We start from the raw sequence: 41,872 nt of genomic DNA, 5'->3' as shown, positions 1-41,872 counted from the left end.
TTTTAATGACAAACGATAAATTATGGTATAATGCAAGTATGAGTTGCTTGGTTTGCGCAATGAAGCGGAGGCTCAATCATGGCAACGACAAAGAAACTATCCTTCGGTTTGGATAAGGCCGGTGGCGCGGCCTTGATCCTGGCCCGCATCGGTGCCGCGCTCCTATGGATCACCGCAGCGCTCGCGGCCGTGGTGTGGGTGGTATTCCTCATTTCCCCGCGCTCGTTCGCCGCGAACTTCGGCAGTGTCGACCTGAATGTCGGCGGCGCGTTCACCCTCAGCATCAAGGGCGACTTGTTGGACTACTCCTATAATCTGCAGAACTTCCACGACGGTCCCGTCAACATGGTAGCTACCATCTCCACCGGTCTGGCGAGAATGGTGGTCTACGCTCTACTGGCCTTGGCGTTCTCCGAAATGGCCGCACTGTGCAAGGATTTGACGGTGTGGCTTGCAGACGGCAGGGATGCCACGCCTTTCCAAGGCATGGTGTCCGACCGGTTGAACAGGGCTGGCTGGTATCTGATTGTCGCGCCGATTGTGGGTCTGGTGAACTTCATCGTATGTTTCCTGGCTGGCACGGGCGGCAACTGGGGCTTATGGATGAGCGGCATGATGGTGATGATTGGCATTATCCTGTTGCTGATTGCGCGCATCTTCGATTATGGCATGGGTCTGCAACGGGAAGTCGACGGTCTGCTGTGAGGGGGAAGAGCGCCGTAGGCCCGCGTGGCGCCGGTCCGAACAGGGCCGGTCCGAACACCGAGGGCCCGAATGAGGACAGCCTGAACATCGTTGATTCGAGCGAGACCGGCCTGAATACGGCTGACTCAAACTCCACCGGTCCGGCCGGCATAGGCCATATCGTCCTGCGCCTCGACCGCATCATGGTCGAGCGAGGCCGCTCACTCAACTGGCTGGCCGATCAGGTGGGCATCACCAACGTGAACCTTTCCAAAATCAAAAACAATCGCGTTTCCGCCATCCGCTTTTCCGCCCTCGCCGCCATCTGTGCGGCATTGGATTGCCAGCCCGGCGACATTCTTGAATATGTGGATGGCATTTCGGGCGATGCGGACGATGCGAATAGCAAGTAATCGCACGCATGCCAACTCTTCTCCTCCTGGCCTGTGATTGATTGACAATCAGGGATTACATGCCAAATGGGAGAGATAAACATGTGGAGGTTGGATTGGATGGGTGCAGAAGTTGCGAATTGGCCCCATCCAAATTGGACTGGTTTGGGTGGGGCCAATCCACTCCGTTCAATAATGAAGCGCGATACCAAGCAGCGTCGAACGAAGGGAAACTCATGACGCAGAATCGTGCGGAACTCAACCGTAATTTGGCCCAGATGCTCAAGGGCGGCGTGATCATGGACGTCACCACGCCCGAGCAGGCGAAGATCGCTCAGGACGCTGGTGCCTGCGCGGTGATGGCGCTCGAGCGCATCCCCGCCGACATCCGTGCCGCCGGCGGCGTTTCCCGCATGAGCGACCCGGCCATGATCAAGGGCATCCAGGAAGCCGTGTCCATTCCGGTTATGGCCAAGGTGCGTATCGGACACATCGCCGAGGCCCGCATTCTGCAGGCCATCGAAATCGATTACATCGACGAATCCGAGGTGCTTTCCCCGGCCGACGACGTGTACCACATCGACAAGAACCAGTTCGATGTGCCGTTTGTGTGCGGTGCGAAGAACCTGGGCGAGGCGCTGCGCCGCATCGCCGAGGGTGCAGCCATGATTCGCACCAAGGGCGAGCCCGGCACCGGCGACGTGATTCAGGCCGTGCGCCACATGCGCACCATGAACAAGCAGATCCGCGAACTTGTCGGCCTGCGCGACGACGAGGTCTACGAGGCCGCCAAGCAGCTGGCCGTGCCCTACGATCTGGCCAAGTACGTGCACGACAACGGCCGTCTGCCCGTCGTGAACTTCGCCGCCGGTGGCGTGGCCACCCCGGCCGACGCCGCCCTGATGATGGAGCTCGGTGCCGAAGGCGTGTTCGTGGGCTCCGGCATCTTCAAGTCCGGCGACCCGGCCAAGCGCGCCGCCGCCATCGTCAAGGCCACCGCCAACTGGCAGGACGCCGATCTGCTCGCCAAGCTGTCCGAAAACCTAGGCGAAGCCATGGTCGGTATCAACGAGGACGAGATTCAGACCATCATGGCCGCTCGCGGAGAGTGACGGGAGTCGAAGCCGGAGAGGACAACATGGTTGTAGCTGTTGAATACATTTCCAAAGAAGAATCCGCAGACGCCGAAACCGCCACGCACGGCGTGACCGGTATTCTGGCCGTGCAGGGCGCGTTCGCCGAACATGCGGCGGTGCTCGACAAACTCGGCGCCCCGTGGAAGCTGTTGCGCGCGGCCGAGGATTTCGATGAATCCATCGACCGGGTCATCCTGCCTGGCGGTGAATCCACCACGCAAGGCAAACTCCTGCGTTCCACCGGCCTGTTCGAGCCGATCGCCGCCCACATCAAGGCCGGCAAACCGGTGCTTGGCACCTGCGCTGGCATGATTCTGCTGGCCAAGAAGCTCGACAATGATGAGAACGTCTACTTCGGCGCGCTCGACGCTGTAGTGCGCCGCAATGCTTACGGTCGTCAGCTCGGCAGCTTCCAAGCCATCGCTGATTTCGGCCAAGCCGACGACCCACAGCGCATCGCGGACTTTCCGCTGGTGTTCATCCGTGGACCCTACGTGGTGTCGGTCGGCCCCGAGGCTACGGTCGAAACCGAAGTCGATGGTCACGTGGTGGGCCTGCGCCAAGGCAACATCCTCGCCACCGCCTTCCATCCCGAACTCACGGACGACGTCCGCATCCACGAGCTCTTCCTGTCGCTGTAGCCGATTCGTCTGCCGTTAGACTGGTATTCGACCGACGAATCAAGGAGACGATCTGCCATGCAGTTCACGCTGAACCGGCGCAGCACGGTGCCGATGTACCGGCAGCTGGCTGCTGAGCTGCGTGAACAGATTGTCTCCGGCGCAATGGCTGAGGGCTATCGTCTGCCGCCTGAACGCGAGTTGGCCTCACGCCTCGAGGTCAATCGCACCACGGTATTACAGGCCTATCAGCAACTCAAAGATGAGGGACTCATCGCCTCCAAAGTAGGCAAAGGCACGTTCGTGCTGCCGTTGCAGCATATTGAGACTGCCCGGATTCCTGTAGTGAGACATGAGCCGATTGACGAGGAGCCGAAACCGAGCGTTGTGCGGCCGCCGTGGTCGGTGTTGTTCTCCGACTATTCCAACCGATTCACCTACCACGACATTGCCTCGGCCGAGCGGGCGCAACGCGGCGATACCATCATCGACTTTGCCACCGGCTCGCCTAATCCGGCGGATATTCCCGACGATTTGTTGCGTTCAGTGAGCATTGAAGCGTTTGAGTCGCGCGAATTCGACGGTCAGCCAGAATCGCCTATCGAAGGATTCGATGAACTCCGCGCATTACTTGCCGAGCATATGAGCACACGCGGCGTGCAGTGCGATGTACGAAACGTGATGGTGCTTTCCGGTTCCGAGCAAGGCATCGATCTTATCGTGCGTGCATTCGTCAATCCTGGCGACTGCGTGCTGGTCGAACAATCCACGTTCTTCCCGGCATTGCAGACCTTCCGCTCGGCGGATGCGCGCATCATCGGCGTTCCAGTGGACGAGCACGGTATGCGTACAGACCTGTTGGACGGCTATTGCGCGCGATTCCGGCCCAAGCTCATCTACACCGTCCCGACGTTCCAAAACCCCACCGGTACCACGCTGCCGCCCGAACGACGCAGCGAACTCATCGACGTGGCGCGGCGCTATCAGTGTCTGATCGTGGAAGACGATGCTTACGGCGATTTGTGGTACGGCGGGGAATCGTCCGACGCACATCGCCCCATACCGCTTAAGGGCATGGAGAATGCGGGATACGTGATGTATTTGTCGACGTTCTCGAAAACCGTCACTTCGGGCCTGCGCACGGGATGGGTTGTGGCCGACCCGCATGTGATTAACCGGCTGGCGGCTCTGCGGCGCATGGTCGACCAGCATACGAGCACGTCATCGCAGCGCATCTGCCTGGAACTGCTTAAAGAAGGCCGCGTCGCCGAACATTTGCGCGGTTTGATTAAGGCTTACCGCATTCGACGAGATGCAGCAATCGCAGCATTGGAGCGGTATGCGCCGGATGAAGTGTATTGGACCGTGCCTGCAGGCGGCTACTATATTTGGGTTTCCTTACCGGACGGCGTGCGCTCTCTGGATGTATTGGAATCCTGCCGTTCCCAAGGCGTCACGTTCATGCCGGGCAGCGTGTTCGACGTTGACGAAATGGATGATTCCCACATCCGTCTCAACTTTGTGCGCCCGGATGCTGCTGACATTGATACCGGCATTCGAATCATTGGCGAGACGATAGCACAGATGTAGCCAAGTGACTGGCTCATTGCGGTTGTCGAGTTTTTTTGATGGCTGCATACCCACATCGATGGGTGCATTCGACGAATGAATAAGCGAGGAAGCCATCATCAGTTCGCTGTGGCATGCGCATAGCGTTGTCGGGCGAACGGGGCAGACCACGTGGTCGTTGCGTGACCTGGCCGATCGAGCCGGCATCGCATTGCCCCTGGCGTAGTGGCGAGGTGGCGCAGTAACGAGTCACGCCATCGCGAGCCGATGATGCGAAATGCGGAACCGGTCGCGGCCATCAACGGCTATCATACATGCGGAAGCAACGATACGTTGGCGTCAGCACATCCATCTGACTCCAGAAAGGGACACGATATGACCACATCCTCCGTTTCGCCGGTGACCACTGAACTGGCGGGCAGCGAAACCGGCATCACGCTTGTCATTCACGCCGGAGCGGGCAGTCGTGGCAAGCACAGCACGCCTGAACGCATCGCCCAGGTCGAACTTGATCTGCAGCGCGCCCTCGATGCCGGATACCAGTTGTTGGAATCCGGAGCACCGGCGCATGAGGCTGTGGTCGCCGCCATCCACGTCATGGAAGACGCTCCCGAATTCAACGCCGGCCGTGGTGCCGCCCTGACCAGCGATGGCATCGCCCAGATGGACGCCTGCCTGATGACCGGCGATGGCGAGGTCGGTGCGGTCACCGGCGTAAGCACCGTGAAGAACCCGATCGATGCGGCGCGTGCCGTCAAAGAGCAGACCAAGCATGTGCTGTTCGCGGACCCGACCGATGCCGAGATCGCCGATTGGGGCGTCGCGACCGAAAGCAACGAGTACTTCATCACCGAACAGCGTCGTCAGTCCTTGGCCGAGGCTCAGTCCGGTGGCGATGAGTGGGAGAAGCATGGCACCATCGGTGCCGTGGCGCGCGATGCCGAGGGCAATATCGCCGCTGGCACGTCCACTGGCGGCATCACCAACCAGATGCACGGTCGTGTGGGTGATTCGCCGCTGCCTGGTTGCGGCACGTTCGCCAACCAGTCCACGGTGGCGGTGTCCTGCACCGGCATCGGCGAGGCGTTCATCAAGGTGGTCGCCGCCCATCAGGTGTCGGATCGTGTGCGTTTCTCCGGCGAGAACGTCGAGGATGCCGCGACGGCCACTTTGGACGAAGTCGCCGCGCATCATGGCGATGGCGGCATGATCGTTCTGCCGGCGGTCGGCCGTGGCGTGGTCGCCTACAACAGCGAGATGATGAACTTCGGATACCGTAGCGCGCAAGGAGGTAAGGTGCAGGGCTGATTGCCCCCTGTATTGCGGCATATATCATAATGGCCGGTGTGCTGCGGATTCTTGGTAAGGAATCCGCAGCACACCGGCCATTCATGTATGCGGCAAGTGCCGCCGATCAGTGCGGCAGTGCGCGCTACTTGGTGATCGTGTTGTACGTGGGCATGTTCGTGTAATCGAACTGCACGTTCTTCACGTTCTGTGCAGACACGGCGGCGAAACGTTTGACCGGGAATACTGGGGTAATACGCAACTTCATCGCTCCTCTTCCTCGAATGAAACTATGTTCCATTGGTATGAGCCAGCCACGTACGGTATTCGTGTCTGGCCTGCCACACAATGATGCAGCCGTATATACGGGCACAGCATTGCGCGGCAGTTCATTGTATGGAAGACATGCAAACTCAATGTTTCCTTGTCCAAATAAAAAAACGAGCGCGGCTGATGTGCGGCACCGGTCCAAAAACTCATGTCCGCCAGCGCAACGCGACTACGTACCTTATGCTGGTCTGCGCGTAAAATAGAATGGTTGCGATATTGGGTTATTCACGGAGGAATGGATGCGACGCTGGCTGATCAATGTAGCCAAAAATGAGACGATTCTCATCGTCGCCGCAATACTCGCCCTGATTTCGTGTTTCATTGTGCCGCCGGACGCCGATTACAAAAGCTACATTCACGCCAGCACCATCAGCCAGCTCATCTGCCTGATGATTGTGGTGTGCGGATTCCAGCGTATCGGCGTGTTCCGCATCATCGGTTCGCGATTGCTGGAGAAGGTCAGCACCATGCGCGGACTGGTCATTACGCTTGTCGCTTTGACGTTCTTTTCCGCGATGTTCATCACCAATGACGTTGCGCTGGTCACGTTTGTGCCGTTCGCGGTGGCCGTGCTCATCATGGCTGGGCAAGAGGATAAGACCATCCTCGTGGTCACGCTGATGACCATTGGCGCGAACGTGGGCAGTATGCTCACCCCGATCGGCAACGCGCACAACCTGTATCTCAAAGCCCTGACCGGCATGCCGACCATGGAATTCCTCGGCATCATGGCACCGTATTCCGGCACGGCGGCCGTGTTGCTGGTCATCGTGATTTCCGTGGTGTTTGGCGGCAAACCGGTCGGCGACCTGGGCGACCTCGAAACCGGCGTGCTGGCTCCCGAGCGCAACAAACACCAGCCCGACGAGATTCGTATCACCGGCTACGGTGCCGGTTATGGCGGCTGGCGCACCATCGTCTACTCGCTGCTGTTCATCGTCTGCCTACTGGCCGTCTCCGACGTGATTCCCCTGTGGGTGATGTGCGTGATCGTGGTCGTCGTGTTCCTGTTCACCGATCGGCGCGTATTCAAATACGTGGATTGGGGACTGCCGCTCACCTTCTGCATGTTCTTCATCTTCATCGGCAACATGAAGCGCGTGCCCGAATTCTACGAACTGGCGCGCTCGCTGGTCGGCGGCCATCCGCTGGAGGTGGCGGTCGGCTCCAGCCAGGTCATCAGCAATGTGCCCACCACGATTCTGCTTTCCGGCTTCTGCGACCAATGGCGCGATCTGATCATTGGCACCAATTTGGGCGGCATGGGTACGCTCATCGCCTCGATGGCCTCGCTTATTTCTTACAAGAACGTCGTGCGCCAATACCCGCACAAGAAAGGCCGGTATCTGGCCGTCTACTCCGCCGTCAACGTTCTGTTTTTGGCCGTATTGCTGACCTTGAGCTGGATCATCGAGCCGAGTCTCTGAGCCGCCGTTGTGGGTTGGGCCGGTCTACCGCGCGTATACGGTGGGGGAGCCGGTCAGTCGGCTCATGGCCGACTGCGGGATGTCGTGGATGCGGCCGATGGTGGCATCCAGCGTGGATACGCCGGCTGCGGTGGCTGTGTTGGATTCAGAGGTGATGCTGGATACGCCGACTGCGGACGATGATACGGACGCAACCATCGGCTGACGATAGGCGTTGGAGTTGCGGGCCAGCCGGGCGAGCGCAGGACGCTGCCTGCGGAACAGATTGATAAACATACCGCATACTCCTTCATCGTTGGCCGGCGGTCTTCTGGCCGCCGTGGTTTCCATCCTGCCCTCCCGTGCTTGTATTCGCTATGGGGGATAGCCCCTATTATTCCCTGAATCTGCACGATTCCCCCTCATCCTTGAGGGTGATTCTAACGGCAAAGGAATCGGCCTAATGGCCGATGTCAATCAGCGCGAAGCCACCAGCGTGACGCTGTACGGCTTGATCTTCATCGCCAGCAATGAAGACGGCGACGGCAATGTGTAAGCCCGACGTTCCGGCACAATCGCCCCCGAAGCCTCGCCGCGGTATCCGATAGTGGTTTTCGCCGTCGGACTGGCGCTTAACGTCGTCACCTCCAAACGCACCGGTCGCGATGGCGAGGTGCCCAGCCCGGCCAGTCCGCGCGCGATTTCCAACGTCACATCCACCGGGGAATCGGAGGTATTGACGATTTTGATGTAACGGCAGGCGTCATCCCCGTCATGCCCGGTGGCGCTGACATACAGATGTTTGGTGGGGCGTGACGCGGTCTGCTTGATGGATACGGCATACGTCGTGTCGCCCAGATGCGTGGAAAACAGCCGCTCCACCTCATAATTCACCGTGGGGTTCACATGCGCCGGATTGAATTCGATAAGATTCTGCGCCCACCCCTTAGCCGGGATATGCGCGAGCAGCGGCGCATAGGAGGTCATGCGCACCACGTCGGAATTGCGCTCGCAACCGGTCAGGAACGCGGCCTCGCCGAGTGCCGACTTCCACGTGTTCGCGCCTTGTTCGGTCTGTGGTTGGCCGGCAAAATAGCCGTTGGCTGAATATTCGCCGAAATAGACGCCGGCGCCGCAACGCGGGTAAGTATCGAATCGTGACGCTTGTGATGCAAACCATTCGGGGGAGTGGTAGGAATGCTCGTCGACGATAATCGCGTCACTGGTGGCGGAATCATGTGCCCCGGAATCGGTTGCGGCCAACGCTCGCGCATGGTCCCAGATGCGCTTCATCGCCGGCTGGAAGGGGAACAGTCCGGCGCTCATCACACACAGCATATCCGGGTATCGTTCGTGAATGGCCTCGCTGATCATGTCAAACTTGGCCACGTAGTCAGCCCCGAAGTTTTCGTTGCCCACGCCGATCATGTCCAGGCCGAACGGTTCTGGATGGCCCATATCACGCCGGACCGCGGCCCACGAGCTGGACTCCGGATCGCCATTCGCGAATTCGATGAGGTCCAGGTAGTCCTGAATAACATTGTTGCGGAAGGTTGCCGAATTGATATCCATGTGGCGCGGATCGCGGCCGGGCGACTGGCATGCGATGCCGGCGAACAGGGTAGGCAGCGGCTTGGCCTTGAGGTCCTCGCACAGGCAGAAATATTCGTAGAAACCGATCTGGTAGCTCTGCGAATAGCTGGAACCATCCGGCATCTTGAACGACCACATCGAATACTGTTGGCGTCGCGCGGCCAGAGAGCCGACGGTATCCTTCCAGCGATATTCATTGCCGGGCGTCACACCTTCGACGATGCAGCCGCCGGGGAACCGCAGAAACGCTGGATGCAACGCCTGAATGGTCTCCACCAAATCGCGGCGCAGCTTGCCGTAACGCCATTTCGGGTCGCCCGCGCCCCAATAGTCCGCATCCATGAACTGCACCAGATCAAGATCGAACGTGGTGCGTTCGCCGGCGTCAATGGTGATACGCAGCTTGCCGTAATCGGTGTTCAGGCCGGTTACGTCGGCGTTGAACCGGTACCAGCCGTCACGACCGATGACGATGGCATCATCCGACGAATCCGGACTGATCGAAACGCCGGAATCCTGCGCATCGGCCCCATCGTCCTGCCTCAGACCGGTCTCTTCCGTACCGTCAAGCGGATCGGAGTCCACGATATACGACAATCGAGTGATACTGGTGAGCGGCAGGCCATACCTATCGACCACGCCGACGGACAGCTCGGCCCGCCCATGAACCGGACGTACCGCGAGACTGACGGAATAGGTGTGGTCGGCGACGATGGAGAACGCGGGTTCGCCCCCGTTGTCGCCGCCTCCGTTATAGCCGAGGTTTTCCAGATATGCAGGGCCGGTTTCGGAAGGAACATCGGACGTGATGCGAGCGTATCGGCTATGTGCGTGAATTGGCGGGTCGGGACAGTCGGTGGTCACCCGCTGGCTGTGAATCCCGCGTATCTCACTGCCGAGGCTGGCGGCGGAACAGTTGATGAAATCCCAGAAACGCAGGGAATCGGCCTGTGTACGCCATCGTTCGGCGCCGGCCATACGCCACGTGTGATGGTCGAGATAGACGCCGTCAAAACTGTAGTTGTTCACCATGTTGGCGTTCAGCCCGCCATCCGCACCATGGTTGATGTCCTCGAGGAACACGCCGTACAGCCGCCCGCTTGTGTGATGGGTGGGGCTTCCCACGCTAATCCGCACCATGGCTTCGATTGTAGAGGGAATGGAGCGGAAAGGTAAACGGAAGAGTTCGCTCACCGTTCATGTTGCGGTCAATCCAAGTCGACTGTTCGCCGGTATACAGCCGGTACCCTCGAAACGGGAATGGAAAATACGGGCGACTAGGAGCGTGGCTGTGCAGTCCTCGGTGGGAATACGCGAGCGCATCGACCACGTGTATCCGTCGCTGCGTCCGGCGGAGCGCGCCGTGGCCCAGTATATTCGGAATCATATCGAGGAGGCGGCCGACCTGACCGTCGGTCAGATGGCCGACATCGCCCACGTCAGCCAGCCGACGGTGATTCGGTTCGCCCGCAAGCTCGGCTTCGGCGGTTACCGTGAACTGCGGTACGTGTTGCGTCATCCGGCCGCCGAGCACAAAGTGACCTTCAATCCGTTGGATGGATTCGATCTGAATCCGTGGGATGGCGAGGATGAGATTCCCAGCAAAGCGGCCGATGGCGCGAAGGCGCTGATCGATGAGCTGCACAGTGCGTTGGACCCCAAGGCCTATCGCAAGGCGGTCGCCCTACTCGCCGAATCGGAGTTCATCGACATTTTCGGCGTGGAGAACTCGTTGACACCGGCGATGGATCTGTTCACCAAGCTCGGCTACCTGGGACTGACGTGCCGTCTCAATACTGACGCTTACCTGCAGCAGATCGGTGCCGGGCATCTGACCCACGGCGCTGTGGCCGTTGCCTTCTCTCATTCGGGCAGTTCGGCGGATACGGTCAAAGCGTTGCGATTGGCGAAATCGCATGGTGCGAAAACCATCGCCATTACCAATGCCATCGGCGCGCCGCTGGCCAGCTGGGCCGACGTGACGTTGCTGACGGGTCGTGACTCGCATACGATTTATGGCAATGCGATTTTTTCGTGCGTGGCCGATACCGCGCTCGTGGACATGCTGTATATGGGCGTGATTCTGTCCGACTACGGCCGGTTCTCCACCGCGCTCGACGAATCCGGTCGCATGATTCGCGATCGCGTATTCGAGAACTGAGCTGCTGCTTTATCGCGCCTTGGGCTGTATTGCTCTGGTCGTTGCTGCTTGGGTTGTTGACGATTTGGTCGTTGTCGCCCTGGTCGCTACCGTCCTGAGGCATGTGCCAGCGAATACGTAGTGGACTTGGCGTGCGTATGACGTTCGATCTTGCCGCTCAACTCCAGCTGGTCCAAGAGCTGCGTCATCTGATCCTTGTTCAGGCCAAGCGCTTTCTGCATGGTTTTACGGCTGAGCTTCACACCGCGGAACGCGAGGAAATTGAGCGTGAACTGTTCCAACGTTTGAGGCGACGGTTCCAGCGTCGCTGTATCGAGCGGGCGGGTACTGGCCTGATCGTCACCGTCCGGGCGTTCGCCGAATCCACTGCCGAGAATCAGCGTCTGCAGTGGCGCGCAGCCGATGATGCGTGCGCCGGCCAAAGCATCTGCGGCGTTATCCGTCATGCGCTGAATCGTGGGGAATGAGTACATTTTGGCATGCTGTGCTTCGTCAGTGGTGCTGGGCGCGGCGGAAGCATCGGCATCGGTCCGATGCGAGGACGCGGCCTCGGCCGATACAGGGATAGGCAGTACCATTGCCACCGAAGTGGGGCCCACGCGCAGTTGCGGACTGACCGCGCTCTGCGCGTAGGCGTCCATAATGCGTTGAATGCCGGTACCGCAGTTCTCGCAGAGGCCCAAATCGGCGAACAATTCAGCCAAACGCGGGGTGCGTGGCTGGCATACGCCGTTGAGTAGATCGTTGATTTCCAAACCATCGGTCAGGCCGCCGAGCGACACGATTTCCAAGCGGGAATCGAAGATATTGATCAGTGTGGGGCCGGAGTACGTGTAATCGCGATGTTCCAGTGCGTTGACCAATGCTTCGCGCAGGGCTATGGCCGGGTATTGGCCGGATTCGTTGATGCCGTTCAGCAGGGCGCTGGCTTGGTCGAGCTGGCGCAGCACCGAGCCGGTGAATGTGTGACGTTCGCGAATGGCGTTTTTGCCATTGCCCTCGAAAATGGTGGCCTTGATAACGAACGGGCATTGGTTGGACAGCAGGGTGGCAAGCGACGATTCGGTGGTGCTGGTGAAGGTGTTGTTGGTGCCGGTGTTGGTGATGCTGCCGGCGGGGACATTACCGGCATCCGCAGAGACGGATGCAGCCATGTTGGTCACAACCGGGCTTTCCCAATCCCTGCCTTCACTGGCAAAACGACCCTGTGCGTATGTGAAAGTGAGCTCACCGCTATCGCCTGCGACGGTCTGGCCCGATGCGGCGTGATCTACGTTGCTCTCCGTTGTCCCCATATCGCCGATGGTACCGGTGCAAGCCGACGTTACGCCGAGGTGTTTTACACCCCTACGGCTAGACTTACACGAGTTTGGCCCCGTAGCTCAGCTGGATAGAGCATGTGACTTCTAATCTCAAGGTCGACGGTTCGAGCCCGTCCGGGGTCACGATGTAATAAGCCCTTGGTCCCTCATCGTTTGTGAGGGGCAGGGGCTTTTGAATATTATGCCGGTCTGGGTCCGTCTGGAGCCTGAACTGTCGACCTTGAGATTAGAAGTCACATGCTCATCACCACCATCCGGGAACACCCTTAAGGGGTGCGTCTCCTGCATAACGGCTATACTCTGACTTGAGATGTGCTGAATAATAACCAGCTATCGCGCGTCCGCCAATGGCGACGAACGAGGGAAGAAGGCCCGTGCCACGAGCAATCATCGAGGTAAGAAACCTACGCAAGGAATACCCCGTCGAGGATGAGACGGTGGTGGCGCTTGACCGTGTCAATCTCAGTATCCCGCAAGGCCAGATCTGCTGCATTTTCGGCGAATCCGGCTCCGGCAAATCCACGCTGCTCAACCAGTTGGCCGGCATGGAAAAACCGACGCGCGGCGGCGTGAGAATCGGCGGCGTACCCGTCAGCAAACTCGACGAGCGTGAGCTGGCGGCCTTCCGCCAGAAGCATCTTGGCTTCGTATTCCAGTCGTACAACCTGCTGCCCAATCTGACCGCGCTCGAAAACGTGGCAATGCCGCTGATGTTCCGCGGCGTGCCCAAGGAACAGCGCGAACGTGCGGCGCGTGGCGTACTCAAACGAGTCGGGCTCGGCCATCGTCTCAGCCATTACCCGCGCCAGATGTCGGGAGGCCAACAGCAGCGCGTCGGCATCGCCCGGGCGTTTGTGACCAAGCCCGAGGTGGTGTTCGCCGATGAGCCGACCGGCAACCTTGACTCTAAAACCAAAACCGAGGTCATGACGATGATCTGTGCATTCGCCCATGACTTCAACCAGACCATCGTGCTGGTCACACACGATCCGCAGATGGCTTCATACGCCGACCGCATCGTCACCTTGCTCGATGGCCGCATCACCAGCGATCGGCTCAACACCGACCTTTCCCGCCCAACTGTTCCGTCCACGCCGTCCGCCCAAAGAACCCAAGGAGTTGACCGATGAAGCACCTCTCCCACCGCACCATCGCCATCATCGTCGCGTTGCTCTCCACGCTGTCACTGGCACTTGCCGTCATCTCCCTTCCGCACCAGGCGTACGCAGTCGACGGCACAGACGGCACAAGCGGCACGAACAGTACGTCTCAGGGAAGCGACGGCGATTCCGCGCCAATCGCCGGCCCGGTGCCGAACATCATCGTCACCAACTTCACCTATGGCGGCGATTCCGTGGCCGCCGGCGCCGATTTCAACCTCGACTTCACCTTCCAGAACATGGGTCAGGTGGCGGTGACGAACATGGTCATCACCGTGGACGGCGGCGAGAGCTTCGCCATCGCGGGAGGCACGAACACGTTCTACGTCGACGCGCTGTGGGGCGGTTACGCCATGACGCAAAGCGTGCCGATGCAGGCGCTCGCCTCCGCGAAAAGCGGTGCCCAGCCCGTGACCGTGAACTTCCGATACGAGTATGTGGACGCCAGCGCCCGCTCCTCAAGCCAGTCCGATGTCAAGATTTCCGTGCCGATCAGTCAGCCTGACCGGTTCGAAATCAGTGATCCCGTAGTGCCCGACCAGGTGATCGCCGGTCAGGAAAACACGGTCACGATGGAATATGTGAACAAGGGCAAAGGCGATATCGCCAACGTCGAGGCCACGATGGAGGGCGAAGGTTTCGATGCCACGATGAAAACCCAGTACGTGGGCAATGTGGCTTCCGGCGCCACCGGCACGATTGGTTACGCCTTTACGCCGCACGCGTCAGGCGAGCTGAAGACCACGCTCAAAGTCACGTACGAGGATTCCGACGGGCAGACCAAAACCAAGGAATTCCCGCTCGCCATACCCGTAACCGATATGCAGCCGGTGGATGATTCCGACATGGCCGATCCGAACATGGACCAGAGCGCCAATCAGGGATTGCCGGTGCTGGTGTATGTGGTCATCGTCGTGATCGCCGTGGTCATTATCGTGGTGATTGTGCTGCTCGTGCGTCGCCGGCGCAAGCAGAAGGCCAAGAAGAACGATATTGATGAGGACTGGGATGATTGGTCCGAAGGCAAGGATGATAAGACCGATACCGACGTGACGGATGGTGCTGCGGCAGACACCGCTCCTATTGCACCAGCCTCACCAGCCTCACCGGCCGGCCCGTCCCACAAGGCCTGAAAGGCCCGACCATGCGATTCGGCGACATACTGCGGCTTTGCAGACAAAACCTATGGCGGCGTAAATCCCGTACGATTCTGACCGTGCTGGGCGTTATCGTCGGCTGCTGCTCGATTGTGCTCATGGTCTCTTTGGGCCAGGGCATTAACGAGCAGAACGAGAAGATGCTCAAATCGATGGGCGATCTGTCCATCGTCACCGTGTACACCAACGGTTATGCCGGTCCGATGGGCGGTGGCGGTTCGTCCGAGATGGGCGATACCAAGCTCGACGACAAGGCCGTGGAATCCTTCCGCGCGATGAGCGGCGTATCCGGCGTGACGCCGATGATGAACTTCCCTTATAACGTGACGGCCAGAGCCGGCGCGGGCGGCCGTTACCTCTACGATTACGTGCAGATCATGGGCATCGACATGACCCAGTTCGACCAGATGGGCTACAAGCTCGTCGGTGGCGAGAAGCCGGTCAAAAAGGATCAGGTGCTTGCCGGCGAATGGTTCGCCTATGGTTTCATGGACACCCTGAAGAACGGCGAACAACGCACCAGCACACGCGGCGGTCAGTATTCCTCATGCACGTTTGACCAGACCACCGGCCAGTGCGAGGAAGACCAGGACGAGGATCCGTTCTTCGATCCGCTCGCCACGCAAATCAGTCTGACCACCGGCACCAATTATCAGGGCGACCAGTACACCATGAACATGTACGGCGGCGGTGGCGGCACAGGCGGTGCGGGTGGCAACACCGCGGGTCAGTCGGAAAACGTCACCTTTGATGTGCGGGCTTCCGGCATTGTGGCGGGCGACTACAACAAGGGCTATGCCACCTCCGACGGTCTGGTCATGGATTTGCAGGCGTTGAAGGAACTGGCCGCCAAAGTCGATCCAGCCGCCGCCAAAAAAGCCACCGCCTATAATCAGGTGCTGGTCAAGGCCGCCGACCTCAAGTCCGTGCCCGAAGTCGAATCACAGATCAAAGCGTTGGGCTACGAGACCTCCTCCTATGAAGACATGCGTAAGTCGTTGGAAGAACAGTCGCGCGCGATTCAGCTGATTCTGGGCGGTATCGGTGCGGTTTCGCTGTTGGTTGCGGCCATCGGCATCGCCAACACAATGGTTATGTCCGTAACCGAGCGCACGCGCGAGATCGGCATTATGAAGGCGCTTGGCTGCTACGTTCGTGACATTCGCGTCATGTTTCTTGCGGAGGCCGGCGCGATCGGATTCTTCGGCGGATTGGTCGGCTGCGTGCTGAGCGGACTGATATCGCTGGGCATCAACGTTGTCGGCGCGTTGTATGCGGGCGGCATGAGCGGCGGCATGTCTGGCGGTATGGTCAGCGGTGCAGGCGGGGGCTCCGGCGACGGTACCGGTGGCGGAACATCTATCTGGACCATACTCTGGCAGGCGATAGTTGGTGGCGAGAATGTGACCCGTTATTCGGTGATTCCGTGGTGGCTGTTCCTGTTCGTCGTACTGTTTTCCACGCTGATCGGCTTGCTGTTCGGCTTCGGCCCGGCCAATAAAGCCGTTAAAATCCCGGCCCTAGACGCCATCAAAAACAACGAGTGATCGCCTCTGTCACCTGCTCCACCGTTAGTCCATAACGTTCGTTCAGTTCGCCCAGCGGCACGCGGTCGGTAAATTCCTTGGCTGCGCCGAAGTTCAGCACATGAGGATTACGGCTGCCGTCCGAGACATGATGATTCGCATAATATGCGGTCACTTTCTCGCCCCAGCCGCCTTCAAGCTGCCCGTCTTCAAGGGTGATGACCTGCTGGTGGCCATCACGCAACGACTCCAGTACGTCTGAATCCAGCGACGTGCACTGGCGCGGGTCGATAACCGTTGCCGTGATGCCATAATCGGCAGACAATGCGGCGGCCGTCTGCTCCGCCAACGGATACGCATTGCCCAGTCCGATAATCGCGACGTGCGAGCCCGTCTGATTGACCCGCCAATCCAGCATGTGACGCACACCGGCATGCTGAGCCGTTACGCTAACGGTCCCGCGGACTGTTGCGGCAGATATGCCCCCGCTGGCGGAGCTGACGGAGACTGGCAGCGAAGTTGACTGGGGGCGGTCAGCGATCTGCCCACCCGTCACCGGCAGCAGCGTCGCATCCCGTTCCGCCGTCAGAATCGCCTCGCCCGGCACTCGAATCACCACCGGACCAGCAGGGGCGTCCGCCGAACCGGCCGGCGCGGTAGCCCATGCCAGATCAGCTAGATAGTCGCGAGCCGAAGTCGGCACCAGCATCGTAGCCCCTGGAATATTGGAGAACATCGTCACGTCATATGCGCCGGAATGCGTATTGTCCGAACCGGACAAGCCGCCCAGAAAATCAAGTACCGTGACTCGCGAACGGTTCAGGCTCATCTCCTGGAAGAACTGGTCGTAGGCGCGCTGGAAGAAGGACGCCGTGGTGGCCACCACCGGCGTGCCACCCGCCCGTGCGATGCCGGCGGCATACGCCACGGCATGCGATTCGGTGATGCCCGTGTCCACGTAATGCGAACCCGCGCGTTCGCGGAATTCGTGGGTGATGCCGTTGGAGCCCGGCGTGGCGGGGGAGATGACCACGAGTCCTGGCTCGGCGGCGAAACGCGGTTCGAGCGCGGCCATCGCCATTTTGCCGTAATGCTTGCGCGGATCGTCCGGCTTGCCGATTGCGGCATCCGGATTCTGCCAATGCGAGGCCTCGCACTGGCCCTCATGCGGTTCGTGATCGGACAGGTTGCAGTGATCCGAATGCCACGGTTCGCTGTGCAGCACGTTGCTCGTGGGGCGCACGCCGGTGTCGGAGACTGCCGGATCCAGCTCATGGACGTTACCGGCCGAGGCCGAGGATGCGCCGGCCACGTGACCGGCGCCGTCATATCCCGCGCCCTTCAGCGTATGAATATGGACCACCACCGGATGATCGATATCGCGCACTTCCTCGAAAGCTGCGACCAGCGCGGAAACATCGTTGCCGGCCTCCACATACCGATAATCCAAGCCAAACGCGTTGAACAGATTCGGCTGGGCGGTGCCACCGGACGCGCGCAGGCGGGCGAGCGGACCGTACATGCCACCGAAATCGCCGGCAATCGACATCTCATTGTCGTTGAACACAATGATGAGATTGCCGCCCTGCTCAGCCGCGTTGTTCAGTCCTTCAAACGCCACGCCCGAACTCAGCGAACCATCGCCGATCACGGCGATCACATTGCCGATGCCGCTGTTCGGGCCTTCCATATCGCGGGTTTTCGCCAAACCGCAAGCCAATGAAATCGAGGTACCGGTGTGACCGAGCACGAACTGGTCGTGTTTGCTTTCGTCCGGATTGGTGAAGCCGGTCACCTCGCTGAAACGGTCCGGGTCCAGATAGGCGGCGGCGCGGCCCGTGAGCATTTTATGCACGTAGCTTTGGTGGGATACATCGAACACGATGCGGTCACGCGGCGAATCGAATACGCGGTGCAGGGCCACCGTGGCCTCCACCATGCCCAGATTGGAGCCGATATGACCGCCGTGTTGGTGGCCATATGCCAGCAGCGTGGTGCGAATCTCACGGCAGAGTTCGGCGAGCTCGTTGGGGGCAAGGGCCTTGACATCGGCCGGGCTGGCAATGTGGCTCAGCAGATGGGAGTCGTCGCCATGGGAAGGGGTAATGCTCGGGGGTATGTCGTGAAGGCGTGCGGTCCTCTCGGCAGCGCCGGAGACGGCGAAGGAATCGCTTGAATCAAATCCGTTTCCTGACGCGCTGCGCATACCCTCGAATCTCCCTTCGCTAGTCTTTCCGAAGTTGAATGCTAACGCCCGGCATTGTCCGAGGTCCACATGACGAAGCAATGCCCCCAACATCTCCGTAAATGGGTGATTCGTTCGCTGCGCGATGTGGGACAATGAATGCGGTAATTCCTTTTGATACCAAGGAGCGCGCAATGAAGGCCGTATACGCATCCACCGTCAACCATGCCGATCCGCTTGCCGCGTTGGCAGTGGGCGAGCAGCCCGAACCCCAGGCCCGCCCGTTCTGGTCGACCGTTTCGGTGCGCGCGGTGACCGTAAACCATCACGACGTCTGGTCGCTACAGGGTGTGGGTCTCGCCGCCGAACAGACGCCGATGATCCTGGGCACCGATGCCGTGGGCGTTCTGGACGAGGACATCCCCGGCAAGCATGGGCTCAAGGCCGGCAGCGAAGTGGTGCTGTACACGTTCGTCGGCACCGATGGCGCGGGCGTGGCCCCGGGCGAGCGCCGCACGATCCTCTCCGAGAAATACCCCGGCACGATGGCCGAGAAGACTTCCGTGCCGTCCGCCAACGTGTTCGCCAAGCCCGCAAGCCTCACCACGGCTGAGGCGGCCGCACTCGGCACCAGCTGGCTGACCGCCTACTCGCTGTTGTTCGATGCCGCCGGCATCAAGCCGGGCGACTCCGTGCTCATTCAGGGCGCGGGCGGCGGCGTGTCCACTGCGGCCATCCAGCTCGCCCATGCCGCCGGTCTGGAGGTGTTCGTCACCTCGCGCGACGCGGACAAGCGCTCCAAGGCGCTGAAACTTGGCGCGAACGCCGCGCTGGAGATCGGTGCCCGCCTGCCGCGCAAGGTCGATGCGGTGATCGAATCCGTGGGGGCGGCCACATGGGGCCATTCGGTGCGGTCGGTGCGTCCCGGCGGCACCATCGCCATCTGCGGCGCCACCACCGGCGACCAGCCCGGTGCGGAGCTCACGCGACTGTTCTTCCAGGACATTCGCGTGCAGGGCTGCACCATGGGTTCGCGCGAGGATTTCGCACGATTGCTGCGCTTCGTGGAGCACGCCGACCTGCATCCGGTGATCGATTCCGTGGTCAGCGGGTTGGACGCCGCCCCCGAGGCGTTCGCCAGAATGATCGCCGGCGACATGTTCGGCAAGATCGTTATTGAGCTGTAAGCCTCACAGAATTATGTATTGAGAACGATTCGCTGCGTGGCTTAACTCCGCTATCAGGAGTACAGTGGGCCTTATTCTCAATAACTAGGGAGTAAATGATAATGGCAAATGAATCCAAGCCCGAAGTCGCAGTGGTCATGGGATCGGCCAGCGACTGGGAGACCATGAAGCGCGCCTGCGATATTCTCGACCAGTTCGGCGTCGCCTACCACAAGCAGGTCATCTCCGCGCACCGCACGCCCGAGCTCATGGCCGAGTTCGCGCACAACGCCCGCGCCAATGGCCTGAAGGTCATTATCGCCGGTGCCGGCGGTGCCGCCCACCTGCCGGGCATGATCGCCGCGCAGACCACACTGCCCGTGATCGGCGTGCCCGTGCGCTCCCACGCCCTGTCCGGCTGGGATTCGCTGCTGTCCATCGTGCAGATGCCCGGCGGCATTCCGGTGGCCACCACCGCCGTCGGCAACTCCGGTGCCACCAACGCCGGCCTGCTCGCCGTGCAGATGCTCTCCGCCTTCGAGCCCGAACTGGCCGACAAGCTTGAGGATTACCGTAACGAACTGAAGGAAAAGGTGGCCGAATCCAATGCCCAGCTTGTCTGAAGAAACGGGCGGCCGCGTCTCCATGCTGATGCCGGGCTCGACCATCGGCATCATCGGCGGCGGCCAGCTCGGCCGCATGATGGCTCTGTCCGCCCGCTACATGGGCTTCCGCGTCGGCGTGCTTGACCCAACGCCGAACTGCCCGACCGGTCAGGTGGCCGACTTCCAGATCACCGCCGAGTACGATGACAAAACCGCCATCCATGATCTGGCCGTGCAGTCCGACGTGCTCACCTACGAGTTCGAGAACGTGGACGCCGGCGCCATCGACGAGGTGCGCGGCATCACCGCCACCCCGCAGGGCACCGACTTGCTGCGCGTGACCCAGCACCGCGTGCGCGAGAAGCAGTTCATCAACGACCACGGCACCGCCACCGCACCGTGGCGCGCTGTCAACAACTTCGATGAGCTTGACGCCGCATTGGGTGATATTCATTATCCGGCCGTGCTGAAGACCGTGTCCGGCGGCTACGACGGCCACGGTCAGCTCGTGCTGCGTTCCGACGCCGACTTGGAGAAGATCCGCTCCCGCTCCGACCGTGGTGGTGGCTTCCCGCCGAGCATCCTGGAAGGCTTCGTCGACTTCGCATTCGAGGCTTCGATTCTGGTCTCCGGCAACGGCAAGGACTTCGTCACCTTCCCGATTGTGCGTAACGAGCACCGCAACAACATCCTGCATATGACCATCGCCCCCGCCGAGGTGTCCGAACATGTGGCTCGCGAAGCGCATGAACTGGCGATTCGCCTGGCCAAGGGCTTCGAACTGGCTGGCACGCTGGCCATCGAACTGTTCATCACCAAGGACGATCAGGTCATCGTCAACGAGCTCGCCCCGCGCCCGCACAACTCCGGCCACTACACCATCGAGGCCTGCTCGATGGACCAGTTCGACGCCCACATCCGCGGCATCGCCGGCTGGCCTCTGCCCAAGCCCAAGCTGCTCTCGCCGGCCGTGATGGTCAACGTACTTGGCCAGCATGTGGAACCGACGCGCGCGCTGATCGCCACCCACCCGGAGTGGAATGTGCACGACTACGGCAAGGCCGAAGTGCGCCACGACCGCAAGATGGGCCACATCACCGTGCTCACCGGCGACCCGGCCAAGACGGTCGCTGACCTTGAGGCCACCGGCTGCTGGGACGACCTGAAAAAGAAGGCGTGACCTTACCGATGGTTGAACATATCGAACGCCAGACCAAGCAGAAGGACGCGATTCGCGCCGCCTTGGCCGACTGCGAGGAGTTCATCTCCGCTCAGGACCTGCACCGCAGGCTGGAGGACGAAGGCTCGAAAATCGGCTTGGCCACCGTATACCGCCAGCTCAACGCCTTGGCCGATGCCGGTGCCGCCGACACGATCCGCCTGGACGGCCAGCAGCTGTTCCGCCTATGCGGCGACGACGGACATCACCACCACTTGGTGTGCAGGCGGTGCGGCAAAACCGTGGAAATCGACCCGCCCAGCGAGGCTTGGCTGCGCAAAGTGGCCGACGGCCACGGCTTCACCGTTGAATCCCACACCTTGGAGGTCTTCGGACTGTGCTCTGATTGCCAAAAGGAGCAGAAAGCGCAGAAGGCTCAGAAAGCAGTGAGCGAATAACAAATGGGATCGGCTTCAAAGCCGATCCCATTTGTTATTCCGCTGCTATTCCACTGACTTCAGCGCGCCGAGCATGCTGTTTCTTTGAGGTCGTGTTCTGCACGATGCCTTTCACGCCGTCCAGCTTCATGAGCTTGGCGCTGCGCGACTCCACATTGGAGGTCTCGTGGTTCTTGAGCCGCACCATATAGGCGTTCGACTGGTGCTGCTCGCCGAACACGTGCTTATAGCCACCCGAAGTCATGAACATGAAATGCCCGAAGTAGGGAAGCCGGCTTGTCACGCAGCTTGCGTTTGGCCGCTACCCAGGCCGGTACCACGGTGCTCGCCCAGGCCAGCAGGAACGCCGCCAGGGTGATGGCAGGGTGGAACGCCAGCATGACACGCCGATGTAAATGCAAATGATAATAATTCTCAATACATGTTATTCTGTCGTGTTGGTGGCTGGGCGATGATGCAGCAACAGCAGCATCGCCCAGCCGTTCGGCTAATTAGAGAGGAAAACCCAATCATGTCCATCATGTCCAACGCCAAGCGCGCGCTCGCCATCGCGGCCGCCGCGGCGACCCTGCTCTCGATGGCCGCCTGCGGTTCCAGCAACGCCGCCAGCGGCAAGTCCGATTCCAGCGGCGCCGCGTCTTCCGGCAAGATCGAGGTCGTCGCCTCCATCAACCAGTGGGGTTCCGTGGCCGAAGACCTCGGCGGCAGCAACGTCGAAGTCACCAACATCATGACCAAGACCAACGTCGAGGCGCACGATTACGAGCCCACCAGCCAGGATGTCGCCAAGTTCGGCACCGCCAAGGTAGCCGTAGTCAACGGCGCCGATTACGACCCGTGGGCCACCAAGGCCGCCCAGCCGACCAAGGCCACGCTGGTCACCGCCGCCGAAACCGCCGGCATCAAGGAAGGCGACAACCCGCACGTCTGGTTCTCCGCCAAGGTGCGTTCCAACACCGCCGACGCCATCACCGCCGCCTACCAGAAGGCCGACCCGAGCCACAAGGACGACTACGCCAAGCTCAACAAAGAATGGCACGCCAAGGAAGACCAGCTTGAGTCCAAGATCAAGGAGACTTCCGCCAAGACCGAGGGCCTGCCGTACGCCGCCACCGAATCCGTGGCCTGGTACCTGGCCGACGACCTCAAGATGACCGACGCCACTCCGAAGGGCTACGCCCAGGCCTCCGCCAACGAGAGCGAGCCGACCCCGGCCGACATCAAGGACTTCCAGGACACCCTGAAGGCCGGCTTCATCAAGATGTTCGTCTTCAACAGCCAGGAAGCAAACTCCACTACTGACCAGATCACCGGTGCCGCCAAGGACGCCAACGTGCCGATCGTGGAGCTCGCCGAGCAGATGCCGAAGCAGTACACCAACCTGCTCGACTGGATGAGCGCACTGGTCGACCAGTTCGCCGCCGCCGTGAAGTAATGCGGCAGTAGCCGTCAATCCGCAACAGCGATAAGGGGAATAATCAAGTCAGATAGCGAGGCGTTGTCTAGGGGAGAACAGAACACTTCGCTATCAGGGATAGGCTCCTTATATATCAGGGTGCTTCGGGGATGTCCCGAGGCACCCTTTGCGTTAGGGTGAATAGTTAGGAAACGGTAAGAAAAATAGTGGAACTATGGATTTTCCAAGGTTCAGCGGCAACAATATGCCCTTGAAAAGTCACATACGGAAACAGGCGAATGAGCGAGAACACTAGTAATACCACCACAGTGAAACCCCATTTCAAGCTTTGGGCCAAAAAGGTCGAAGCCAATGAAGTCACGCCCCAACACCCCCACAAGCCCTTCCCCGGCTGGGTGTACGGCGTGCTCTTCGTTATCTTCGACATCATTGTCGTGACGGCGCTCGAAGTGGGCGTTTCGTCCAGCTCCACCCGTGTGCAGCTGTCCAGTCCGACCGTCGGATTCGGCTTCGTGAGCAAGATGTGGACCGACGGCAATTTCGTATTCGTGCTCAACGTGATACTTGTCGCGTTGCTGTACCTCATGTTGCTGATGCTGTTCAACCGGTTCTGGACGGCAAGCATCGTGATTCTTGCGGTCGGAATCATCGTGGCCGCCATCGAACATTTCAAGGTCGAGATCCGTTACGAGGCCATTCTGCCCGCCGATCTAGGCTTCCTTGGCTCGAACACCGGCAACATGCTCACCTTCATTCCGGCCGGTGCGCATGTGACCATCCTCGTGGCACTCGGCGCGTTCGCCGTACTGCTCGCGCTGATTCTGGTGCTGCGTCATTTCGATGGGCGCAAAGGTCGCATGATTCGTACGGATAACCTGAGCCTGAACCTCACCTCCCGTCTGATTCTTCTGCTGCTGCCGATTCTGGTGTTCGCGTTGTACTGCATTCATGTGAGAACCACCGATTCGCTGGCCAACAAGTTCTCCCGCGCCTTGGGAGACACGCCATCCATGTGGGATTCCGTGTATGACGCGCAGCGCAATGGTCCGCTCGTGGCCTTCACCCGCCAGCTCAACCCGAAGATCATGGACAAGCCGAGCAACTACTCCGAGGAGACCATGAAGAAGGTCGCCGCTCGCTATCAGAAGGAAGCGGAGACAATCAACGCCTCCCGCACCAACAACCTCACTGATTCGACAGTGGTGTACGTGTTGTCCGAATCCTTCTCTGACCCGAGCCGCGTGCCGGGACTGAAGACCAATAAGGATTCGATGCCCAACATCCGCAAGATCAAGGCGGGCACCACCTCCGGCCTGATGCTCTCCTCCGGCTACGGCGGAGGTACGGCCAATCTCGAATACATGGGACTTTCCGGCCTGAGCATGGCCAATTTCGAGTCCTCCCTGTCCAGCCCGTACCAGCAGCTGGTCCCGAGCCAGCATTGGACTCCCACCATCAACCAGCTGTGGGGCGCGCCCGTCAACTCGCTCGGCTACCACCCGTACGAATCCAGCATGTACTCGCGTGCCACGAACTACAAGAAGTTCGGCTTCTCGCACTTCTACACGTTGACCGGTCCGGACGTGATCAAGTATCAGGACAAGATCGACGAGTCGCCGTACGTCTCTGATAAGTCTTCCTATGATTCTGCGTTGGAAGGCATCAAGTCCGGCAAGACGAACAAGTTCATTCAGATCATTACCATGCAGAATCACATGCCCTACCACGAGTGGTATGAGAATAACGACTACACCGCCGAATCCACCACGGGTACGCCGCTGGGTGATGATGAACAGCAGTCGATTGAGACCTATCAAAAGGGTGTGGAGATTACCGATCAGGCCACTCAGGAGTTCCTGAATGAACTGGATGCGCTGGATAAGCCCGTCACCGTGGTGTTCTATGGCGACCACTTGCCGGGCATCTACTCGTCCGCCAGCGAGGATGACAACAACTCCTTGGCCCTGCACCTGACCGATTACTTCATCTGGTCGAATAAGGCTTCCAGCTCCCAAGGCAATAAGGCAAGCGATGCAGCCTACTCCTCGCCGAACTTCTTCGTGGCGCAGGCCGCCGATCACATGAACGCCAAGGTCAGCCCGTATCTAGCGTTCCTGACCGAAATGCATTCCAAGATCGCCGCCATGGAACCGCCTGTGGTCAACAAGATCCAAGGCTGGGATCGTATCCCCGAAGGCCAGAACATCTATCTTGATCAGAACGGCAACCCGATGTCCACCGATGACTTCGACAAGGAAACCAAGCAGTTGCTTGCCGACTACAAGCTCATCCAATACGACATCACCGCCGGCAAAAACTACCTCAAAGACACGGACTTTATGACGCTGCCGTAAAGCAGACAGCCTAGTAGGCTGTCTGTAGGCAGCGTGCGAGCCGACAGACGAGCCAGCAAGGCGCGGGGCGTAGCCCGTCCAAAATTGCAGTAGCGCTGCCGTAAAGCAGGGGGTGCTTTCATGACGAACCAGACTTTCGAACAACTGAAGAAGACTTACGAATCCGGTCGTACCCGGCCGCTGGCATGGCGCCGCGCGCAGCTGAACGCACTACGCCGTCTGGTTACGGAGAACCGTGATGCCTTTGTCTCCTCGGCTATGGCTGACTTGGGCAAGCCCGCGGCTGAAACCGTGCTCATGGAACTGAACCTGGTGGCTGGTGAAGCACAGTTCGTGCGCAATCGTCTGAGCCTTTGGACCGCCCGGCATCCCAAAGCGATGCATTGGATGTTGCAGCCGGCTGCCGGATGGACGATTGCCGAGCCCAAAGGCGTGGTGCTCATCATTTCACCGTGGAATTATCCGGTGCTGCTGGCCTTGGAACCAATGGCTGATGCGCTCGCTGCCGGTAACGCCGTCTGCTTGAAACCGTCCGAGCTTTCACCGAATACGTCCAAGCTCCTTGCTGAGTTGGTGCCGCAATACCTTGACTCCGAGGCCGTGCGCGTGGTCGAAGGCGGGCCCAAGGAAACCGGCGAACTGCTGAAATGCCCGTTCAACCACATCTTCTATACCGGTGGCGGCCACGTCGGCAAAATCGTCATGCGCGCGGCGGCCGAGCATCTGACGCCGGTCACGCTGGAACTCGGCGGCAAGTCGCCATGCTTTGTGGATCGCACTGCGGACATCAATGTGGCTGCACGCCGCATTGCGTGGGGCAAATTCACCAATGCCGGGCAGACTTGCGTGGCACCCGACTATGTGCTCGCCACGCCGGATGTGGCCGAGGCTCTGGCCGAGCGCATCGCCGTAGCCATCACCGAATTCTATGGCGAAGATCCGAAGGCCTCGCCTGATTTTGGTCGTATTATCAACGATCGTCATTTTGAACGACTGTGCAAGCTATTGCCGGTCGGCACCGTGCCGCCTGAGGAGCCGAGCTCGCCGCTGGTGCAGGTGGCATCGGCGGTAGGCGCGGCCATGGATATGGTTGGGCGGCGCTTCAATGCCGTGACTACTGGGCGCGGTGGCGCGGGGGAGATGGCCGGCAGCGCGAACAATGCGGCGAAGCCGACGGCCGGTTCGAATATGGCAGCCGCTGATGATGGTGCGACTGCCTCGGCCGCTGTTGAGCCGAGCGAGATTCACAAGGTGCCCGGCGTGTTCGACCTGGCCGGTCGAATCGTTTGCGGCGGCAAGGTCGATCGTGCCGCCCGGTATATCGCGCCTACCGTGCTGTACGGTACGTCGCCAGATGCGCCAGTAATGAAGGAGGAGATTTTCGGGCCGATTCTGCCGATTCTGGTGGTCGAGGATGCCGAGTCCGCAATCCGATTCATCAACAAGCGGTCCCGGCCGTTGGCTGCATATGTGTTCTCGCGCGATCACGAGGTTCGGCTGACTTTCGAACGTCAGACCAGCTCCGGAGCCTTGGGATATTCGCTGCCGTTGGGCCATCTGCTGTCCAGCCGGTTGCCGTTCGGTGGCGTGGGCGCGTCCGGCATCGGCACCTACCACGGCAAAGCAGGCTTCCTCACCTTCAGCCACGTCAAAACCGTGGTTACCAAGCCGCAGTTCCCCGACACTCTGCGCCTCGTGTACCCGCCCTTCAATGAAGCCAAGGCCAAACTGTTCGACATCATCGCCAAATTCAGCTAGCGTGATATCGCTCGCTGATATTGGGTGATGGCGTTGTCATAGTGACGTTCGCTGTCCCGGTAATTACGTCAATCGATTGATTCGTGTACCGGGCCAGATTTTTCTGTCCTAGTATTTGATTTCGGGTCATTTTTGCTTACCGGGACAAAACTGACGCCGGAAGTATCGTCCGCGTATTACGAAAATGGCGGAATAGTGCGGTTTCGTATGGAAGGGAATTTCAAATATTCCTATATTCGAGGGGTTCAGCTGTCCTGGTTTGCGAAAAAGAGCCGAAATCGGCTACCGGGACAGAAAAATCTGGCCCGGTAGCCACGTCAATCGATTGACATGTCTGCCAGGCCAAAAATATGCAGCAGATGCGCCGCTTCTGTTACTTCAGGGCTTTGAAGCCGATGTCGTGGCGGTAAAACAGTCCGCGCAGCTCGAGCTTGTCGATGATTGCGTAGACCTTGTCCTGGGCGGACTTGATGTCCGGAGCGGAGGTTTCGACGAGCAGCACGCGGCCAGAGTTGGCCACAAGGTTACCGTGCTCGTCAGAGGCGACACCGGCGTAGTAGACGTGCGAATCCTCGTCGACTTCGATTTCGGGCACACGGGCACCCTTGATGACGTTCTCCGGGTAGCCGTTGGAGGCGATGACCACGCCGAGGGTGGCGTTGGACTCATCCCAGGTGAATTCGGGGGTTTCGCCGTCGAGAATGGCGGAGATGCCGGCACCGAGGTCGGAGGTGAGCTTCGGGAGCACGACTTCGGTTTCCGGGTCGCCGAAGCGGGCGTTGAATTCGATGACCTTCGGGCCGTCGGCGGTGGCGATCAGACCGGCGTACAGGATGCCGGTGAATGGCGTACCTTCCTCGGCCATGCCTTCGACGGTGGGGCGCACGATTTTCTCGATGGCCTCGTCGACCACGGACTGCGGAATCTGCGGCACCGGGCTGTAGGCACCCATGCCACCGGTGTTCGGACCCTCGTCGCCATCGTGGGCGCGCTTGTGATCCTGGGAGATGGGCATCGGCCAGAAATCGGTGCCGTTGACAAAGCTCATCAGGGAGAATTCCTGGCCGTCCAGGAAGTCCTCGATAACGACCTTGGCACCGGCGGAGCCGAAGCGATGGTCGATGAAGATGTCTTCGAGTGCGCGCTGGGCGGTGTGCTCGTCCATGGCCACGGTCACGCCCTTGCCTGCCGCCAGACCGTCGGCCTTGATGACAATCGGGGCACCGTGCTCGTGTACGTAGTCCTGCGCCATCTCGAGATCGCTGAAGGTCTTGTATTGGGCGGTCGGGATGTTGTGTCGGTCCATGAGCTGCTTGGCGAAGTCCTTGGAACCTTCAATCTGGGCGGCGGCCTTGGACGGGCCGAACGCCTTGATGCCGGCGGCGGCGAAATCGTCCACGATGCCTTCGATCAGCGGGACTTCCGGGCCTACGAACACCCAGTCATAACCATTGTTCTTCACGAATTCGATAAGTGCAGCGTGATTCGACTGGCTCAGCTGCGTGGTGTGGATGCCGTCCTTGAGCATGCCCGGGTTGCCGGGAGCCACGGTGACTTCGTCGATGCTCGGTGCCTTGAGCAGCGTGTAGGCAATGGTGTGCTCGCGCGCGCCGGAGCCGATAACCAATACTTTCTGACCCATGTTGTTCCTTTCCTGCGGAAAGCGAGTTACTTCAGTACGATTTGCGTGCCGGTGGTGTCGGCGGTGATGGAGCCGAGCACGTAGGCGGGCTCGTTGTTGTCGGCGAGCAGCTTCAGCGCCTCGTCCTTACGAGCGGGGTCGATGGCCAGCACCATGCCGATGCCCATGTTGAAGATGTTGTACATCTCCTTATGATCGATGTTGCCGGCCTTCTCCAGCACGTCGAAGATCGGGAGCACGGGCCAGGTGCCGAGCTCGATTTCGGCGGCCAAGCCGTCCGGAATCATGCGCGGGATGTTCTCGATGAAGCCGCCGCCGGTGATGTGGGCCACGCCCTTGACTACGCCCGCCTTGAACAGGGGAGAGAGGGCCTTGACGTAGATCTTGGTGGGGGTGAGCAGCACGTCGCCGAGCTTTTCGCCGCCCAGCTCGTCGAGTTCGGTGTCCACGGTGTAGCCGGCCTGCTCGAACAGGGCCTTGCGCACCAGGGAGAAGCCATTGGAGTGTACGCCGGTGGAGGGCAGGCCGATGAGCACGTCGCCTTCAGCGATGGTGGAACCGTCCACGATGGCGGACTTTTCGGCAACGCCGACCGAGAATCCGGCGAGATCGTATTCGTCTTCGTCGTACATGCCCGGCATTTCGGCGGTTTCGCCGCCGACCAGCGCGGAACCGGCCTGTACACAGCCGTCGGCCACACCGGCCACGACCTGCTCAAGCAGTGCCGGGTCGTTCTTGCCGCAGGCGATGTAGTCAAGGAAGAACAACGGCTCGGCGCCCTGGGCGGCGATGTCGTTGACGCACATGGCCACGCAGTCGATGCCGATGGTGTCGTGCTTATTGGCCAGCTTGGCGACCATGAGCTTGGTGCCCACGCCGTCGGTGCCGGAGATGAGAACCGGCTCCTTGTAGCCCAAGGAGGCCAGATCGAACAGGCCGCCGAAGCCGCCGATGCCGCCGACCACGCCGGGGCGGTTCGTGCGGGCCACGTGCGACTTGATGCGCTTGACGACTTCGTACCCGGCTTCGACGCTCACGCCGGCGTTCTCATATGCTTTTGGCATTTGGTTGGCCTTTCTACTTATTTTGGCTCCCCTCTGGAGGGGAGCTGTCGGCAAAGCCGACTGAGGGGAGGCAAGCGCCTCTGGTTCAAAGAATTGTTATTGAGCGGATTGGTGGTGAGCTATTCGGCGTCCGGCTGCACGGTGTTGTACTCGTTGCCGATGTACTTGCTCTTGTACAGCGCGAATTCAGGCAGACGCACACGGTCCTCGGGCGTGAGGGACTTCAGGAAGTCGGCCTCGTAGTCGTCGAGCGCAGTGGGGTAGTCGCCGTTGAAGTAGGCGACGCACAGGCCACCGTATGGGGCGTCGGCGTTCAGTCCGATGGATTCGACCAGACCGTCGAGCGAAAGGTAGGCCAAGGAATCCGCGCCGATGTATTCGCGGATTTCCTCCACGCTCATCTTGGCTGCGATGAGTTCCTTGGTGGTGGAGATATCAATGCCATAGAAGCAAGGGTACTTCAGCGGCGGGGAGCTGATGCGCATATGCACTTCAGCGGCGCCGGCTTCCTTGAGCAGCTGCACGATGCGCTTGGACGTGGTGCCGCGCACGATGGAATCATCGATAACGATAACGCGCTTGCCTTTAACCACGCTGCGCACAGCAGAGAGCTTCATACGCACACCCTGCTCGCGCAGTTCTTGCGTGGGCTGAATGAAGGTGCGGGCCACATACTGGTTTTTGATTAGGCCCATTTCGTTGGGCAGGCCTGCTGCTTCCGCATAGCCGGATGCGGCGGACAATGAGGAGTTCGGCACGCCGATAACCATATCGGCCTCCACCGGGGATTCGGCGGCGAGACGTGCGCCCATGCGCTTGCGGGCGGAGTGCACGTTGACGCCATAGATATCGGAATCCGGGCGTGCGAAGTAGATGTATTCCATCGAGCAGATGGCCAGCTGCGTGTTGTTGGTGTACTGCACGATCTTGTAGCCGTGATCGTTGACCACCACGATTTCGCCCGGGCGAATGTTGCGCACCAGCTCGGCGCCGACGACATCCAGTGCGCAGGTTTCGGAGGCGAGCACGTAGGCGCCGTTCTTCATCTTGCCGAGGGAGAGCGGGCGGAAGCCGTTCGGGTCGAGTGCGCCGATCATGGCGTCTTCGGTCATCAGCAGGTAGGCGAAACCGCCATGCACCGTGTTGAGCGCTTCCTTGAGCTTGTCCATAAAGGTGCGCTGCATCGAACGGCGAATCAAGTGCATCAGCACTTCGGTGTCGGAGTTCGAATGGAAGATGGCGCCTTCGTCTTCAAGCTTGCGGCGCAGTGACGGGCAGTTCGTCAGGTTGCCGTTATGGCACAGAGCCACGTCGCCGTCATGGAAGCGGAAGATGAACGGCTGGATGTTGTCCGTGGTGCCCGAGCCGGCCGTTGCGTAACGCACGTGGCCGATGGCGCAATTGCCCTTCAGTCGTTCGATTTCGCGCTCATCGCCGAACACCTGGGTGAGCAGGCCGAGTCCGCGATGACCGATGAGATGACCGTTATCGTTGGAGACGATGCCGGCACCTTCCTGACCGCGATGCTGCAGCGCGTGCAGGCCAAAATAGGTGAGTCGTGAGGCGTCGGGGTGGCCCCATACGCCGAAGATGCCACATTCCTCATGAATGTCTTCGAGTTCAGCCGACAAGCCAAAGCTCCTTTTTCAAACAGGGGATTAACTATCTGCCAACCCTACCAATCGGCGGCTACATCGCGTGTTGTGGGGTGGTGGAACTTGTTGGGGTTCGCGGACGCGGTTTAAGCACCAGATCAGTTGAGTATGAATAGTGGCTTAGGATTTTGGCCTTTCGCTGTTTGTGGTGGGTGGTTGTGGTGTGGGGTGATGCCGGAGGGTAGGTTGGAGGCATGGATGTCTCTTACCTGTTCACCGCCGCATTACCTGGTGCTCCACTTTGTGCTCAAGCGTGATACCGAATTGTCGGTGTGACGTGATCGGTTGACTTTCGTCAACGCAATTTGAAAGGCTCCGCCGGTATTATCCGTCGGAGCCTTTCGTCGTATGAATCCGGTGTTTGTTTTTCGGCTTCGTCTCAGTGCCTGAAATGGCTGAAGAACTCGATGGTCTCGGGATTCTGCGACTCGTCCATCACCTCGGCGGGTGTGCCGTTCTCGGCGATGACGCCGTGACGGAGCAGTACGATGCGGTCGGCCGCTTCGTGGGCGAAGCTCATTTCGTGCGTGGCCATGAGGATTGTGGTGCCTTGGGCCTTTAACTCGGCAACCATGTTGAGCACTTCGCCGACCAGCATCGGATCAAGAGCAGATGTGATCTCGTCAAGCAGCAGCAGTTCCGGGTCGGTCATCAGTGCGCGCGCAATCGCCACGCGCTGCTGCTGGCCGCCAGAGAGCTGATCAGGGTAGGCGCTGGCTTTATCGCGCATGCCGATGCGTTCAAGCAGTTCCATAGCGCGGGTTTCGGCGCGATCCTTGCTCCAGTGGTGAACCTTGATTGCGGCAAGGGTCACGTTCTTGAGCACCGACATGTGGGGGAAGAGGTTGAACTGCTGGAACACCACGCCGATACGTGCGCGAATCTTGTCCTGATCGGCACGCGGGTCGGTGATATCGGTATTGCCCAGCCAAATCTGGCCGTCATCGACCTGTTCAAGCAGGTTGACGCATTTCATCAATGTGGATTTGCCTGAACCGGAAGGCCCCAGCAAAGCCACCACCTCATGTTGGTGAATGTCAAAGGAAATGCCACGCAGCACCTGCGTGTTTCCAAAGGATTTGCGCACGTCATCAAGACGCAGCACCGTCTTGTTGCTCACGGGGGAGTCACTCGCCTCGGTGTTGATATTGGATATTTCGCTCATACCGTTCCTCCGCTGAGTTCGCGTTTACGCAGACGTTCCGTGTACCAGTCGTTCAGCAGGATGAACGGCACGCTCATCAGGATGAACAGCAGGCTGGCGACCACATACGGCGTGAAGTTGTAGGTGCTGGCCACGTCGATCTGTGCGGCGCGCACGGCATCCACCGCACCCAGCACGGAAATCAGGCCGACGTCCTTTTGCATGGAGATGAAGTCATTCATCAGTGCGGGCGCCACTTTGCGCAATGCCTGAGGAATGACGATCAGTCGGGTCGTCTGGCCGGAGGTCAGGCCCAACGAGCGGGCCGAGGCTCGCTGAGAAGGATGTACGTCGTTAAAACCGGCACGCAGCACCTCGGAGACGTAGGCGCTGTATCCCATTACCACTGCAATGGTGCCGAGTACCGAGGGATCGATACGGCCGAACAAGCCTAGGCCGGGAATGCCGAAACCGATTAGATACAGCACGACGATAATAGGCACGCCGCGCATCACAGTCGTGTAGATCAATGCCAGGATACGCAGCGGGAACAGAATAGGGGAGCGGCTGGTGCGCACCAATGCGATCAGCGTGCTTAGAATCGCCACGCCGACCACTGCGACGAGCAGAACGCGGATGTTGAGCCATAGGCCGTCAAGCACATGGGGAAACGATTTGACGAAGTATTCGCCGGAGAAGAAGGTCTCCTTGACTCGTGGCCAGCCGGGGGAGAGCTTCAGGCCGATGACGATGACCACCACGAACACAACGGTGCTGATCAGACTGGTAATCGTCGATTGAATTTGCTGATGAACACGATATTGGCGTCGTTTGAGCTCGACCTGACTTACCTCGTGTCCGTCAGGGGCATTGTACTGCCTGGTTTCGGTTGGTGCTGCGGTCATGTGATGAATGTCGCTCGCTTCCTGAATGCCGGAATGGCCGGGTGTCACAGGAAAATTTCCGCAGCGCCCGGCCAAGGTGTTGTGACCTTATGATGTGAGCCTACTCCACTTACTTCTTCAGTTCGGTCAGGTCGGTGGTGTACTCGGCCAGCCACTTGTCCTGAAGCTTCTTGATGGTGCCGTCGGCGTTCAGGTCATCCACTGCCTTGGTCACGGCTGCAGTCAGCTTGGAATCTTTCGGCAGCACGATGCCCATGCCGCTCTTGTCTTCGGAGTCAGGCAGACGGCCGAGCACCTTGGCGTCCTTGACCTGCTCGGACTGCACCATGTACACGCATTCCACGGTGCTGGTGACCAGTGCGTCGATTTGACCGGCGTCAAGTGCCTGAGCCAGTGCGGCATCATCATTGAACGTCTGGATGTCGTCCTTGATGTTCGCCTTGGCGTAGTCGTAGGCAAGGGTGCCGACCATGACGCCCACGGTCGCATCCTTCAGATCGGATACCTTGGTGGCGTTGGCGAACTTGCTGTCTTTCTTGACCACGACGGACTGGCTGTCGTTGTAGTAGCTGGACGAGAAGTCAACGGCCTTCTTGCGCTCGTCGGTGATGCCGAACTGCTGGATGTTGAAATCCCAGTCCTTGGCGCCGGGAGCGATGGCGGTGTCGAATGCGGTGCGGGTCCACACCACGTCGCTCTTCTTGAAACCGAGCTTGTCGGCCACTGCGTAGGCGACGGCCGCCTCGTAGCCCTCACCGCTTTCCGGCTTGTCGTTCATAACCCACGGCTCGTAGGCCGGCTGTCCGGTGGCGATGGTCAGCTTGCCCGGCTTGTACGTCTGCTGGGTGATGTCGTCCGAATCGGTGGAATTGGATGCGGTGGACTGGCCGGAACCGCAGGCTGCGGTGAACGACAGAGCCAGGATGCTGACGGTGGCCGCAATGGTACGGACGATGTGTCGCTTATTGAACATGGGTTTCCTCTCCTCAAGTGTTCGTCATGCACACGGTTCAAACCGTGCTTGATGCATTCGCGCCAATTGTATGGCTATTGGGTTACAAAACATCGATATTTTCGGATGCTGGCTATCGCCATTGCTTATGGCCGACTAGAGCCGCGCAATCTGGCGCGTAAGCGGACGGATATCTCATATTGGCGCAGAGCGAAATGGCGTTCACTGTTCGAGTGTGAAGCCGTCGAATACGAATCCCGGACTGACCACACAGGAGACCAGCGCATCGCCCTGGCCTGGCACTGTGCGCTGCCAGACGCCAGCCGGTACGACCGCATGTCCCGATACGGTTACGTCGGCCTGATCGGTGGTGATGCCGGAACCCAAGGTGATTACGGTTCGCTTGGATTCGTCGGATTCCGGAGTCTCGTCGCTGCCGCCGAGCTCCAGTTTGACCGATGCCGGGCCATGCCACAGCCAGACCTCATCCGCATCGACCTTATGCCAGGCGCTGGCATCTCCCTCGGGCAGCAGGAAGTAAATCAGTGACGATAGCGGTCGGCTTGAGGCCTCATCCGTGTGCGGGGATTGCCAGTCACGCGTGTACCAGCCGCCTTCGGGGTGGGTTTCCAGTCCAAGGCGTTCCACTATGGACCGGGCGTATGGACTCATGTCTTGCAAAGCGACGCTCATAATGAGATCTCCTGTTCTTGGCGGGTTTGCTGGTTTTTGGCTTCTTGATATCAGGTCAGGTCAGCGGTGTCACCAGGCGTTGTTGTAGGCTTCGCGCCCGGATATCACCGTGGCTCGGTTCGTGCCTGCGCCGTGCCTCACCAGTGTTTCCAGCGTTTCTTCGATGCCGGCCGGAGATGATGTGTCGACGGGGATGTCGAAGAACGCGAAATCAGCCAATGCGCCCGCGTTGATTTGTCCAATGCGGTTGCGGCCCACGTGCATGCCCATGGAGGCGGCGCCGCCCAGCGTCATCATACGAATCAGGCGATGTGTCAGATCGTCGCTGGCATAGCCTTGTTCGCGGGCCAGGTCGTAAAGCATCGACACATCATCAAGCAGATCGAGGGTCGGCGTGCTGGAGAGCGAATCGGTGCCCACGCTTACCAGATTGCCTTCCTCGAGGTATTCGCGCACCGGTGCATCTTTGCCGGTGTTGGTAATGCGATTCGATCGGGGGCACAAGGCCACGCCCACGCCGCGCTGACGTAGAATACGCCGATCCTCGCCATTGGCCCACACGCCGTGTGCAATGTGCACATCCGGTCCAAGCGAGCCAAGCTGATCGACGAACTGGATGGCGGAGGCGCCTTTGCCCACTTCCTTGAGCTGCCGGTAGCTTTCCCAATCGTGGTCACTCCAGTCGGCCGCCGAATAAGTGGTGAGCACCGGCGGATAAGTGCCGGCCTCGAGCGGGGTCTCCGCCAGATGGATATGCAGTCGCATGTTCAGCTGACGAGCAATGTCTGGAAGATCAACGAACGGTTCGGACTCCAGCGTATACGGAGCATGCGGGCTGATGCCGAGGTTTGGCAGCTGCTCCTCGTTCATCCGGCGCAACTGCCGGATGAGCTCAGTGCGGCCCTTTTCCATCCATTCGGCGTTGTGCCAGCCCATTACCTCCCAATAAGCGATGCCGTGCATGCCCTGCGAAGCCAGCGCGCCGGCGGCGTCCAAATCGGTGACGATGTCTGCGGCGGCCGTCGTTCCCGATTCGACCATCTGGCGAGCGCCGTCCTCGGCCCACTGCTTCCATGGCTGGGTCTTCTGCGCCTCGGCGTACACCTCGTTGAATGCCAGTTCCCAGGCGCGGAACCGATCGTAGGTGCCTTGCCCGACCTGCACCATGCCGCTGTACTGCAGATGAGTGTGCGCGTTGATCAATCCGGGGGTGAGCACCCCATCCCAATGCCGTTCATGGATGGTGCCGTGAGCCGTCATTTCCTGCTTCAGCGCCTTCAGCACCCAGCGGCGTTTACCTACATGAACCACGCGGTCGCCATGTATGGCAACTGCGCCATCGATGATGACGGGGCCCGTCACGGGGATGATGAGTTTGGCGGAATACAGTGTCACATCATCGATAAGCTCGGTATCGACGGTCGACCAGGTGTTGTCGGTCATATTCTCCTCGCTGCGTTGTGTTCGGTGCCGTGTCTATGGCTATCGGTCGGCGTTCTCTCGGTCGTTTTCCGCGAATCTGGTCAGTCGCCAATTGTAGCCGTTGTCCTCCACGGCATGGCTGGCTCGGTATCCGCGCGCCTTGAGCGCGCTGGCGGCGATGCGCTGGTCGGTCGCTGCGTCAAGTCTGATAAGCGTGTGATCCAGTGTGCCTCGATGTTCCAGAAGATATGCGACGGCGCTGGCCTGTACGGCGAAGCTCAGATCCATGATCTCGATTGGATTGCCGCCTCCCACCGTGTAGTTCACGCCATCGCCGTCGGCGATTAGCGTGAGCGTTGGTCCGTCGGGAACATTGAGTTGCACGGTGTCCCTGTTGACCTGTGGGGTGAAGTCGCTTACCTCGTCCAAGGCGATTTCGTTGGCGATGCCGCCGATCACTGCGAGCGCCGCGCCCTCGTGCATTGCGCGCATGTGCTCAAGTGTGACCGTATGTCTCACGCCAGTGGCGGACACCACCATATCCGCGCAAGGGAGTGCCTCGTCAATGTCTTGTGCGGCGAAGCCGTCGAACACCGCTTTGAGTGAAGCCACTGGATCGATATCGCAGATGGTGACTTCGGCGCCAAGCGCGCGAATGCGCCGTGCGAAGCCTTGGCCGACCGGGCCGTAGCCGATGACGGTGACGTTCTTACCGTCGAATGCATGCTCGCCGAGAATGCGCTGCATGGTGGTCACGCATGTCTCCCCAGTGCCGTGGGCGTTGTCGAATCCGGTTTTCAGCACACTGTCGTTAACGGCTACGACCGGGTAGGTGAGGGCTCCCGCTTCCTGCATCTGCTGGAACGCGCGTACGCCGCTGGTCGTTTCCTCGGCCACTCCAATGAGGTTCGCCGTGAGTTCGGGGCGTTCGAGCGAAGCGAGACGGGCGAAGCTGGCACCATCGTCGATGATGATGTCCGGCTGTATTTCGTCCAGCAGGTGCAGGGCCGCCTCGTGCGCCTGTTCCGCGGTCCAGTCTCGGCTGGATTCGACCGTGATTCCTTCCCGGCGCAGCTGTTCCGCCACTCGGGGATCCGTGGAATCCGGGCCGCAATATACGCCGACGATTGCGCCGGCGGCCTTAAGCTTGCGCAGCAGAATCGCGGTCTTTGGCTCCAGTATCAGACAGACGGCAATACGAATGCCTGAGAAATCGACGCGAGTGGTGAGGCTATCCATGGTGTCACGTAATACCGGCATGTGCTGTTCCGCGTACTCCATTGCCTCCAGTCCGCTTGCCTTGCGCATATCGGTGATGGAATCGATGCTTTGTGTGCCGTCGCATAGGAATTCCTCGTTGTGCTCGTCGGTCATCGTGGCATCTTCGACGGTCATGCCCCATTGCTGGGCCTGAGACTTGATTTCGGCATGCTTCTGTGGCTCCGGAATCGCGAGTCGGGCTCCTGCCAGTGATCGATTCGTCTTCTGGGATCGGGCTGCCGCCCACGCTGCAAAATCGCTGTCTGCTGTAATGCTTTTCTTCATATTCCCCATGGTACGCATGCATGCCGCTGCTCCGCCGCTGCGCGTGTGGCGTGGGTGAAGAGCGTGTTTGGGCGCGTTGCGTGCGTCGACTTCGGCAGTTTCGAACAGGCATGTTGCATCGAACAAATGTTCGACTGTGTTGATATGCTGGTCGGGCCAGCGGTGGTAAGGAGGTGATGGCGATGGGCAGCGGAACGGTATCGACGCAACGCGAGCATACCTATATTGCCATTGATCTCAAGTCCTTCTATGCCTCGGTGGAGTGCGTGGCGCGCGGACTCGACCCGTTGACCACGCATCTGGTGGTGGCCGATGAAACCCGCACCGATAAGACAATATGTTTGGCGGTCTCACCCTCGCTGAAGAACTATGGCATTCCCGGTCGTGCGCGGCTATTCGAGGTAAAACAGCGCCTGAATGGAGTCAACATCGAGCGCGCGGTCCATGCTCCCGGCGGCCGATTAATCGGGGAGTCCTGCGATGCGTGCGACCTGGAACGCTCGCCGGGGCTCAAAGCCTCGATGGTCATCGCCAAGCCGCGCATGGCGCACTATCTGGAAATCAGCGGGCAAATATATGGCATCTACCTCAAATACGCCGCACCCGAGCACATCCATGTCTACTCGATTGACGAGGTGTTCATCGACGCCACGCCATATCTGCGCTCGCTGGGTATGGGGCCGCATGCGATGGCGCGAACCATCGTGCGCGAAATCCTCACCAAAACCGGCATCACCGCCACTGCCGGCATCGGCTCCAACATGTATCTGGCCAAAGTCGCCATGGATATCGTCGCCAAGCACATGCCCGCCGACAAGGACGGCGTGCGCGTGGCCGAACTGAATGAAATGTCATATCGTCGGCTGCTTTGGGATCATCGTCCGCTCACCGATTTTTGGCGGGTTGGGCGCGGCTATGCCAAGAAGCTCGAGCATGCCGGACTGATGACCATGGGCGATATCGCCCGATGCTCGGTGGGTCGTGCTTCGGATTACTACAACGAAGACCTGCTGTATCGCATGTTCGGTGTCAATGCCGAACTGCTCATCGACCATGCGTGGGGCTGGGAGCCGTGCGAAATCGCGGATATCCGATCCTATGAGCCAGGTGCGCACAGCATTAGCAGTGGGCAGGTGCTCACCGGCCCCGCCGACTATGCCACGGCCCGGCTGATCACCAAGGAGATGGCTGATGCGCTGGCCCTCGATCTGGTCGATAAAAGCGTGCTGACGAACCGACTGACGCTCGCCGTCGGCTATGACATCGGCAGTCTTGATTCGTCAAAGCTCGATTCGTGCGCTGATTATGCGATGAAACGTGCCGCTGAGCGGGCGGCGAAAAGCTATCAAGGGCCGGTGACCATCGACCGATTTGGGCGCAAGGTGCCCAAGAGCGCGGTCGGGTCGATTGGTTTGGGTGATTTCACCTCGTCGTCGGCACGTATTCGTGAGGCTATGACGATGTTGTACGAGCGCATTGTGGATTCACGCTTGCTTGTGAGGCGGTTGACCGTCATCGCCGATGATGTGGCCACTCCGGAGGAGCTGGCCGCCGGCAAACGCTATGAACAGCTCGACTTGTTCGGTGATGACGGGGCCCAATCGTATGGATCCGATTCCACCAGCGAAAAAGATGGAGAGCATGATATCCAGCGTGCGCTGCTGGATGTGAAACGTAAATTCGGCCGCAACGCCGTCATCAAAGCCATGGACATGGAAGACGGTGCCACCGGTCAGGACCGCAACCGTCAGATCGGAGGCCATCGCGCATGACCCTGCAAGAGACCCGTGCGTACGACGACATCATCAACCTGCCACACCATCAGTCGCGCAAGCATCCGCACATGTCCCGCCACCAGCGGGCCGCGCAGTTCATGCCGTTCGCGGCCCTGACCGGCTACAACCAAGTCATCGAGCAAACAGCAAAAAACGCCGAAACCGCCATCGCTCAGGCCGAAGCCCAAGGCGATACCGATTTCGGCGCTTGACAATCGCTCTCGTTGGAGGAAGTCTCAGATTCGTCAGCCTACGTGACGTTCGAAGCGGTGGAAGCCGGTGATCTTGTCGATTTCGGCCATCGCGTCAGCCGGAATCACAAAGCCCGCGGCCTTCATGTTGTTCTCCAGTTGGCTGGGCTTGGAGGCGCCGGCGATCACACAGCTGATCTCCGGGTGCTGCAGGATCCATGCCATGGAAAGCACCGGCAGGTTCGTGCCGAGCTCGTCGGCCACCTTGCGCAGCTGCTCGACCTTGTCGAGGTTCTCATCGGTCAGCAGATCGTTGATCTGGTGGTCGGACTGCCAGGTGGCGCGCGAGCCGGCCGGCAGCGGCTGGCCCTTGCGGTACTTGCCGGTCAGCAGACCCTGCGCGAGCGGGGAGAACGTGGTGATGCCGATGCCGAGCTTGCGGCAGGTGCCCATGATCTCATGCTCGATGTAACGGTCGTTTAGGTTGTACTGCGGCTGAACCACGGTGATCGGGTACAGGTTGTAGCGGTCGATGATGCGCTGGGCCTCTTCAAGGCGAGCCGAACCCCACTCCTCGGAAACGCCATAGTACAGCACCTTGCCTTGGGCGACCAGGTCGCTCATCGCGCGCAAGGTCTCGGTAAGGTCGGTGGTCTCGTCAAAACGGTGGCAGAAGTACATGTCCAGATAATCGGTCTGCATGTTCTTCAGCGTCTGGTCGATGCTCTCGAAAATGTGCTTGCGGGACAGGCCGCGGTCGTTCACGCCTTCGCCGGTGGGGAAGTAGACCTTGCTGGAAATGACCAGTTCCTTACGCGGGTACTGCTTCAGCGTCTTGCCGAGGAAGCGTTCGGCCGCGCCGCCAGAATAGGCGTCCGCGCAGTCGAAGAAGTTGACGCCGGAATCGTAGGCGAGCTTCACGGTCTCCTTGGCCACGTCCTCAGCCGCCGTGCCCTTGAGATCCGTGACCCAGCTGCCCAGTGCGACCTCGCTGATCTTCAGTCCCGACTTGCCAACGCTGCGATACTTCATGTGTGCTCCTTGATAATCAATCGTCACCGTCGTCTCTTCATGGCCGGCCGTGAACGCTAACAATTCTTATTGAAACAGTTCAACCCCACTTGAACGCAAGTTGGCGGCTATTGCGACACGCCGGTGGTGACTTCGCGGGCGCAACGAATGAAATCATCAATGACGCTCCACCGATACGATGTGGCCGGAACGCCGAACTGAATGGCATATGCGGTATCCGGGCCGCAATCCAGCACGCGCAAAGTACGCAACCGTTCGCCGTCAAGCAGCGCTGGCAGGAACCGCTCCGGGCATAGGCAGGCACCCATGCCGTAATGGCACAGTTCCAGCAGAGTCAGTACGTTATCCGAACGGGCTGTGACTTTCGGCTCAAAACCGGCACGGCGGAACAGCAGATCGGCAATGCG

The 41,872-nt window shown here is 59.9% G+C and carries 37 protein-coding genes and 1 tRNA gene; 21 read left to right on the top strand and 17 right to left on the bottom strand.

The genetic code is table 11. The features are described 5' to 3' along the window. The first annotated feature begins 78 nt into the window (after window positions 1-78). The 6 genes from Q5H31_RS05565 to Q5H31_RS05540 all read left to right on the top strand — a co-directional run bounded on the left by Q5H31_RS05565 (window position 79) and on the right by Q5H31_RS05540 (window position 5,709). Window positions 79-705, top strand: a complete 627-nt coding sequence (locus Q5H31_RS05565; RefSeq protein ID WP_217738399.1) for a hypothetical protein — start codon at window positions 79-81, stop codon at window positions 703-705. Between the two features lie 149 nt (window positions 706-854). Beyond that, window positions 855-1,097, top strand: coding sequence for a helix-turn-helix transcriptional regulator (locus tag Q5H31_RS05560; protein ID WP_227484906.1), 243 nt, complete (start codon window positions 855-857; stop codon window positions 1,095-1,097). A 215-nt stretch (window positions 1,098-1,312) separates the two neighbouring features. After that, complete coding sequence (gene pdxS, locus Q5H31_RS05555) at window positions 1,313-2,188, top strand: pyridoxal 5'-phosphate synthase lyase subunit PdxS (RefSeq protein WP_007053677.1); 876 nt, start codon at window positions 1,313-1,315, stop codon at window positions 2,186-2,188. A gap of 26 nt (window positions 2,189-2,214) precedes the next feature. After that, window positions 2,215-2,853, top strand: a complete 639-nt coding sequence (gene pdxT / locus Q5H31_RS05550) for a pyridoxal 5'-phosphate synthase glutaminase subunit PdxT (protein WP_008783717.1) — start codon at window positions 2,215-2,217, stop codon at window positions 2,851-2,853. Between the two features lie 57 nt (window positions 2,854-2,910). Then, entirely contained in the window at window positions 2,911-4,422 is a 1,512-nt protein-coding gene (locus tag Q5H31_RS05545; RefSeq protein WP_007051253.1) for a PLP-dependent aminotransferase family protein, read from the top strand. A 354-nt stretch (window positions 4,423-4,776) separates the two neighbouring features. Continuing rightward, window positions 4,777-5,709 (top strand): isoaspartyl peptidase/L-asparaginase family protein, encoded by a 933-nt coding sequence (locus tag Q5H31_RS05540; protein WP_007051252.1) that lies wholly within the window; start codon window positions 4,777-4,779, stop codon window positions 5,707-5,709. A 124-nt stretch (window positions 5,710-5,833) separates the two neighbouring features. On the opposite strand, the gene Q5H31_RS05535 is transcribed toward Q5H31_RS05540, so the two are convergent. Continuing rightward, on the bottom strand, window positions 5,834-5,956 hold the full coding sequence (locus Q5H31_RS05535; RefSeq protein WP_007053676.1) for a hypothetical protein: 123 nt from the start codon (window positions 5,954-5,956) through the stop codon (window positions 5,834-5,836). A 301-nt stretch (window positions 5,957-6,257) separates the two neighbouring features. On the opposite strand from Q5H31_RS05535, the gene Q5H31_RS05530 reads away from it, so the two are divergent. Beyond that, a complete protein-coding gene (locus Q5H31_RS05530; protein WP_007053675.1) occupies window positions 6,258-7,445 on the top strand; it encodes an anion transporter in 1,188 nt (395 codons plus the stop codon). Between the two features lie 24 nt (window positions 7,446-7,469). Here the strand turns inward: Q5H31_RS05530 and Q5H31_RS05525 are convergent, their stop codons facing one another. Both Q5H31_RS05525 and Q5H31_RS05520 read right to left on the bottom strand, forming a co-directional pair. Further along, entirely contained in the window at window positions 7,470-7,721 is a 252-nt protein-coding gene (locus Q5H31_RS05525; RefSeq protein WP_007056454.1) for a hypothetical protein, read from the bottom strand. A 180-nt stretch (window positions 7,722-7,901) separates the two neighbouring features. After that, a complete protein-coding gene (locus Q5H31_RS05520; RefSeq protein ID WP_302457575.1) occupies window positions 7,902-10,157 on the bottom strand; it encodes an alpha-L-arabinofuranosidase C-terminal domain-containing protein in 2,256 nt (751 codons plus the stop codon). Between the two features lie 151 nt (window positions 10,158-10,308). Between Q5H31_RS05520 and Q5H31_RS05515 the strand changes: the two genes are divergently transcribed. Further along, the gene (locus tag Q5H31_RS05515) at window positions 10,309-11,178 is read left to right on the top strand and encodes a MurR/RpiR family transcriptional regulator (RefSeq protein WP_302457574.1); all 870 of its coding nucleotides are present in this window, start codon (window positions 10,309-10,311) and stop codon (window positions 11,176-11,178) included. Between the two features lie 86 nt (window positions 11,179-11,264). Here the strand turns inward: Q5H31_RS05515 and Q5H31_RS05510 are convergent, their stop codons facing one another. Beyond that, window positions 11,265-12,473, bottom strand: coding sequence for an ATP-binding protein (locus Q5H31_RS05510; RefSeq protein ID WP_010081106.1), 1,209 nt, complete (start codon window positions 12,471-12,473; stop codon window positions 11,265-11,267). A 76-nt stretch (window positions 12,474-12,549) separates the two neighbouring features. Between Q5H31_RS05510 and Q5H31_RS05505 the strand changes: the two genes are divergently transcribed. The 4 genes from Q5H31_RS05505 (at window position 12,550) to Q5H31_RS05490 (ending at window position 16,364) form a co-directional block, all read left to right on the top strand. Further along, window positions 12,550-12,623: transfer RNA gene (locus Q5H31_RS05505), tRNA-Arg, on the top strand. 251 nt (window positions 12,624-12,874) lie between these two features. Beyond that, the gene (locus Q5H31_RS05500; RefSeq protein WP_007051244.1) at window positions 12,875-13,630 is read left to right on the top strand and encodes an ABC transporter ATP-binding protein; all 756 of its coding nucleotides are present in this window, start codon (window positions 12,875-12,877) and stop codon (window positions 13,628-13,630) included. Further along, window positions 13,627-14,793, top strand: coding sequence for a COG1361 S-layer family protein (locus tag Q5H31_RS05495; RefSeq protein ID WP_007051243.1), 1,167 nt, complete (start codon window positions 13,627-13,629; stop codon window positions 14,791-14,793). The genes Q5H31_RS05500 and Q5H31_RS05495 overlap by 4 nt, the downstream gene beginning before the upstream one ends. A gap of 11 nt (window positions 14,794-14,804) precedes the next feature. Beyond that, window positions 14,805-16,364, top strand: coding sequence for an ABC transporter permease (locus Q5H31_RS05490; protein ID WP_013582440.1), 1,560 nt, complete (start codon window positions 14,805-14,807; stop codon window positions 16,362-16,364). On the opposite strand, the gene Q5H31_RS05485 is transcribed toward Q5H31_RS05490, so the two are convergent. Beyond that, complete coding sequence (locus tag Q5H31_RS05485; RefSeq protein WP_302457573.1) at window positions 16,348-18,549, bottom strand: 1-deoxy-D-xylulose-5-phosphate synthase; 2,202 nt, start codon at window positions 18,547-18,549, stop codon at window positions 16,348-16,350. The genes Q5H31_RS05490 and Q5H31_RS05485 overlap by 17 nt on opposite strands. Before the next feature lie 173 nt (window positions 18,550-18,722). Between Q5H31_RS05485 and Q5H31_RS05480 the strand changes: the two genes are divergently transcribed. From Q5H31_RS05480 to Q5H31_RS05465, 4 genes are all read left to right on the top strand, one after another. Beyond that, a complete protein-coding gene (locus Q5H31_RS05480; protein ID WP_131278484.1) occupies window positions 18,723-19,715 on the top strand; it encodes a zinc-binding dehydrogenase in 993 nt (330 codons plus the stop codon). A gap of 101 nt (window positions 19,716-19,816) precedes the next feature. Beyond that, on the top strand, window positions 19,817-20,317 hold the full coding sequence (gene purE, locus Q5H31_RS05475) for a 5-(carboxyamino)imidazole ribonucleotide mutase (RefSeq protein WP_010081100.1): 501 nt from the start codon (window positions 19,817-19,819) through the stop codon (window positions 20,315-20,317). Continuing rightward, window positions 20,301-21,479 carry a 5-(carboxyamino)imidazole ribonucleotide synthase gene (gene purK, locus Q5H31_RS05470; RefSeq protein ID WP_008783576.1) on the top strand — a complete coding sequence of 393 codons (1,179 nt, stop codon included), beginning with the start codon at window positions 20,301-20,303 and terminating at the stop codon, window positions 21,477-21,479. The genes purE and purK overlap by 17 nt, the downstream gene beginning before the upstream one ends. Window positions 21,480-21,487: 8 nt before the next feature. Beyond that, complete coding sequence (locus Q5H31_RS05465; RefSeq protein WP_007051236.1) at window positions 21,488-21,916, top strand: Fur family transcriptional regulator; 429 nt, start codon at window positions 21,488-21,490, stop codon at window positions 21,914-21,916. Window positions 21,917-21,950: 34 nt separating this feature from the next. On the opposite strand, the gene Q5H31_RS05460 is transcribed toward Q5H31_RS05465, so the two are convergent. Then, window positions 21,951-22,166 carry a hypothetical protein gene (locus Q5H31_RS05460; protein ID WP_007053664.1) on the bottom strand — a complete coding sequence of 72 codons (216 nt, stop codon included), beginning with the start codon at window positions 22,164-22,166 and terminating at the stop codon, window positions 21,951-21,953. 261 nt (window positions 22,167-22,427) lie between these two features. Between Q5H31_RS05460 and Q5H31_RS05455 the strand changes: the two genes are divergently transcribed. The 3 genes from Q5H31_RS05455 to Q5H31_RS05445 all read left to right on the top strand — a co-directional run bounded on the left by Q5H31_RS05455 (window position 22,428) and on the right by Q5H31_RS05445 (window position 27,445). Continuing rightward, window positions 22,428-23,351 carry a metal ABC transporter solute-binding protein gene (locus tag Q5H31_RS05455; protein ID WP_008783577.1) on the top strand — a complete coding sequence of 308 codons (924 nt, stop codon included), beginning with the start codon at window positions 22,428-22,430 and terminating at the stop codon, window positions 23,349-23,351. A 260-nt stretch (window positions 23,352-23,611) separates the two neighbouring features. Continuing rightward, complete coding sequence (locus tag Q5H31_RS05450; RefSeq protein WP_131209638.1) at window positions 23,612-25,687, top strand: LTA synthase family protein; 2,076 nt, start codon at window positions 23,612-23,614, stop codon at window positions 25,685-25,687. Between the two features lie 120 nt (window positions 25,688-25,807). Further along, entirely contained in the window at window positions 25,808-27,445 is a 1,638-nt protein-coding gene (locus Q5H31_RS05445) for an aldehyde dehydrogenase family protein (RefSeq protein ID WP_007051231.1), read from the top strand. Between the two features lie 373 nt (window positions 27,446-27,818). On the opposite strand, the gene purD is transcribed toward Q5H31_RS05445, so the two are convergent. The 9 genes from purD to Q5H31_RS05400 form a co-directional block, all read right to left on the bottom strand. After that, window positions 27,819-29,087, bottom strand: a complete 1,269-nt coding sequence (gene purD, locus Q5H31_RS05440) for a phosphoribosylamine--glycine ligase (protein ID WP_007051230.1) — start codon at window positions 29,085-29,087, stop codon at window positions 27,819-27,821. Window positions 29,088-29,113: 26 nt separating this feature from the next. After that, window positions 29,114-30,151, bottom strand: a complete 1,038-nt coding sequence (gene purM, locus Q5H31_RS05435) for a phosphoribosylformylglycinamidine cyclo-ligase (protein ID WP_010081095.1) — start codon at window positions 30,149-30,151, stop codon at window positions 29,114-29,116. 119 nt (window positions 30,152-30,270) lie between these two features. Continuing rightward, window positions 30,271-31,782: an amidophosphoribosyltransferase gene (gene purF, locus Q5H31_RS05430; RefSeq protein WP_007051228.1), complete on the bottom strand. Its 1,512-nt coding sequence runs from the start codon at window positions 31,780-31,782 to the stop codon at window positions 30,271-30,273. Between the two features lie 403 nt (window positions 31,783-32,185). Continuing rightward, window positions 32,186-32,971 (bottom strand): amino acid ABC transporter ATP-binding protein, encoded by a 786-nt coding sequence (locus tag Q5H31_RS05425; RefSeq protein WP_302457572.1) that lies wholly within the window; start codon window positions 32,969-32,971, stop codon window positions 32,186-32,188. Further along, the gene (locus Q5H31_RS05420) at window positions 32,968-33,855 is read right to left on the bottom strand and encodes an amino acid ABC transporter permease (protein ID WP_302457571.1); all 888 of its coding nucleotides are present in this window, start codon (window positions 33,853-33,855) and stop codon (window positions 32,968-32,970) included. Before Q5H31_RS05420 ends, Q5H31_RS05425 begins: the two co-directional genes overlap by 4 nt. 109 nt (window positions 33,856-33,964) lie before the next feature. Further along, on the bottom strand, window positions 33,965-34,828 hold the full coding sequence (locus Q5H31_RS05415) for an ABC transporter substrate-binding protein (RefSeq protein ID WP_007053658.1): 864 nt from the start codon (window positions 34,826-34,828) through the stop codon (window positions 33,965-33,967). Window positions 34,829-35,029: 201 nt separating this feature from the next. Continuing rightward, the gene (locus tag Q5H31_RS05410) at window positions 35,030-35,500 is read right to left on the bottom strand and encodes a cupin domain-containing protein (protein ID WP_007051224.1); all 471 of its coding nucleotides are present in this window, start codon (window positions 35,498-35,500) and stop codon (window positions 35,030-35,032) included. 69 nt (window positions 35,501-35,569) lie between these two features. After that, window positions 35,570-36,943, bottom strand: a complete 1,374-nt coding sequence (locus tag Q5H31_RS05405; RefSeq protein ID WP_014485787.1) for an amidohydrolase family protein — start codon at window positions 36,941-36,943, stop codon at window positions 35,570-35,572. Between the two features lie 39 nt (window positions 36,944-36,982). After that, a complete protein-coding gene (locus tag Q5H31_RS05400) occupies window positions 36,983-38,485 on the bottom strand; it encodes an adenosylhomocysteinase (RefSeq protein WP_008783579.1) in 1,503 nt (500 codons plus the stop codon). Between the two features lie 164 nt (window positions 38,486-38,649). On the opposite strand from Q5H31_RS05400, the gene Q5H31_RS05395 reads away from it, so the two are divergent. Further along, entirely contained in the window at window positions 38,650-40,239 is a 1,590-nt protein-coding gene (locus tag Q5H31_RS05395) for a Y-family DNA polymerase (protein ID WP_007057658.1), read from the top strand. Next, window positions 40,236-40,454, top strand: a complete 219-nt coding sequence (locus tag Q5H31_RS05390; RefSeq protein WP_007051220.1) for a hypothetical protein — start codon at window positions 40,236-40,238, stop codon at window positions 40,452-40,454. Before Q5H31_RS05395 ends, Q5H31_RS05390 begins: the two co-directional genes overlap by 4 nt. Before the next feature lie 33 nt (window positions 40,455-40,487). On the opposite strand, the gene Q5H31_RS05385 is transcribed toward Q5H31_RS05390, so the two are convergent. Together Q5H31_RS05385 and Q5H31_RS05380 are read right to left on the bottom strand one after the other, a co-directional pair. Then, entirely contained in the window at window positions 40,488-41,465 is a 978-nt protein-coding gene (locus tag Q5H31_RS05385) for an aldo/keto reductase family protein (protein WP_007051219.1), read from the bottom strand. A 107-nt stretch (window positions 41,466-41,572) separates the two neighbouring features. Then, window positions 41,573-41,872 (bottom strand): LysR substrate-binding domain-containing protein (locus Q5H31_RS05380; protein WP_302457570.1); only part of this gene is annotated, 300 nt, incomplete at its 5' end.

The sequence above is a fragment of the uncultured Bifidobacterium sp. genome, assembly GCF_959020155.1.
In the GTDB taxonomy this organism is placed as follows: Bacteria; Actinomycetota; Actinomycetes; order Actinomycetales; family Bifidobacteriaceae; genus Bifidobacterium.
This window is presented reverse-complemented; position numbering and strand designations above follow the sequence as displayed.

Coding starts and splice junctions, on each gene's coding strand:
- Q5H31_RS05480 (WP_131278484.1), top strand. CDS start 18,723: ATGAAGGCCGTATACGCATCCACCGTCAACCATGCCGATCCGCTTGCC.
- Q5H31_RS05450 (WP_131209638.1), top strand. CDS start 23,612: ATGAGCGAGAACACTAGTAATACCACCACAGTGAAACCCCATTTCAAG.
- purM (WP_010081095.1), bottom strand. CDS start 30,151: ATGCCAAAAGCATATGAGAACGCCGGCGTGAGCGTCGAAGCCGGGTAC.
- Q5H31_RS05530 (WP_007053675.1), top strand. CDS start 6,258: ATGCGACGCTGGCTGATCAATGTAGCCAAAAATGAGACGATTCTCATC.
- Q5H31_RS05400 (WP_008783579.1), bottom strand. CDS start 38,485: ATGCGTACCATGGGGAATATGAAGAAAAGCATTACAGCAGACAGCGAT.
- pdxS (WP_007053677.1), top strand. CDS start 1,313: ATGACGCAGAATCGTGCGGAACTCAACCGTAATTTGGCCCAGATGCTC.
- Q5H31_RS05495 (WP_007051243.1), top strand. CDS start 13,627: ATGAAGCACCTCTCCCACCGCACCATCGCCATCATCGTCGCGTTGCTC.
- Q5H31_RS05420 (WP_302457571.1), bottom strand. CDS start 33,855: ATGACCGCAGCACCAACCGAAACCAGGCAGTACAATGCCCCTGACGGA.
- Q5H31_RS05455 (WP_008783577.1), top strand. CDS start 22,428: ATGTCCATCATGTCCAACGCCAAGCGCGCGCTCGCCATCGCGGCCGCC.
- Q5H31_RS05545 (WP_007051253.1), top strand. CDS start 2,911: ATGCAGTTCACGCTGAACCGGCGCAGCACGGTGCCGATGTACCGGCAG.
- Q5H31_RS05490 (WP_013582440.1), top strand. CDS start 14,805: ATGCGATTCGGCGACATACTGCGGCTTTGCAGACAAAACCTATGGCGG.
- Q5H31_RS05565 (WP_217738399.1), top strand. CDS start 79: ATGGCAACGACAAAGAAACTATCCTTCGGTTTGGATAAGGCCGGTGGC.
- purD (WP_007051230.1), bottom strand. CDS start 29,087: ATGGGTCAGAAAGTATTGGTTATCGGCTCCGGCGCGCGCGAGCACACC.
- Q5H31_RS05445 (WP_007051231.1), top strand. CDS start 25,808: ATGACGAACCAGACTTTCGAACAACTGAAGAAGACTTACGAATCCGGT.
- purK (WP_008783576.1), top strand. CDS start 20,301: ATGCCCAGCTTGTCTGAAGAAACGGGCGGCCGCGTCTCCATGCTGATG.
- Q5H31_RS05390 (WP_007051220.1), top strand. CDS start 40,236: ATGACCCTGCAAGAGACCCGTGCGTACGACGACATCATCAACCTGCCA.
- Q5H31_RS05540 (WP_007051252.1), top strand. CDS start 4,777: ATGACCACATCCTCCGTTTCGCCGGTGACCACTGAACTGGCGGGCAGC.
- Q5H31_RS05460 (WP_007053664.1), bottom strand. CDS start 22,166: ATGTTCATGACTTCGGGTGGCTATAAGCACGTGTTCGGCGAGCAGCAC.
- Q5H31_RS05405 (WP_014485787.1), bottom strand. CDS start 36,943: ATGACCGACAACACCTGGTCGACCGTCGATACCGAGCTTATCGATGAT.
- purE (WP_010081100.1), top strand. CDS start 19,817: ATGGCAAATGAATCCAAGCCCGAAGTCGCAGTGGTCATGGGATCGGCC.
- Q5H31_RS05510 (WP_010081106.1), bottom strand. CDS start 12,473: ATGGGGACAACGGAGAGCAACGTAGATCACGCCGCATCGGGCCAGACC.
- Q5H31_RS05465 (WP_007051236.1), top strand. CDS start 21,488: ATGGTTGAACATATCGAACGCCAGACCAAGCAGAAGGACGCGATTCGC.
- pdxT (WP_008783717.1), top strand. CDS start 2,215: ATGGTTGTAGCTGTTGAATACATTTCCAAAGAAGAATCCGCAGACGCC.
- Q5H31_RS05535 (WP_007053676.1), bottom strand. CDS start 5,956: ATGAAGTTGCGTATTACCCCAGTATTCCCGGTCAAACGTTTCGCCGCC.
- Q5H31_RS05425 (WP_302457572.1), bottom strand. CDS start 32,971: ATGAGCGAAATATCCAATATCAACACCGAGGCGAGTGACTCCCCCGTG.
- Q5H31_RS05385 (WP_007051219.1), bottom strand. CDS start 41,465: ATGAAGTATCGCAGCGTTGGCAAGTCGGGACTGAAGATCAGCGAGGTC.
- Q5H31_RS05410 (WP_007051224.1), bottom strand. CDS start 35,500: ATGAGCGTCGCTTTGCAAGACATGAGTCCATACGCCCGGTCCATAGTG.
- Q5H31_RS05525 (WP_007056454.1), bottom strand. CDS start 7,721: ATGTTTATCAATCTGTTCCGCAGGCAGCGTCCTGCGCTCGCCCGGCTG.
- Q5H31_RS05520 (WP_302457575.1), bottom strand. CDS start 10,157: ATGGTGCGGATTAGCGTGGGAAGCCCCACCCATCACACAAGCGGGCGG.
- Q5H31_RS05485 (WP_302457573.1), bottom strand. CDS start 18,549: ATGCGCAGCGCGTCAGGAAACGGATTTGATTCAAGCGATTCCTTCGCC.
- Q5H31_RS05395 (WP_007057658.1), top strand. CDS start 38,650: ATGGGCAGCGGAACGGTATCGACGCAACGCGAGCATACCTATATTGCC.
- Q5H31_RS05415 (WP_007053658.1), bottom strand. CDS start 34,828: ATGTTCAATAAGCGACACATCGTCCGTACCATTGCGGCCACCGTCAGC.